Origin of the sequence: Demequina maris (assembly GCF_000971155.1) — a bacterium.
GTDB lineage: Bacteria > Actinomycetota > Actinomycetes > Actinomycetales > Demequinaceae > Demequina > Demequina maris.
Genome location: NZ_BBLX01000006.1, coordinates 111,480 through 168,803, shown reverse-complemented (window position 1 = coordinate 168,803; position 57,324 = coordinate 111,480). Strand labels below are relative to the sequence as shown.

Genomic DNA, 57,324 nt, shown 5'->3' with positions numbered 1-57,324 from the left:
CCGGGTCCGGCACGTCCTCGACACGGATGTCCCGCTCGCCGTGGATGATCGTCGCGCGCATGCTGCCTCCTGGGTGGTCCGTTGCCTGGACCAGACTAGGAGGCTCCGGAGACCCCGAGGTTCACAGGACGGGCCGGTTGAGCACCGACACGGGGTCCTCGGCGTGGGCCTCGTCGTGGGCCGGGGCGCCGGTGCGCACCAGGTCCGGATCGACGATCGCGAGCGTGAAGACGCCGGGGCCCGAGCAGTAGAGGACCACCAGCAGGAACCATCCGCCCTCGACGAGGAGGCGCGACTCGGTGAGGGCCTGCAGGGCGAGCGCGGCGGTGAGCAGCGCCCACCCCAGCGGGATGTACGTGTCGCCGCGGCTCGCGCGCTCGACCAGGCGCCACGCGCTGCCGAACGACAGCACCACCATGACGAGCAGCAGCGTGATGCCGATGAGACCCAGCTGCAGCCACGCGTCGAGGAACGCGTTGTGCGCGTGCGCCGCGACCACGCCCGCCTTGTCGATGATGGTGGCGTAGGGCTCCTCCCAGATGGGCCAGTAGCCCACGTAGCCCCAGCCCTCGGGGCGCTGCCACGCGTAGTGGACCACCTGGTCCCAGATCATGGTGCGGTTGGTCGCGTCGGGGCCGCGGTCGAACATCGCGAAGATCTCGGCGCGGAACTTCAGGGTGAGCACCGCGACGATCGCTGTGCAGGCGAGGACCGCGAACGACAGCCGCCGCTTGAGCGAGGGGCGCACGCGTCGGATCACGAGGGCCGCGACGGTGAGGGCGGTGAGGTAGACCGCCGCGACGGTGACGGTCGCCGAGAGCGTGAGCAGGTGCACCGCCACCGCGGCGGCGAGCGTGATCGCGCCGTCGAGCGGGCGGATGCGGCGCTCCAGGAGCACGATGACGGCGACGATCGCGGTGAAGAGCGCGAGCGCCGCGAACGGGTTGCGGTTGCCCACGAAGCCCTGGATGGGGCCGCCGACGAGGAGGTTGTTGCGCGACCACAGGATCGGCTCTCCCCCGCCGTCGACCTTCGCGATGCTGGACAGGTCGGTCGCGAGCGGCGGCAGGTCGGCACGCACGACGAACGCGACGACCAGCTCGAACGCGATGCCGAGGAACAGGCTCACCTGCAGGCCGCGGTACAGGAAGGCCATGAACTGGCCGCGCGAGGTGCCGCGGGCGATGAGCACGGCGATGAACGTCGTGACCGCGAGCACGCCGGCCGCGAGCGCGGTCACGGCGCGGGTCTGGGACCACAGCACGCTCAGCGCGGCGAGGGCCGTGAACGTCCCCACGAGGGGCGGGACGCGGAGGCTGCCGAGGAATCGGCGGAACGTCACGATCACCGCCGCGACGGTCAGCGCGACGAGGGCCGAGTACAGCGGCACGCCCAGGAGGTAGCGGAAGCCCTGACCCGAGAACAGCAGCACCACGGTCCACACCGTCACCCACGCGCGGGCGCGCTGGGACGTGGTGCGGGCGTACAGGGACGCGGCTGATCTCATGGGCATCCGGTCGGATCCTCCTTACCAGGGACGGTACTCGTCGACGGCCGGCAAGGCGGAGAGGCTGCCGCCCTCGCGTCAGCTCACGTCCGAGTGAGACCGGCGCGCCATCCTAACCCGGTGCCGCGCAGCCGCCGCCGGGTGGCGCGCGTCGTCCGCGAGCGCGGGCCCGGGTGATACTGACCGCATGCAGACCACCGCAAACCCGGTCGAGCGCGTCCGCGCGCGGATGGGCGCCGCGATGTTCGCGCGGATCGGCGGGGCGGACGGGCCGGCGATCCGCGCGCGCGTCCACGAGACCCCGGGGCCGCGATGGTTCCCGCCGGGGGCGGCCATCCGCATCGTGCACGGCGACTCGTCGATGTACGTGGGCGGGGTGCGCGCGCTGCTGCTGCAGTCGCTGCACCCGCTCGCGATGGCCGGCGTCGCGGGGCACTCCGGGTACCGCGGCGACCCGTGGGGGCGGCTCACGCGCACGGCGACGTTCCTGGCCTTCACGACGTTCGGCACCGAGGACGACGCGCAGGAGACCGTCGACCGGATCCGCGCGATCCACGAGCGCGTGCGCGGCAAGGCGCCGGACGGGCGTCCGTACCGCGCCAGCGACCCGCACCTGCTGCGGTGGGTGCACGTGGCGGAGGCGGACTCGTTCCTCGCGGCGCACCAGCGCTACGGCCGGCGGCCGCTGTCACCCGCCCAGTGCGACGAGTACGTCGCGCAGGCGGCGCAGGTGGGGCGGCGGCTCGGGGCGACGGACCTGCCGGAGACGGTGGCGGAGCTGCGCGAGGCGATCGAGGGCTACCGGACCGAGCTCGAGGCGACGGCCGAGGCGCTCGACGCCGCGCACTTCCTGCTGAGCGAGCCGCCGATCTCACGCGCGATGCGGGTGCCGTACGCGATGCTCGCCTCGGGCGCGGTGGCCCTGCTGCCGGGCTGGGCGCGGGCCGCGCTCGGGCGTGACCGGTGGCGGACGCGGACGTTCGGCCCAGTCGCCGCGGGCCTGGTCACGCGGGCCGTCCGCTGGGGCGCCCAGGCGACCCGCCCGACGAGCAACGTCGACTGAGCCGCCTCGGTCCGAGGCCCGCCGGGCGACGCGCTACGAGACGCCGCCGACCTCCGCGCCCGGCTTGAACTTGCCGTTCGCGATCTTCTTCCAGAACTTGTCCTCCTGCTCGGGGTCGAGCAGGACCGTCGAGCCGACGCCGGCGACGCTGTAGCCCATCGACGCGATCGGCGGCGTGCCCGTGACGGCGTCGCCGCCAAGCGCGGAATTGAACGCGAGCGCGACGCGCGCGAGGTCCAGCGGCGAGGCGTCCTCGTCGACCCGGAACGCGTCCAGGCCCGCGGAGACCACCGGCACCAGCTGGAACGGGTTGAGGATCGTCGCGGGGCTCATGATCTCGTCGGCGACGGCGCCCACCACCTGCTGCTGGCGCTGCGTGCGGCCGATATCGCCCAGCGGGTCCGAGTAGCGCATCCGGGAGAACGCGAGCGCCTTGTCGCCGTCCGCGACGTGGCAGCCCTTCTTCCACTTGAGGCGGCTGAGCTTGTCGTTGACGTTCTTGTCGTAGCAGAGCTCGACGCCGCCGAGCGCGTCCACGATCTCACCCACGCCCGTGAAGCCCACCTCGAGGTAGCGGTCGATGGTGAGGTTGGTGACGCCCTCGACGGTCTCGACCAGCAGCTGCGGCCCGCCGAACGCGAACGACGCGTTGATCTTGTTCGGGTTGTAGCCGGGGATCTCGACGTACGAGTCACGCGGGATGGAGATCAGCGCGGTGGGTCCCGATTCGGGCTTGTGGAGCACCATGATCGTGTCGGTGCGCGCACCCTCGGTGCCGTCGTCGCCCCACCCCTCGCGGGAGTCCGAGCCGACGATCAGGACCGTGAGCCCCGGAGTGTCGGCGGCCCCGCTGAGCGCGTCGACGTGGTTGATGCGCGAGTCGACCCAGAAGTAAAAGACCGTGGCCGCGATCGCGAGGATGAGCACCAGCGCGATGAGCGTGTTGCGGATCGGGTGACGCCTGCGCTTGCGTGCCTGGGGAGCCGTGGCGGCGGGGGGCTCCGCGGGCGGCGCCTGCTGGGGTCGTGGCGACGATGCGGGCCGCTGCTGACCCGGCGGCGTCGAGTACGCCTGCGGCTGGGGCTGGCGGGTCGTGGGCCGCTCGGGCGCGGGCTGGGGGCGCACGCTCTCGCGGCGCACGGGCTGGGCGGGGCGCGCGCTACCGGGGCGCTCCTGCCCGCTGCGGGGCTGGATCGAGGGCGGCATGCGGCGCACCGGATCGCCGGAGCCCGAGCTGCCGTCGCGGTCGTCTGTCACGGTGCGAGGGTAACGCGTGGTGGAACCTTCGAGCCGGAGACGGCACCGGAGAGGCCCGCTTCACCCCCGGCGGCGGTGTCCGTCAGCGCGCGGTGTGCTCGCGTTCGATGTCTTGGGCGATGCGCGCGATCTTGGTCGCGAGCCCCTGGACGGCCGCCTCGGATGAGACCTGGCGGATGCGTGCCGCGAGCACGGCGATCTCGTGCGCGCTGTCTGATCGCGCCTGCTCGGTGCGGGTCGTCTGTCGAGCGTCCATGGCTTCCCCCCGGGTCGGCGTCGACTCCAGGTTCCCCGGCCGGGAGCGCGCGTGGTGCCAGCGCCACGTGAACGCTGGGCGAACTCTCGACGACGGGCAGGTGGACGACGGTCACGACAAGGAGCCCCGGGTCTCCCCGGGGCTCCCGTGTCGCGTCATGCGCGTGTGCGGGCCCCTCAGCCGCGCACCCGACGGATCGCGAGCATCGCACCACCGAGGAGGATGGCGCCGAGGCCCGCACCGCCCAGGGCGAGCGTCGAGCCGTCCACACCGGTGTGCGACAGGGTGGTCGCGGGGGCGTCCGCTGCCAGGCGGGCGCCCTCCGCGACCGCCTCGGACTGCGGCGCATCAGCGACCTCGTCCGTGGCGAGGGTGTCGTCGACGTCGGTGTCGACGACGGTGGCACCGGCCGTCGTGGTCGCAGGGATGGGGATCTGCTGGTCCACGACGGACGGCGTCTCGACCGGCAGCGGCGTCGGGACGCCCTGCTCGGCGATCTGGGGGACGAGTGCCTCCTCGGCGACGACGGGGAGCGGCTCGGGCGTGCCCTGCTCGAGACGGGGCGGCACCACGGTCGCGGTTGCAGCGACCGGCAGCGGCTCGGGCACAGAACCGAGAAGCGCGAGACGCTCCGGACGGACCTGACGCTCCACCTCAGCCACGACGACCGGCTCGGGCGTGCCCTGCTCGAGACGGGGCGGCACCACAGTCTCGGTCGTAGCCACCGGCAGCGGCTCGGGCGTGCCCTGCTCAAGGCGCGGCGGCACCGCGGTCTCGGTTGCGGCGACCGGCAACGGCTCGGGCACAGAACCGAGAAGCGCGAGACGCTCCGGACGGACCTGACGCTCCACCTCGGCCGCGACGGCGGGCTGCGGCTCGGGTGTGCCCTGCACGAGCTTCTCCGGCACCACGGTCTCCTCAGCGACGACCGGCTGCGACGAAGGAGCGCCCTGCTCGAGGCGCGGCGGCACGACGACGGCCGGCCTCTCCGACTCGGGAATGAAGTTCAGCAGCTCGGGGCTCAGCTGACGCGGCAGCTCCGGCTCGACGACAACGGCGGTCTCGTCGGGAGCGGGAATCGCGATCTGCGTGGTCACGCCTGCCGAGGGGCCGGGGACGGACGGCCCGTGGCCCTGGCCCTGAGAGGCGGCAGCAGGACGGGTCTGCGAGTCGCCCGACTTGCAGGCGGCGAACGCGGCGTTGGGGACGAGGACGACGCCGGCGGCGAGTCCAAGGGTGACGATCCCGGGGATCACCCGGCGGGCGGTGGGGGCGGACATGGTGTTCATCTCCTCTTTCTTCTTGGTGCCTCCAGCCTCGCGATCCGGGGCCCTCCGCACATCGTCCCGGCGTAGGCACTTCCGCGTACTGCGATCGCAGTAGGCGCCCCACCAGGGACGTCGTGGACCCGTCAGCCGCGCGGGAACCCCGGGCCGTCGGCGCGCGTCAGACTGGGTGGGGCCGGACCGGTCCGGTCGACGACGACAGGGACACGATGACGCAGATCACTCCGTTCGAGACCATGGCGACCCTCGGCCACGCGAGCGCCCCGCCGGTCACCGCGGACCAGGTCAAGGCGTTGCGTCAGGACATCCAGCGCTTCCTGCTGAAGTACGAGTTCGGGCTGCGCGAGATCGAGACCAAGCTGTCGATCCTCCGCGACGAGTTCCTCGAGCTCCACGACTACAACCCGATCGAGCACGTCTCGAGCCGCGTGAAGTCGCCCGAGAGCCTGCTGGAGAAGGTCGCCCGCAAGGGCGTCCCCCGCGACCTCGACTCGATCAGCGCGCACATCACCGACATCGCCGGCGTGCGGGTCACATGCGCCTTCGTCGCGGACGTGCACCGCCTGTTCTCCCTGCTCACCCAGCAGGACGATGTCACCGTGCGCGAGGTGAAGGACTACATCGCGCACCCGAAGCCGAACGGCTACCAGAGCCTGCACGCCGTGATCGAGATCCCGGTCTTCCTGTCGACCGGCCGCACGTCGGTCCCGGTCGAGGTCCAGTTCCGCACCATCGCGATGGACTTCTGGGCGAGCCTCGAGCACAAGATCTACTACAAGTACGACGCGGCGGTCCCCGAGCAGCTCACCACCGAGCTGCGCGAGGCGGCCGCCACCGCCGCGGAGCTCGACGCGCGCATGGCGCGCCTGCACCGCCAGATCCACGGCCCGCAGGGCTGACCGCCGGGCGGGACGATGCGTCGGGCCCGCCGGCGACGATGCGTCGGCGAGCCCGGTGAGGCGGGTGCCGGGCGGTTCGCGACCGCCCGGGCGCACGTCAGGCGTGCGCCGTGGCCGTGAACTCGAGCTTCAGCGAACCCGGTGGTGCCGCCTCGAGCGAGTGCCGTCGCAGCGCGACGACGCTCAGGCCCGCGATGAGCCACGCGATCGCGCCCGCGGCGAGCCCAGGGACGAGGTGGGCGTGGAACCCCTCGCCGCCCAGGTGGCTGATGAGCGAGAAGATCCCGAGTCCTCCGAGCAGCACGCCGCCGACCAGGTTGGTGATGGCGTTGGCGCGCCCCGGGATGAACAGCACGGCCGTCGCCAGCACCAGCGGTGCGAGCGCCATGCCTGCCATCATGAGAGCCATGCCCATGGTGACGGCCTCGCCCTCCATCTCACCGGCGACGCCCTCCGCGAGAACGTCCGGCTCGTAGAAGAAGATCACCGCCGATCCGAGCAGCGCGACGGCGGCCACCAGCCACAGCATCGTGAACCGCATCCTTGCGAGTGTGGAGCCCATGTCGATCACCCTCTCTCCGACTCCACGGAGGGGTGGATGCCCCTCCTTCATTGTCTCGCCGGAGGGGCCCCGCGGCACGGCGACGAGCCCCGTCCGCATCACCCCAGGGGCCACCTGGCGCCTAGCCCGAACGCGACCGCCACCGCCGCCACCGTCACCGCGACGACGGCCACGTCGAGACCGCCGATGCTCAGCCGCGCGATCCGCAGGCCCCTCCCCTGGTTGGCGGTGAAGCCGCGCGTCTCGAGCGACTCCACGGTGGTGCGCACGCTCTTCGCGGTGTTGAGGAAGATCGGATAGAACGCCTGCACGGCGTACGTCCCCCAGCGCCACAGCGCCCGCATCCCGAGGAACCCGCGCGCACCGGGAGCCGAGCGCAGCCGCAGCCCGGTGAACACGATGCCGAACTCCTCGAACAGGATGGGCATCATCCGGTAGCCGTAGCTCACGCCGAAGGCCAGCAGCTCGGGCGCCCCCAGCGCGAGGAGACCGGTGCTGAGCTTCTCGGGGTCGAGGGACACGAAGGCCGCGATGGAGGCCAGCGACACCGTCGCGAGCTTGAGGTTGATCTCGATCAGCGCGATCGCGGTGTTGACGTCGCCGCCGAACATCCACGCGGCGAGGAAGGCGTAGAGGAAGTCGGTGAGGAAGCCGAAGAGGAACAGCCCGAGCACCAGCGGACCGACCCGCGCGAGGGCCGCGCTCACGGCCGTGATCGCGAACAGCGCGAGGATGGTGGTGAAGTTGTGGGTCAGCCACGGCGCGACGGCAAGCATGAGGTACCAGCCGATCACCATGCGGGCGTCCATCTTGGCGAACAGCCCGCCGCGCGTCGCGTAGGCGGTGCGGATGAGCTCGAGCTTGACCCACTCGACGGACAGCACGTCCCTGGTCTTGCGGCTCATGCGAGCGCCTCCGTCCCGGACAGCGCGACCGCGTCGCGCCAGTCGGCCACCGACAGCGGCAGCGGTTCCACGCCCAGCTCCCGCCCGAGGGCGACGATCTGCGGCGGCACCAGCCGCGCCTGGGCGAGCAGCGCGTCGTCCGCGAAGAGCTCGCGGGGCGGCAGGTCGGCGACGATGCGCCCCCGTTCGAGGACGATGACGCGGGTCGCCCACTCAGCGACCAGATGCATGTCATGGGTCGCGACCACGGCCGCGGCGATGGTGCCGGAGAGCTCGTCGAGCATCGCGATGACGCTGTCGCGGCTGGCGACGTCGAGGCTCGCGGTGGGTTCGTCCGCCAGCATCAGCGCGGGGCTCATCGCGAGGCCGATCGCGAGGGTCGCGCGCCGCTGCTGACCGCCCGAGAGGGTACGTCCGTCACGGTCGGCGAGCGGGGTCAGCCGCACGCGGTCGAGGACGTGGTCGACCAGCGCGTCGACGTCCTCGCGACCGCGGCCGGCGGGGTGCAGGCGGACGTCCGCGCGGACGGAGTCCTTGAGGAACATCTGCTCGGGCCGCTGGAACAGATACGCCGCGTGGTCGGCGAGCCGCGAGCTCGAGGCCTTGCGGGTGTCGACCCCGTCGAGCACGATGCTGCCCTCGCGCGGCACCTGGAGGCCGCCGAGCAGGCGCATCAGCGTGGACTTGCCGGCGCCGTTGCCGCCCACAAGCGCGATGCGGTCCCCCGCGCGCACCGTGAGGTCGACGTCGTGCAGCACCGGCATCAGGTCGCCCGCGACCGTCCGGTAGCCGTGCGAGAGCGACGATGCGGTGACCACCGGGCGGGCCTGCTCGGCTGCCTCGCCCTCCCCTGCGTCATCCGTCCCGGCGGACGATGCGCCGGTGGGCCGGACGCCGGCCTCGCGTAGCAGCGTGGCGGCCTCGGCGACGGTGCGCGGCGCGCCCTCGATGCCGGCCGCGGCGCACGCGTCGATGATCTGCGGCGCAGGGATGCCGTGGGCGGCGAGCTCGTCGGCACGGGCGGCGGCCTCGGCGGCGGGCAGGTGCCAGACGGGCGCGCCGTCATCCATGAGGACCACCGACTTGGCGTACTGCGTGATGAACTGCGCGTGGTGCTCGATCACCACGACGGTGATGCCGAGCTCGCGGTTGAGCTGCGTGAGGCGCTCGTACAGGGCGTGAGCGCCGGCGGGGTCGACCTCGGCGACGGGCTCGTCGACCACGATGATCCGCGGGCGCATCGACAGCACCGAGGCGAGCGCGGTGAGGTGGGCCTGGCCACCCGAGAGCTGCCATACGAAGCGGTCGGCGAGGTGGTCGACCCCGAGGGTCCGCATGGCCTCCTCGCCGCGGGCGGCGAAGTCCTCCATGCCGAAGTTCACGGGTCCGAACTCGACCTCGTCGCGCACGCGCGGGCGCACCAGCTGGTTCTGGAAGTCCTGGTAGACGTAGCCGACGAGGCCGGACAGCTCGGCCACGGTCGACTCGTAGGTGTCGACGCCCGCGACGCGGGCCTCCCCCGCGAACTCGCCGGCCCAGTAGTGCGGGACGAGCCCGTTGAAGGTCTTGCACAGCGTCGTCTTGCCGGAGCCGTTGCCGCCGATCACGGCGACGAAGTCGCCCTCCTCGATGGTCAGGGAGACGTTGCGCAGGGTGTCCCGGTCGGCTCCCGGATACCGGAAGCTGAGCCGATCGAGCTCGATGATGGCGGTCATGCGGGGTGCTGCTTTCTCGATGAGGTGGGTCCGGGCCGGGGCGTGCGCCCCTGCCCGGACCGTTGTTCAGTTCTCGTCGTCGGACTTGCCGCGGGCCGCGCGCGCCAGCGCCACGCCCACGAGGAAGGCGATCGCCGCCGCGCCGACGCCGACCCAGATGAAGCCGGGACCGTACGTGTCGAGCCACTCGGGCTCGAACACGCCTAGCTCGATGTCCCAGGCCTCGAGGAAGGCGAAGAAGAAGGACGCGACGCTGAGCGCCACCGCGACGCCGACGAACAGGCCGTTCCGGGGCGCCGAGCCCTGGATGGGCTCGCCCGGCACGCGCGGACGCATGCCCAGCAGCGGCTCGATGCGGCCGTGCAAAGCCGGGATCAGCCAGATCGCGGGGATCACGCCGAACAGCACACCGCTCATGAGGATGTCCACGGCGTAGCCGATGCCCTCGAGGAGCAGGATCGACTCGGGCAGGCCCTCGACGAACTCGGCGTCCTCGACGCCGATCCACACCTTGGACAGGTCGACGATCGCGGACAGCGCCTTGTCGATCACCACGACGGTGACGGCGGCGATGGCGATCTGCATCCGGTTGCGCGGGTTCCGCACGAGCGAGCCCGCGATGTACAGCGCGAGGAACATCTGGATGATGCCCTCGATCTCGGCGAGGCCGGAGAAGTCGCCCATGAGCAGGTCGACGAAGATCACCTCGCCGATCGGGGCGCCGAGCGCGGCCCAGAACGGGTTGAGAAGCGCGACGAGCGCGAGCGGCACGAAGACGAAGTAGCTGACGGAGACGTCGACCGGGCCGATCGTGACGTCGGGGATGATCTCGAGCACGAGGTTCGCGACGCCCGAGAGCGCCATCGAGAGCACGAAGACCATGAGCTTCTGCGAGCCGGTGAGGTCGCGCGGCAGGCCGGCGACGGTGCCGCGCAGCCTGCCGGTGCGCTCGTCGGGGGCGGTGGTCTGGGACATGAGGAGCTCCTCCATCGGAACGGGTGGTGTCAGGAGACTGCAGGGGTCGGGCTGGCCTGTCGCAGGAGCGCGAGCAGGCCGTTCGCGTCGTCCACCACGTCGGTCGCCATGCCGGCGGCCAACGCGGAGTCGAGCACGTCGTCGACGACGGCCCCGCCGCGCACCATGACGCGGCGGCCGATGCCGGCCGCGAGCGCGGCCTCGGCGTCAGCGTGGGGCTTGTCGCCGTAGAACCAGGAGGACGCGGGGTCCGCGTCGGCTATCCGGAGCGCCTCCTGGACGATCCCGGCGTGCGGCTTCCGCATGCCGTGCTCGTCGGAGCAGACGTATGCGCCGATGAGCGTCGCGAGCCCGTGCGCCGCGCACGCGTCGCGCACCGCTCGTCCGGACAGGGTGTTGGAGACGACCACGATCGGCATGCCCATCGCCCGCGCGAGCTGCATCGCCTCGGCGACGCCCGCGCGCAGGGTGCGGCGGCTCTTCGCACGGCCGTAGCGGTGCATGAGGTCGACGGCCTCGGCGGTGAGGATGGCCCGAGCGCGGTCGTCGAGGTCGGCACCGAAGCACTCGACCCAGAACTCGAAGGGCGTCGTCTCCGCGAGCGAGCCGTCCTTGCGCTCCGCCCGGCGCTCGCGCGCGCCCCGGATCATCGCCACGGCCGCGTCCGCCGTGAGGGGCGCCTCCGCGGTCGACAGCAGCCGCGCGACGTGGTCCCCGAGGGACAGCAGCGCGTCGACGTCGGGGTGCGAGGCTGAGATCACACCGCCGTGGTCGATCAGCAGGGCGCCCCTGCGCGGCGCGTCCCCGCGGGACGATGCGGCGGCCGTCGCTCCCGCATCGTCCGCACGTGCGGCGAGGGCGGCCTCGAAGGCGTCGGCCAGCTCGGCGGGAGTGTCGAACACCGCGTCGGGCCGCTGCGCCACCGCGAACGGCGGATGGTCGGTGTGCTTGTCGCGGGTGACGATCGCGGCTCCGATGCCGGCGCGCCGCGCGGCGACCACATCGCGGTCGAGGGTGTCTCCCACGTACCAGCAGTCGGCCGGCGCGACGCCCGTCGCGGCGGCCGCGAGCTCGAGGATGCGGGGGTTGGGCTTCCGCATCCCGACCTCGTCGGAGTACACCTGCACCGCGAAGGAGTCGATCACCCCGAGCTCCGCGAGGATGCGGCGGTGGCTGCGGCCCGAGTGCGCGTTGGAGACGATGCCCACCGGGATCGCGCGGCTGCGCGCGACCTGGAGCAGGCGGCGGATGCCGGGGCGCAGGCGGTGGTCGGTGATGAGCGTCTGGAGTGCGTCGAGCAGCTCCGAGGCCTCCGCGATGAGGAGCGCCCGGGCGCGCTCGGGCAGCTCGGCGGCGAGGAAGTCGCCCACGATCTCACGATGGGTCAGCTCGCGGGGCTCACGGCGGCGGCTCGCGGCGTGCTTCCAGTGCGTGAGGGCGGTGAGGCCCGCGGAGAGGTTGGCGCGCACCTCGTCGACGGGCACCGGGACGAGCCCGCGCTCGAGCATCGCGGCAACGTGCGCGGCGGCGTCGTCGAGGCCGTGCGCGCGCTTCGCGGTGGTGATCACCACCCCGCCGAAGTCGAGCAGCAGGGCGCGGGGCCGGGGCATGCGGGCGGCCGAGGCGACGGTCCTGGGGGCCGGGGTGGAGAGGGTGGATGAGGTCACGTCCTGGACGCTACTGGAGCGTTCCAGGCGGGCACCGATCCGTTCCCGTAAGTTCGCCCGTCGTTCACCTGACGTTCTGCTAGAACTGCAGGGTGACCTCGCCCCCACGACCCGCGCCGACCATCGTCGACGTCGCCCGCGCCGCGGGCGTCTCGAAGTCGCTCGTGTCGCTCGCGATCCGGGGGGACGCAGGCGTGTCCGACGCGACCCGCACGCGCATCCTCGACGTCGCGACCGAGCTCGGCTACCACTCGAACGCCCTGGCACGCGGGCTTGCGCGCGGCCGCACGCAGATGGTGGGCATGCTGGTGAGCGACCTCGCGAACCCCTACTTCGCGGACGTCGCAGCCGGCATCGAGGCGGACGCCGAGGCGACGGGGCTCGGCACGATCATCGGCCACGGCCGTGGCTCGGCGGAGGTGCTCGAGCGCCGCCTCGACGAGATCCTCGACCTCGGCGTCGACGGCGTCGTGGTCGTCTCCGCCATGCTCGACGCCGAGACCCTCGACCGCGCGGCGGCCCGCCGGCCGGTCGTGATGGTCGGACGGCCGTTCGCGCCGCCGCGGCGCGTCAGCGTGGTCCGCAACAACGACGAGCATGGCGCGCAGGCCGCCGTCGCCCACCTGCTCGACATCGGCCACCGGCGGATCACCCACATCGCCTCATCCCGCCGCGCGGCCGCCACGGCGCGCCGCTCCAGCTTCGAGGAGACCATGCGCGACGCCGGCCTCGACCCCGTCGTCATCGACGCGGCCGAGGGCACCGCACGGCTCCTCGATCTCGTAGGCCGCCCCGGGGGCCCGACCGCGTGCTTCGCCGGCAACGACCGGATCGCGACGACGGCCCTCTCCGACGCCCTCGAGCGGGGCTTCGACGTGCCCGGAGACCTGAGCGTGGTGGGCTACGACAACGCGGAGTTCGGCCGGCTGATGCGCCCCGCGCTCACCACCGTCGAGCAGCCGCGCGAGGCGATGGGACGCGAGGCGATGCGGCTGCTCCGCGCACGGATCGACGGCGACCGCGAGGTGGCGGAGGTCACGCTCGAGCCGCGGCTCATCGTGCGCGGCTCGACCGGCCCGGCGGCCTAGCCCGAGACGCTCGACTCCCGCACCACGAGCTCGGGCGCGTAGACCACGTGCCGCGGCGCGTCGCCCTTGGCGCGCGAGGCCTCCTCGAGCAGCAGCTCGACCGCGGTGGCGCCGATCAGCTCGCGAGGCTGCCGGATCGAGGAGATCGGCACGACGGCCGATGCGGCGAACGAGATGTCGTCGTAGCCGACCAGCGCGACCTCGTCGGGGACACGGATCGGGTCCGGGCCGAACAGCAGCGCGCGCTCGACCCCGATCGCGAGCAGGTCGTTGGCCGCGACGATGCCGTCGATGCCTGTGTCCCTGATGAGCGGGCGCAGCGCCTCGCCCACGCGACGCCCCTCGTCGAGCGACATCTCGTCGGTGCCGAAGAGCTGCAGGGTGGCCGATCCGTGCTCCGCGACCGCGGCCGAGGCGCCCGCGAAGCGGTCGGCCACCTGGCCGATGCGCAGGGGGCCGCCCACGAACGCCAGCCGCCTCCTCCCCTGCTCGAGCAGGTGGCGCGCGGCGAGCGCGCCGCCGGCGACGTCATCGACGGATACGGACGCGAACCGGGCCTGGTCGGCGCCCCGGTCGACCAGCACCACGGGGATGCCGTGCTTGCGGATCTCCTCGAGCCGCGTGAAGTCGCCCTCGACCGGGGAGACGAGGATGCCGCTCACACGCTGACGCTCGAAGACGTCGAGGTGGCTGGCCTCGCGCTCCGACGACTCGTCGGAGTTGGCGAGCAGGACGGTGAGGCCCTCCTTCGCCGCGCGCGCCTCGGCGCCTCGCGCGACGTCCGTGAAGAACGGGTTGCCGACATCGAGCACCAGCAGCGCGAGGCTCTGGCTACGGCCGGCGCGCAGCTGGCGCGCGGCGGCGTTCGGCACATATCCGAGCTCCTCGATGGCGGCACGGACACGCTCGACCGTCTCGGCCTTGACCTGGTCGGGCCGATTGAGCACGTTCGACACGGTGCCCACGGACACGCCCGCCCGAGCGGCGACCTCGCGCACGCTCACCGACATTCCGGCCTCCTCGTCGATACGGATGGTCCCGTCAGGATACTGAAACCTTCCAAGCACGACGGGAAGCGCGGCGCGTTGGGTGGGAGTCCGCGCCGGCGCACCAGGGACGGAGGTCACGTTTCGGCACATCGTTACGCGTTCGAGACACGACTTCGTTGACACCTCCCGAACCGGACATTAGGTTCGCACATATATGAATCGTTTCACGCTGGTGTGAGACGAGGATGAGTGGATAGGTCGACGATGACAGCTCCCCCAGCCGCATCCCCGGCGGCACCCACGCTCGTGCTCGACGGCGTGGCCAAGTCCTTCGGCCCCGTGGTCGCCCTCCGTTCCGGCAGCCTCACCCTGAGGCCCGGCTCCGTCCACGCCCTCATCGGCGAGAACGGTGCCGGCAAGTCGACGCTGGTGAAGATCATCGCGGGCCTGTACCAACGAGACGCGGGCACGTTCGAGTACCTCGGCGAGCCCGTCGACTTCACCACGACAGCCGAGTCCAAGGACGCCGGAATCGCGGTGATCTACCAGGAGCCCACGCTCTTCCCGGACCTGAGCGTCACCGAGAACGTGTTCATGGGCCGCCAGCCCACGATGTCGTTCGGGCGCATCGACAAGAAGGCGATGCGCGACGAGGTGGTGTCGCTCTTCGAGCAGCTGGGCGTGCATGTCGACCCCGACCGCCCCACGCGCGGCCTGTCGATCGCCGACCAGCAGCTCGTCGAGATCGCCAAGGCGATGTCGCTCGACGCGAAGGTGCTCGTCATGGACGAGCCGACCGCCGCCCTCTCGGGCGTCGAGGTCGAGCGGCTCTTCAGCGTCGCCCGGGCGCTGCGCGACGAGGGGCGCGCGATCCTCTTCATCTCCCACCGCTTCGACGAGGTCTTCGACCTGTGCGACACCGTCACGGTCATGCGCGACGGCGAGTACATCTCGACCAGCGCCATCGCCGACACCACGGTGGACCAGCTCGTGCGCCAGATGGTCGGCCGCGACGTGACGGACCTGTTCCCCAAGGTGGTCGCGCCCGTGGGCGACGTGCTGCTCAAGGTCGAGGGCCTCACCCGCACGGGCGTGTTCCACGACGTCAGCTTCGAGGTGCGCGCGGGCGAGATCGTCGCGCTTGCGGGACTCGTGGGCGCTGGCCGCTCGGAGATCGCCCGCGCGGCCTTCGGCGTCGACCCGTACGACTCGGGCACCGTGACGGTCGCGGGCAAGCCCCTCCCCGGCGGCGACCCGACCAAGGCCATGAGCCGCGGCCTCGCCCTCATCCCCGAGGACCGCCGGCGCCAGGGCGCCGTGCTCGACTCGGGGATCGCCCGGAACGTCACCCTCACGATCCGCGACCGCCTCACCCGGTTCGGCGTGCTCACCAACGCCGCCGAGAACGCCTCGGCGCGCGAATGGGCGGCGCGCTTCGAGGTGCGAGCACCCTCGCTCGACACGCTCGCCGGCACGCTCTCCGGCGGCAACCAGCAGAAGGTCGTCATCGCGAAGTGGCTCGCCACGGAGCCCAGCGTGCTCATCGTCGACGAGCCGACCCGAGGCATCGACGTCGGCACCAAGTCCGAGGTGCACCGCCTGCTCTCCGATCTCGCCGGCCAGGGCCTCGCCATCCTCATGATCTCCTCCGAGCTGCCCGAGGTGCTCGGCATGGCGGACCGCGTGCTCGTGGTCCACGAGGGGCGGATCACCGCGAACCTCACCCGCGAGGAGGCCACGCCGGAGGCGGTCATGCACGCCGCGACGCACAGCCTGGAGGAGACGCGATGACCCTCACCGACGTCCGCGACAGCGTCGCCCAGCGCGGGCTCGGCTCGCGCGCCCTCGACCTGCTCAAGCAGCGCGAGGTGGGCGTGCTCGCCGCCTTCGTGCTCGTGGTGGTCGCGACCACCATCAAGAACCCGAACTTCCTGTTCTCGAACGACGGCTTCCGGGACCTGCTCCTGACGCCGTCGCTCCTGATGCTCCTCGCCGTCGGCCAGGCGATGGTCATCATCACCCGCAACGTCGACCTCTCGGTCGGATCGGTGATGGGGCTCACCGCGTACCTGGTCGGCACGGTCTTCGTCGAGATGCCGTGGATCCCGTGGCCCGCGGTGTTCCTCATCGGGCTCGTGTTCGGCGGCCTGCTGGGCCTCATCAACGGACTCGTGGTGGCCTACGCGAAGGTGCCGAGCCTCGTGGTCACGCTCGGAACCCTGTACGCGTTCCGCGGCATCAACGTCATGTGGACCGGCTCCGACCGCATCAACGCCTCGGACATGCCCCGCGGCTTCCTCGACCTCGGCACGAGCGCCGTGTGGAGGATCCCGGTCATCACGATCATCGCGCTCGTGGTGCTGGTCGCGGCGGGCTGGTACATGTCCACCCAGCGGGCCGGTCGCGAGTACTACGCGATGGGCTCGGACCCCGACGCCGCGATCCTCTACGGCCTCCAGGTGCGGCGCCGCCTCATCACCGCGTTCATGGTGTCGGGAGCGCTCGCCGGGCTCGCCGGCGTCCTCTACGCCGCGCGCTACGGCACGGTGAACTCCCAGGTGGGATCCGGCTACGAGCTGCAGGCCGTCGGTGCCGCCGTGATCGGCGGTGTCGCCATCTTCGGCGGCAGCGGCACGGTCTTCGGCGCCGCGATCGGCGCGTTCCTGCTCATGACCATCAACCGCGCGCTGCCCGTGCTGGGCGTCCAGGACTTCTGGCAGCAGGCGGTGGTCGGCGCGCTCATCATCGGCGCGATCGTCCTCGACCGGTTCGCCGCCACCCGACAGGAACGCAGGCTCGCGAAGGAGAGGGAGAAGTCCCATGGCTAGCGCAACCCTTGCCCCGCCGAGCGAGCGGACCTACCGCGACTTCCAGCGGCCGCTGTGGAAGCGGGTGCTGCTCACCCGCGAGATGGCCGTGGTCGGCGCCCTCGCCCTCGTGATCGCCTACGCGAGCCTCACGGTGAAGAACTTCGGCGCACCGATCACCTACACGTACCTGTTCCTCGACATCGCCGCGATCCTGCTGATCGCGCTCCCGATGACGCTCATCATCGTCACGGGCGAGATCGACCTGTCGGTGGCGTCGGTGGTGGGCCTGTCGTCGGTGCTCACGGGCACGCTGCACCAGGCGGGCCTGCCGTTCCCCGTCGCGGCGCTCGTCGCGATCGTCGCGGGCGCCGTCGCAGGCTCGATCAACGGCTTCCTCGTGACGGTGGTGGGGCTGCCCTCGCTCGCGGTCACGATCGGCACGCTCGCGCTGTTCCGCGGCCTCGCGGTCGGGCTGCTCGGCACCACCGCGATCACGGACTTCCCGGAGACGTGGCGCGACCTGGCCACCTCGAAGATCCCGGGCACGCCCATCCCGAGCGTCGTCATCCTGATCGTGGTGCTCGCCATCGTATTCGCATGGCTGCTGCACTTCACGCCGTTCGGACGCGGCATCTTCGCGATCGGCCAGTCCAAGGAGGCGGCGCACTTCTCGGGCGTCCGCGTCGAGCGGACCAAGTTCATCCTGTTCGTGCTGAGCGGCGCCGTCGCGGCGCTCGCCGGCATCTACTACACGCTGCGCTACGGAAGCGCGCGCGGCGACAACGCCACCGGCCTCGAGCTGAGCGTCGTCGCTGCCGTGCTGCTGGGCGGCGTGAGCATCTTCGGAGGGCGCGGCGCGCTCCACGGCCCGATCGCCGGCGCGCTGCTCATCGGCGCCATGGCGAGCGCGCTGCGCCTCGCCAGCGTCACCTCCGATGTGATCAACGTGATCACGGGCACCCTGCTGATCCTGTCCGTGGTCATGCCGAGCCTCCTCGCCTGGGCCCAGTCCCGGCGCGCCAGAAGGCGAGGGAAGAGAAAGGGTGAGACGCCCGCATCCGCGGGTGCGACCCCAGGGACAGCGGCCTCGAGCTGACGCTCGAGGCGAGCCACAACAGGGAGGGTAGACAATGAAGTTCCCGATCAACAAGGCCCGCGGCGGCATCGTCGCCGTCGCGGCAGCGCTCGCGCTGACCGTCGCAGGCTGCTCCTCGGACAGCTCGACCGGAGACTCCTCGAGCTCCGCCGGCGGCGGCGACACCGGTGGCGGCGACGCCAACCTCGCCATCACGTTCCTGCCCAAGAACCTGGGCAACGCCTACTTCGACACGTCCGACGCGGGCGGCGAGAAGGCGATCATGGAGTTCGGCGGCACCTACGAGGAGGTCGGCCCCGCGGAGGCGGGCCCGGACGCCCAGGTCAGCTACATCAACACGCTGACCCAGCAGGGCGTGGGCGGCATCGTGGTCTCCGCGAACGACCCGGCGGCGATCTGCGACGCGCTCAACGAGGCACGTGACAACGGCGTCAAGGTCGTCACCTTCGACTCCGACACGAACCCCGAGTGCCGCGACCTGTTCATCAACCAGGCCACGGCGGAGGGCATCGCCCAGGTGCAGGTCGACATGATCGCCGAGCAGATCGGCGACGAGGGCCAGGTGGCGATCCTGTCCGCCTCCGCCAACGCGACCAACCAGAACGCGTGGATCGCGATGATGGAGGAGATCTTCGCGGCCGACCACCCGAACATCGAGCTGGTCGACACCGTCTACGGCGACGACGACGACCAGACGTCGTTCGACAAGACCGCGGCGCTGCTGCAGACGTACCCCGACCTCAAGGGCATCATCTCGCCCACCACGGTCGGCATCTCCGCTGCCGCTCGCTACCTGTCGACCTCCGACTACAAGGGCAAGGTCGCGCTGACCGGTCTGGGCACCCCGAACCAGATGCGCGAGTACGTCGAGGACGGCACGGTGACCGAGTTCGCGCTGTGGAACCCGGCGGACCTCGGCTACCTGGCCGCCTACGCGGCCAAGGCGCTCATCGAGGGCGAGATCACGGGCGCGGAGGGCGACTCCTTCGAGGCCGGCGAGCTCGGCTCGTACGAGGTCGGCGCGGACGCCAGCGTGCTGCTCGGCGACCCGTACCGCTTCAACGCGGACAACATCGGCGACTTCGACTTCTAGGAGCCGTCTCCAGGGGCCCGGTCCGATGCGCGAGACGCACCGGGCCGGGCCCCGCCCTTTCGGGGCGGACTTGACCTCCGCATCGTTCCCCCGCTAGATTTGAATCGTTTCAACAGCCCCCCTCGGGCCGAGCGGTCGACGCCGACCTGCCTCACCCCTGGGCACCATCTCGAAGGAGAGACCCATGGCCTTCAGCAGCCACGTCGCCAGCCGCCTCGAGGAGCAGGCCATCGAGCTCCCCTCGTGGGCCTTCGGCAACTCCGGCACCCGCTTCCGCGTGTTCGGCACCCCCGGCACCCCGCGCGACCCGTTCGAGAAGATCGCGGACGCCGCCCAGGTGCACAAGTACACGGGGCTGTCGCCGTCCGTGGCGCTGCACATCCCGTGGGACAAGGTCGACGACTACGCAGAGCTGCGCCAGCACGCGGAGGACCTCGGCGTCGCGCTCGGCACGATCAACTCGAACACCTTCCAGGACGAGGACTACAAGTTCGGCTCGCTCGCCCACCGCGACGACCGCATCCGCCGCAAGGCGATCGACCACCACCTCGAGTGCATCGACATCATGGACGAGACCGGGTCGCGCGACCTGAAGATCTGGCTCGCGGACGGCACCAACTACGCCGGCCAGGACGACATGCGCGGCCGTCAGGACCGCATGGCGGAGTCGCTGCGGGAGATCTACGCGCGCATCGGCGAGAACCAGCGCCTGGTGCTCGAGTACAAGATCTTCGAGCCGGCGTTCTACCACATGGACGTGCCGGACTGGGGCACCAGCTACGCGCAGGTGGCGGCGCTCGGCGAGCGCGCGACGGTGTGCCTCGACACCGGCCACCACGCCCCCAGCACCAACATCGAGTTCATCGTCATGCAGCTCCTGCGCCTGGGCAAGCTCGGCTCGTTCGACTTCAACTCGCGCAACTACGCGGACGACGACCTCATCGTGGGCGCCGCGGACCCGTTCCAGCTGTTCCGCATCATCGTCGAGGTGATCCGCGGCGGCGGCTACGGCAAGGACGGCGACACCGCCTTCATGCTCGACCAGTGCCACAACGTCGAGGACAAGATCCCCGGCCAGATCCGGTCGGTGCTGAACGTCCAGGAGATGACGGCGCGCGCGCTGCTGCTCGACCGCGAGGCGCTCACCTCGGCACAGGTCGAGGGCGACGTGCTCACCGCGAACGGCATCTTCATGGACGCCTTCTACACCGACGTGCGCGCGGACCTCGCCGCCTGGCGCGAGGAGCGCGGCCTGCCCGCCGACCCGATGGCGGCCTTCGCCGACTCCGGCTACCTCACCTCGATCGCCGATGAGCGCGTCGGCGGCGTGCAGGCGGGCTGGGGCGCCTGAGACCCATGGCCCGCGTGTGCTTCACCCTCCAGGTCGACCCCGGCCGCCTGGAGGAGTACGTCGACGCGCATCGTGCCGTGTGGCCCGAGATGCTCGAGGCCATCCGCGATGCCGGGCGCAGGAACTACTCGCTGTTCCTGCGCCCGGACGGGCTCCTCGTCGGCTACTACGAGACCGACGACGATGCCGCCGCGGCGGCCGCCCTCGCCGCCGACCCGCGCACCGCGCGCTGGGAGGAGACGATGGCGCCGTTCTTCGTCGCGCTCGAGGGCGAGCGTGCCGACCAGGGGGCACCGCAGCTCCCCGAGGTCTTCAACCTCGCCGACCAGCTGACCTCCCAGGGCCTCGAGCCCTGACACCAGACCTGCCGCCGGACCCCGGTCCCGGCACCCGATTCCTGCCCCCGGAAAGGACCTCCCCATGACCCACCCCACCGCCGCAGAGCTCATCGCGCGCTCCAACCGCCTCGGCTCCGACCCCAAGAACACCAACTACGCGGGCGGCAACACGTCCGCCAAGGGCACCGACACCGACCCCGTCACCGGCGCGCCCGTCGAGCTCGTGTGGGTGAAGGGCTCCGGCGGCGACCTCGGCACGCTCGGCACCAACGGCCTCGCCGTGCTCCGCCTCGACCGCCTGCGCGGCCTGGTCGACACGTACCCCGGCCTCGAGCGCGAGGACGAGATGGTCGCCGCGTTCGACTACTGCCTCCACGGCCGCGGCGGCGCCGCGCCGTCGATCGACACCGCGATGCACGGCCTCGTCGATGCCGCCCACGTCGACCACCTCCACCCCGACGCGGGCATCGCGATCGCGACCGCCGTGGACGGCGAGGAGCTCACCGCGAAGATCTTCGGCGACAAGGTCGTGTGGGTGCCGTGGCGCCGCCCCGGCTTCCAGCTGGGTCTCGACATCGCGGAGATCAAGGAGGCCAACCCGCAGGCGATCGGCTGCGTTCTGGGCGGCCACGGCATCACCGCGTGGGGCGACACCTCCGACGAGTGCGAGGCGCGTTCGCTCGAGATCATCGACACCGCCGCCCGCTACATCGCCGAGCACGGCAAGGCCGAGCCCTTCGGGCCCGCGCTCGAGGGCTTCGGCGCGCTCGAGGACGATGCGCGCAAGGCCAAGGCCATCGCGCTGGCTCCCGTGATCCGCGGCATCGCGTCGTACGACAAGCCGATGGTCGGGCACTTCAGCGACGCGGACGTCGTGCTCGACTTCCTCGCGCACGCGGAGCACCCGCGCCTCGCGGCGCTGGGCACCTCCTGCCCCGACCACTTCCTGCGCACCAAGGTGAAGCCGATGGTGCTGGACCTGCCGGCGGACGCCTCGGTCGAGGACTCGATCGCGCGCCTGCACGAGCTCCACGAGGAGTACCGCACGGACTACCAGGCGTACTACGACGCTCACGCGACCGAGGACTCCCCCGCGATCCGCGGCGCGGACCCGGCGATCGTGCTCGTGCCGGGCGTCGGCATGTTCTCGTTCGGCGCGAACAAGCAGACCGCGCGCGTGGCCGGCGAGTTCTACATCAACGCGATCAACGTGATGCGCGGCGCCGAGGCGCTGTCGACGTACACGCCGATCTCGGACGCCGAGAAGTTCAACATCGAGTACTGGGCCCTCGAGGAGGCCAAGCTCCAGCGCATGCCCAAGCCGAAGTCGCACGCGACCCGCGTCGCCTTCGTCACCGGCGCGGCCTCGGGCATCGGCAAGGCGATCGCGACCCGCCTCGCCGCGGAGGGCGCGTGCGTCGTCATCGCGGACCTCGACCTCGAGAAGGCGCAGGCGGCGGCCGCCGAGCTCGGCTCGACCGACGTCGCCGTCGGCGTGGCGGCGAACGTCGCCGACCCCGCCGCCGTCGAGGCGGCCATCGGCGAGGCCGTGCTGGCCTTCGGCGGCGTCGACCTCATCGTCAACAACGCCGGCCTGTCGCTGTCGAAGCCGCTGCTCGAGACCACCGAGAAGGACTGGGACCTCCAGCACGACGTCATGGCGAAGGGCTCGTTCCTGGTGTCCCAGGCGGCGGCCCGCGTGATGATCCCGCAGCAGATGGGCGGCGACATCGTCTACATCGCGTCGAAGAACTCGCTGTTCGCCGGACCCAACAACATCGCGTACTCGGCGACCAAGGCGGATCAGGCGCACCAGGTGCGCCTGCTCGCGGTCGAGCTCGGCGAGCACGGCATCAAGGTGAACGGCATCAACCCCGACGGCGTGGTCCGCGGCTCCGGCATCTTCGCCGGCGGCTGGGGCGCCAACCGCGCCAAGACCTATGGGATCGAGGAGGAGAAGTTGGGCGAGTTCTACGCGCAGCGCACCATCCTGAAGCGTGAGGTGCTCCCCGAGCACGTCGCCAACGCCACGGCCATCCTGACCGGGCCCGACATGACCCACACCACCGGGCTGCACATCCCGGTGGACGCGGGCGTGGCGGCCGCCTTCCTCCGATGACAGCCGCGGTCGCCGCGGTCGACCTGGGCGCGACCTCCGGTCGCGTCATGGTCGGGCAGATCGGCCCCGACACCCTCGAGCTGCGCCAGCTGGCACGCTTCCCCAACGGTCCGGTCCGCACGCCCGACGGCCTGCACTGGAACCTCCAGCAGCTGTACGCGCACGTCCTCGACGGGCTGCGCTCGGCGGCACGCTGGGACGAAGGGATCCGCTCCATCGGCATCGACTCGTGGGCGGTCGACTACGCCCTCCTCCGCGGCGGCCGCGTGCTCGGCGAACCGTTCCACTACCGGGACGAGCGCACCGCGCACGGCGTCGAGCTCGTTCACGCCGACGAGCCGTTCTCCCTGCTCTACGCGCGGAACGGGCTCCAGTTCCTGCCGTTCAACACGCTCTACCAGCTCGCGGTGGAGCGGGAGGCCGGCATGCTGGACGTCGCCGACCGGATGCTCCTGGTGCCGGACCTCATGGCGTACTACCTCACGGGCGCGACGGTGGCGGAGGCGACGAACGCCTCCACCACCGGCCTGCTCGACGTCGCGACCAAGTGCTGGGACGGCGAGCTGATGGACCGGCTGCGCCTCCCGCGCGGCCTGTTCCCCCGCATCGTCCAGCCGGGCGAGGACATCGGCACGGTCCTCCCCCACGTCGCGGAGACGACCGGCCTCGCCACGGACACCCCGGTGATCGCGGTGGGCTCGCACGACACGGCGTCGGCGATCGTCGCGACCCCGATGACCGAGCCCGGCGGCGCGTACATCTCGTGCGGCACGTGGGGCCTGGTCGGCGTCGAGACCGAGGCGCCGGTGCTGACCCGCACCGCGGAGCGCGCCAACTTCACCAACGAGGGCGGCGTCGACGGCCGCACGCGGTTCCTGCACAACGTGATGGGGCTGTGGCTGCTGTCGGAGACCATCCGCACGTGGGAGCGCGACGGCGAGAAGGTCGAGCTCGAGAAGCTGCTCGCGCAGGCCGCGGCGGTCCCGGACGACATGCCCGTGTTCGACGCGAACGACGAGGTCTTCATGGCGCCCGGCGACATGCCCGAACGCATCTCCACGTGGCTGTCCGAGCGCAGCCTCCGCGTCCCCGCCACCCGCGCCGAGATGGCGCGGTGCATCATCGAGAGCCTCGCGCAGGCCTTCGCCGACGCGGTGCACGATGCGGGGGCGCTGTCCGCGCAGGACGTCTCCCGCATCCACATCACCGGCGGCGGCTCCCTCAACGAGCTGCTGTGCCAGCGCACCGCGGACCGCTCCGGGCTGCCCGTGATGGCGGGCCCGGTCGAGGCCACGGCGATCGGCAACGTGCTCATCCAGGGCCGAGCCCTCGGCGCGGTGTCGGGCTCTCTCGAGTCGCTGCGCGACCTGGTGGCGCGTACGTTCAACCCACGAGTGTTCACCCCGAAGGGACAGTAGAGATGAAGATGGAGCGCCGCATCCCCCGGCCGGCGGACCTGGCTCCGCTCATGCGCTTCAAGCCGCTCGAGCTGGACGGCCGCAAGCGCCGCCTGGCCAAGGCCCACACCATCGCGGACCTGCGCGCGATCGCGAAGCGCCGCACTCCCAAGGGCGCGTTCGACTACACCGACGGCGCCGCCGAGGAGGAGCTGTCGCTCGCCCGCGCCCGGCGCGCGTTCCGCGAGATCGAGTTCCACCCGGCGATCCTGCGCGACGTGTCCGACGTCGACACGTCGGTCGAGATCTTCGGCGGTCGGTCGGCGATGCCGTTCGGCATCGCGCCCACGGGCTTCACCCGCATGATGCAGGCCGAGGGCGAGCGGGCCGGCTCGTCCGCGGCGGGCGCCGCGGGCATCCCGTTCTCGCTGTCGACGCTGGGCACCACCTCCCCCGAGGGCGTGCGGGACGCGAACCCCGACGGCCGCAACTGGTTCCAGCTGTACATGCAGAAGGACCGCGACAAGTCGATGCAGCTGATGCAGCGCGCCGCGGACGCGGGCTTCGACACGCTGCTCGTCACGGTCGACGTGCCGGCCGCGGGCGCGCGCCTGCGCGACAGCTACAACGGCTTCACCATCCCGCCGCAGCTCACGCCCAAGACGGTCCTCAACGCGATCCCCCGGCCCGAGTGGTGGTGGAACTTCCTCACCACGGAGCCGCTGACGTTCGCGTCGCTGTCCGAGTGGAACGGCACCATCGGCGAGCTGCTCGACAGCCTCTTCGACCCGACGGTCGACTTCGACGACCTCGAGTGGATCCGCGACCAGTGGCCCGGCAAGGTCGCGGTCAAGGGCATCCAGACGCTCGACGACGCGAAGGCCGTGGTCGACCGCGGGGTCGACGGCATCGTGCTGTCGAACCACGGCGGCCGCCAGCTCGACCGCGCACCCATCCCCTTCCGGCTCCTCCCGTCCGTCGCGGCGGAGCTCAAGGGCAAGACGGAGATCGTGGTCGACACGGGCATCATGGCCGGCGCCGACATCGTCGCGGCGCTCGCGTGCGGCGCGGACTTCACGCTCGTGGGCCGCGCGTACCTGTACGGGCTCATGGCCGGCGGCCGCGAGGGCGTCGACCGTGCGATCGAGATCCTGTCCAAGGAGATCGTCCGCACGATGAAGCTGCTGGGCGTCTCGTCGGTGGCCGAGCTGAACCCCGACCACGTCACCCAGCTCCAGCGGATGGTGCCCGTCGCGGCGCCCGCGAAGCCCGGCACACCGGCGAGGCGTGCCGCAGCACCGAAGCAGGCGGCCAAGCCCCGCGCCGCGACGGCGAAGACGACCAAGCCCTCCGAGGGCCTGGTCGCGAGTCCCCGCCGCCCGAAGAACTGACGCGCCGACGCCTCCCACAAGGCGGGCCCCTCCGCACGGAAGGGGCCCGCCTTCGTCGTCCTCGCAGCACCCGGGGGCCCGCGACGGCGAGGGAGCGAAGGTCAGGCAGGCAGCGCGGCCGGAGCGGCGAGCGCCCGCTCCATCGGCGCCCGGGCTCGCGCGTCCCCGTCGGAGGACCCCCGCGGAGCCGCGGTGCGGCGTCCCGGCCTCAGCGGGCCTCGACGGCCTCCGCCTCGAGCGGGTCCTCGATGGCGTCCACGTCGTCCTCGGCGTCGGCGACGCGCGGGAACCTGTTGATCACGAACACGCCGAGGAGGCCGGCCACCGCGATGCACGCGGCGACGAACAGGAACAGCACGTTCGGGCTCGCGGCGAGAAGGGTCGGGGTCCACAGCGCCACGATCGCGGCGACCACGCGGGTGAATCCGATCATCACGCCCTGGGCGGTCGAACGGTACGTGGTGGGGATGAGCTCCTGGGCCCACACCTTGAACATCGGCTCGCCGGCGACGGCGCCGGCGATGCTGCCGATGAAGCCCATGATGACGAGCGGGAGCACGTTGACGCCGAACGCGACGGGCACGAGGTAGCCGGCCGCGTACAGGACCGCCATGACGGAGAACCACCTCATGCGGTTCGCGCCGTCGACGATGCGCATGAGGAGGTAGGTCGCACCGAACGCGATGAGGAAGGTGACGAGCCCGATGCCCGAGGCGAAGGACACGGTGGCGCCGGCGATCTCCACGTACATGTAGGTCGAGAACTGGCCGCCGGTGTTGGCGCCGACGTTGACGAGCGCGTAGAAGATCGCGACCGAGACCATGGGCCACAGGTAGGGGCCCTTGACGAGGCGCTTGAGGGTGCCGAGGTCCATCTCCTCGGACCGGCCCGCGCCCGCCGCGTCGTGCTGCGCCTGCCACTTGTGCGACTCGGGGAGGCTCGCGCGGAGGATCAGGACCACCGCGGCGACCACGAAGATGTGCAGGTAGAGGATGCGGGCCCCCGTCTCCCCCATGCCGCCGACGATCATGCCGAACAGCTGCGAGGCGAGGATGCCGACCAGCCACAGGATGTGGGAGAACGAGATGAGGCGGCCGCGGTGCTCCGGCGGGGCCTCCTCGGCGATCATCGCGAGGGACGCCGGCAGGTCCGCGCCCACCGCGAAGCCGAGCAGCGCGATGCCGGCGTAGAGGAACGCCGCCGACGGCGCGAACGCGAGCAGCCCCGCGCCCGTGATGAAGACGGCCATCGTCGCGAGGAACACCCGCTTGCGGCCGTAGAGGTCCGCGAGGCGCCCGCCCACGAGCGCGCCGAGCGCCATGAGGAACGTGAGGATCGCGGACAGCTGTCCGATCTGCCCGTCGGAGAGGCCCATCGGGTCCTTGTACAGCACCAGCGCCGTACCGGTGGAGACGATCGCGGCGGCGTCGAGATACGAGGCCATGCCCGCCACGGTGGTGCGGTACCAGATGCGACCGGGGATGCGGGCGCCGGAGTTGAGACTCATCGTTGATTCCTCTTCTCAGGGGTTCGCGCCGTTGCGTGGGCCCGCCGCTCCGAGGTGAAGCGCTTAAGTGGTATCTAGATTGTTGTGGGCCAAACCGACAGATGTCAAATGGCCTGGCAGCAGACCCGCACGCCTTCGGCGCTGGGGAGGATCAGCCCGGATCGACCGTCGAGCGCCTCACCACGAGCTCGGGCTCGAGCGTGACCGACCGGTGCAGGTGAGCGGGGTCCTCGATCTCCTCGAAGGCGAGCTCTGCCCCGGCCGCGCCCATCGAGTCGCCGGGCTGGCGGATGGTCGTGAGCGGCATCGGGCTGTCCCACGCCGCGCGGTTGTCGTCGTATCCGACGATCCCGACGTCGCGCGGGATCTCGATGCTGGGCGACGTCGCGAGCGCCTGCGCGACCCCCGCGGCGACGAGGTCGGCGACCGCGAAGATGCCGTCGATCTCCCCCGCCTCCACCCGTGCGCGCAGCGCGAGCCCCGCCTGGAAGCCGTGCGAGCGGTCGAGGTCCGCGACCTCCTCGTGGAAGTACGCCACGCCCGCGGCCGCGGCCTCGGCCGCGAAGCCCTCCACGCGCTCGGCGACGGGCTGCAGCATCATCGGGCCGCTCACGAGCGCCAGCCTCCGCCGGCCGGTCTCGAGCAGGTGGCGCGCCGCCAGCCGGCCGCCCTGCCGGTTGTCCATGTCGACCGTGCAGTGGCTGACGGCCGGGCCCCGGTAGTTGAGGAAGACGAGCGGCCGGCCGGGACGATGCTGGTCCACCAGCGTCTGGTAGTGGCTCGCGTCGTTGATGGTCACCAGGGTGGCGAGGGTCTGGCTCGCGTCGAATGTCGCGAGGTACTGACGCTCGCGCGCGAGGTCGCTGTCGGTGTTGGCGATGAGCACGAAGGCCTGGCGCTCCCACGCGACGCGCTCGACGCCCCTGCCGATGTCCACGAACAGCGAGTTCGTGAGGTCGGACAGGATGAGCCCGAGCGCGCGGGTGGACCCGGCCGCGAGCGAGCGCGCCGGCCCGTGCGGCACGAAGTCGAGCAGCGCGATGGCCTCCTGGACGCGGGCGAGGGTGTCGCCCGACACGCGGTCGGGATGGTTGAGCACGTTGGACACGGTGCCCTGCGACACCCCCGCCAGGCGCGCCACGTCCGCGATGCTCGTCCGACGCACGGCGCGGCGCCCGGTCCCGGTGCCTGCTCCGCCCTCCGCCATGCCGCTCATCGTAGGTCCAGGTACGTCAGCGCCCGCCGGACACGGGTCCCGTGTCGTCGAGCGTCCACTCGTCGTGCCAGTCGATGAGGACGCGGCCGTCGTCCGCGAAGCGGATCGGGAGCCACACGTACCGCGCGCGCGACGGGTCGGGCACCGTGAGCTCGCGCATGCCGGTGTCGGGCATCCCGGCCTCGATCTGGGCGAAGTACTCGTCGAAGAGGTCGTAGGCCTCCGCGCCGTCCGCCTCGTAGTCGGGCAGCCAGCGGTCGCCCAACGCGATGTAGAGGTCGCGGTCCGGCACCTTGAACACCGAGCTCACCTGCGTCCGGTACGAGGTGCGCGACGCATCGTCCGGATGGGGATCCCCGACGACGGTCCACGGCCCGTGCATCGTCCGGGCCGTGGCGACCTCGGAGGCGTTCGGGTAGTACCCGGTGGTGCCGCTCGTCACGAGGTAGTGCCGGCCGTGGCGGCGGAGGTGCGCGGGGGCCTCGCGCGTGAACGGCGGCCGTCCGTGGTGGAAGTGCGTCGAGTAGTAGCCGGTGACGTCCGTGAAGTCGTCGGTGAGGTCCGCGATGATGAGCTCCGAGTGGACGCGCTCGAAGATGTAGTAGCCCTTGCCGTCCTCGGGGTCGACGACGAGGTCGAAGTCGCCCGCGTACATGCCGAGCGGCCGGAAGTCGACCTTCGCCTTGGCGTACGGGCCCAGGATCGAGTCCGCGACGAGCGTGGTCGACAGCTGCACCGAGCCCGACATCACCTTGATCCAGCACACGTACTTCCCCGTGTGCGGGTTGTGGACGATGTGGGGGCGGTCCATGCCGCGCCCCGGGTGCAGCGGCGAGGTGGGGTCGTCCTCGTCCGGCGGGATGATGACACCCTCGTCGGTCCAGTTGTAGAGGTCCGTCGACGAGTAGCAGCGCACCCCCCAGTGCCAGATGCCGGAGCCGGGGGTGGTGCGCTCCTTGTTCTCGCCGTACCAGTAGTAGGTGCCGTCGACCGCGATGATCGAGCCGCCGTGCGCCTGGATCGGGTTGCCCGCGGTGTCGAGCCACTCCTGGCCGGGCCGGAAGCTGATGTACCGCTCGCCGCTCATCGCAGCGTCTCCTCTCTGGCGGCGCCCGCGGCGCCGCGGAACGTGTGGGATCCCGAGGCGACGGCCTCGGAGGTGCCGTCGGGCAGGATGACCGTGCCGGTGACCCCGGCGGGGAGCTCGACGTCGAGCGAGAGCTCGTCGCCCACGACGCGCCAGGCCACCGCGATCTCGCCGTACGGGCTGAGGTGCCGCGCGCTCGCCCAGGTCAGGCCGCCACCGGGGCTCGGCCGGATCGCGACCTCGCGGTAGCCGGGCGCCGCGGGGGCGAGCCCCGCCACCACCCGGTGCAGGAAGTCGACCACGGCGCCGAGCGCGTAGTGGTTGAAGGACGTCATGTCGCCGGGGTTGATCGAGCCGTCGGGCAGCATCGAGTCCCAGCGCTCCCAGATCGTGGTCGCGCCCATCGTCACCGGGTACAGCCACGACGGGCACTCCGTCTGGGCCAGCAGCGCGTAGGCGTCGTCGAGGTGCCCCGTCGAGGCGAGCGCGTCGCAGATGATCGGCGTGCCGACGAAGCCCGTCTGCACCCGATGCCCGCCCTCGCGGACGGCCGTGGAGAGCAGGTCGCCTGCGCGCTGCCGCTCGGCCTCGTCCCTGGCCAGCTCGAACTCGACCACCAGCGCGAGCCCGGTGGGCGCGTGAGCGAGCCCGTCGAGGTCGTCCAGCCAGCGCCGGCGCATGCCCGCGAGCACGCGGTCCGCGAACGCGTCGTACCGGTCCCGGTCCGCCGGCCGGCCGAGCACCGCGGCGGCGCGGGCGACCAGGCGGGCCGAACGGACCGCGTACGCGGACGCGACGAGGTACCGGTCGGTGCGCGCGGCGCCCGGGTCCTCGGGAGGCGCGGCCGGGTCGAGCCAGTCGCCCAGCTCCATGCTGCCCGCGACCACGTCGTCCGGGCCGATGCGGAGCGCCAGATGGTCGACCCACGCGGTCATGCTCGGCCACTGCCGCTCGAGGATGCCGCGGTTGCCGCGCCGCTCCCACATCGTCCACGGCACCACCACGGCGGCGTCGCCCCACGCGGCGGACGCCCCGGACGGGAAGCCGCACTCGAGCCACGGCACGAAGTTGGGCACCCAGCCGTCCGGGCCCTGCTGGGCGGCGACGTCGCGCAGCCACGAGGCGAGGACGCCGTCGGCGCCGTAGAGGAACTCGGCCGCGGGCGCGAAGACCTGGATGTCGCCGGTCCAGCCGAGCCGCTCGTCGCGCTGGGGGCAGTCCGTGGGCAGGTCGACGAAGTTGTCGCGCATGCTCCACACCACGTTCTCGTGGAGCCGCTCGAGCAGCGGGTCGCTGCAGGCGAACCAGCCGCGTCGCTCCATGTCGGTGTGGATCACGGCGGCGACCACGTCGCCGTCGGCGAGCGCTCCCGGCCAGCCCTCGAGCTCCGCGTAGCGGAAGCCGTGGATGGTGTGACGGGGCTGCCACGTGGCGGGCGTGCCCGCCGAGGTGAAGGAGTCGACCGACACCGCCCGGCGCAGCGGCCGCGTGCCGAGCTGACCGTCCTCGAGCACCTCGGCGTGGTGCAGCGTGACGGTGTGGCCCGCGGGCGCGTCCACGCGGATGCGGAGCACACCGGAGAGGTTCTGGCCGAAGTCGAGGCGGATGCGCCCGCCGGGCTGGACCTCCACCGCCACCGGCGCGAGCGTCTCGATCACGCGCACCGGCTCGTTGATGGCGGGCTCGAGCCGCGCGGCGAGGTCGGCGACCGGCCGCAGCTCGGGCCGGTCCCACGCGGAGTCGTCGAAGCCGGCGACGTCCCAGCCCGCGGGGAGCAGCCGCGCATCGTGCGCCTCGCCCTCGTACAGGCCGGCGGAGGTGGCGGGACCGGGTGCGGCACGCCACGCATCGTCCAGAGGGACGATGCGGGTGACGCCGTCCGGTCCCGTGACCTCGAGCTGGAGCAGGACGCCGACATGCGCGCCGTACACGTCCCAGAGGCCGCCGTCGAAGCCGATGTTGCCCCGGAACCAGCCGTCGGCGAGCTCGACGCCGAGCGCGTTGCCCCCCTCGCGCAGCAGGTCCGTGACGTCGTGCACGCGGTAGCGGACGCGGTGGTCGTAGCTCGTCCAGCCGGGCGCGAGCACCTCGTCGGACACGGCGGCGCCGTTGAGCGAGGCGGTGAAGACGCCCTGCGCGGTGGCGTAGAGCCGCGCCCGCACCGGCGCCTCGGCGAGCGTGAAGGCGGCACGCAGCAGCCAGGACGGCCGCGTGCGGTGGGGCGCCGACGCGGACGCCACCACGAGCGACGCAGTCCAGGCCTCGGCCTCGTAGAGCGCGCCCTCGACGGCGAGCGGCTCGCTCCACGCGGTCCACTCCCCCGCCACCCGCGCCCGCACGGCGAGCACGGTGCGCTCGCGCGAGCGCAGGGGTGCGAAGGGCCAGTCGATGAGGTTCTGTCCGGACCCGTCGAGCGCGACGGTGTCGACCTCGCCCTCGCGCTCGAGGCGCAGCTCGGCCTCCTCCTGCGAGGCGCCGGCGGGGGCGTCGACGATGCGCCACGACACGCGGGGCGCCGCGAGCGGCGCGCCGAGGCAGTCGGAGCGGAGCCCGGCGCGAAGACCGACGACGGCGCTCATCCCTTCACCGCCCCCGAGGTCAGTCCCGCCATCACCTTCTGGTTGAGGAAGATGTAGATCGCGAGCGTGCCGAACACCGTGACGGAGATGCCAGCGAACAAGGGTCCGTAGTCCACGGCGCCGTACTGGCCGGTGAAGTTGAGCAGGCCCACCTGGATGGTGCGCAGGTCCTGCTTGGTGATGAACGTCAGCGCGATGAGCAGGTCGTTCCACAGGAAGAAGAACTGCACCAGCGCGACGGTGAAGATCGCGTTGCGCACGAGCGGCACCGTGACGTTGAGGAAGATGCGCCAGATGCTGGCGCCGTCGAGGGTGGCCGCCTCGAAGACCTCCCGCGGGATGGCCCGCATGAAGGTCGCGAGCATGAACACCGTGAGCGGCATGCCGATCGCGGTGTACGTGATGATCAGCGGCCAGATCGAGTTCGTGAGGTGCAGGTTGAAGTACACCGTGAACAGCGGCAGCAGGATCATCTGCGCGGGCACCATGATGCCCGCGAGGAACAGCACGAGCACGATGCCGCGGCCCTTCCAGACGAGCACCTGCAGCGCGAAGGCCGCCATGGTGCCGAAGACGATGACCATCGCGAGCGCCGGGAAGACCGCGACGATCGAGTTGCGGATGTACGTGCCGAGGCCGCCGTCGACGAAGGCGGAGACGTAGTTGTCGAAGCTCCACTGCTGCGGGAGGGACCAGAACGGCTCGGAGAGGAACTCGGGCTGCGTCTTGAAGGACCCCATCAGGATCCAGAACATCGGGTACACGACGGTGAGGAGCACGAGCCCGAGGCCGATCCATCCCGGGACGCGGCGCAGGCGCACGCGCAGGGGCTTGCGGGAGGCCTTCGCGGGGGCCGCGTCGGTCGCGGCGGGGGTGGCGGTGGTGGTCATGAGGTGGTCACATCCCGTCGCATCGAGCGGAAGACGAAGATCGTCGCGATGAGGCACAGCAGCGTGAGCATGAACGCCACGGTGCTGCCGTAGCCGTACTGGCCGTACGCGAACGACGTCCGGAACATGTAGAGGGTCAACGGTGTCGTCGCGGATCCTGGACCGCCGTTGGTCAGGGCCACGATCGAGTCGAAGACCTTCAAGGTGCCGTTGATCGAGAAGATCAGCGCGGAGAGCAGGACCGGCAGCGACAGCGGGAAGACGATGCGGCGCACCAGCTTCCAGCCGCTCGCGCCGTCGATGCGGGCGGACTCGATCACCTCGTTGGGGATCTCGACGAGGCCCGCGTAGAGCAGCACGGCGTAGAAGCCCATCGATCGCCACACGTCCATGAGGATCACGACCCAGAACGCCTGGCTCGGCGTGCCGAGGAAGTCGGTGAGGTCTCCCCCGAGCCACTGCAGGATCGTGTTGACGGGGCCGACGGTGGGCGCGGCCTCGAACATCCGCGAGAACATCAGCGCGACCGCGACGGTCGGCAGGATCACCGGGAAGAAGATCGTGGTGCGGACCAGCGGCGACTTGTTGCGCAGGAAGAAGATGTAGAGGAGGGCCAGCCCGTAGCCGGTGGCGACCTGGAGGACGGTCATCACGACCGCGTAGCGCAGCGTGAAGAGCAGCGCGTCGATCGCCGTCTCGTCCCCGAAGAACTTGATCCAGTTGTCGAAGCCCACGAACTCGAAGCCCGTGATGGCGTTGCCCGACTGGAAGGTGTAGGTGACCGACCACAGGATCGGCACCAGCATGACGAATGTGTAGACCAGCAGCGCCGGCGTGAGCATCACGACCGCGGCGGTGCGGTTGCGGAAGACGGAGTCCACGGCGATTCCTTGCGTGAGGGGGACGGGTGAGGGGCAGGCTGCCCGTGCCCCGGGCGGGTCGCCCGGGGCACGGGGTGAGGTCAGCCGCCGTTCGCCGCCTGGACGAGCTCCATGAACTCCTGGCCGCTCAGGTTGCCGGAGGCGAGACCGCCGCCGTTGGTCTGCGAGACCGTGGTGCCCTCGGACGTGAAGGCCGCCTCGAACCACAGGACCGAGCCGGTCGCGCTGGCGATGGTGTCCTGCACGAGGGTGGTGAGGTCGGACTGGTCCTCGGGGATCTCGGTGACCTCGAAGCCGGTGACCTGGCCGAACTCGGCGAGCGCCACGTTGCCGTAGTTCTCGGTGATGCACTGCAGCCACTCGCCGATGTCGTCGGTGTAGTTGGCGGTGGTGAACATCACCGGGATGCCGGCGTTCGCCGGGACCTCGTCGATGCTGCCCGCGCCGCCCTCGACCTCGGGGAACGGCAGGTAGCCGATGTTGTCGACACCGATCTGGTTCTGCTCCTCGTCGTTGAAGTTGGCGAGCGCCCAGCTGCCCATGTAGAAGAAGGCGCCGCCGCCGGTGAGGAACTGGTTCATCGCGGTGTTGTAGTCGACCGAGCCCGCGGCCGCGCCGAAGTAGCCGGCCTCGCCCAGCGCCGCCACGGCGTCCGCCGCCTCGACGTACTCCGCGTCGGTGAGGCTCGCCTCGCCGTCGGCGACCTTCTGGAGGGCGTCGGCACCGAGCGAGCGGAAGATGTAGTCGCCCACCAGGCGGGTGACGGGCCAGCCGTCGCCGCCCGCGGCGACGAAGGGCTGCACGCCCGCCGCGTCGAGGGTCTCCGCCGCCGCGACGAGGTCCGTCCAGGTGGCCGGAGGCTCGACGCCGTTGTCCTCGAGCAGCTGCTTGTTGTACCAGAAGCCCTCGATGTTGTACTCGGTGGGCAGCGCGTACAGGTCGTCCGAGTTGTACAGCTGCTTGAGCGTCGCCTCGGCCGCCGGCAGGATCGCGCCCTCGATGCCGAGGTCCGCGAAGGCCTCGGTGAGGTTGAGCACCTTGCCCGACGAGATGAAGTCCTGCATCAGCGACGGCGTACCCGCGGCCATCGACATGTTGGACAGCGCGTCGTTGGCCGCGTAGACCTGCAGCTGCTGGTCCCAGGTGGTGCCGTCGATCGCGTCGGACACGAGCGGGGTACCGTCCGCGGCTGCGGCGCAGGCGCCGGTCTGGAGCGCCTCGAGGGTGCCGACGATGGTCGTGTTCTGGGTCTGGCCCAGGTAGGTGAACTCGTCGCTGGTGGTCCCGGTGGCCCCACCTCCGCCACCGGCGGTCGACGACGTCTCGGAGTCCGACGACCCCGAGCAGGCGGCGAGCGCGAGGGCGCTCGCCCCGATGAATGCGGCAGCCGCGAAAGTCCGGCGACCGCGTCGAAGGGACTGCTTCACGATTCCTCCTTGAATCAGAAACGCGACCTCTTTGAAGCGCTTCAATTCCGGAAACTAGGCCCGCGGTGAGGGCTTGTCAACACCTGCGAACCTCGGCGTTTCGCGCCGCATGGGCCGCTCCAGACAGGCCGGAAGCCTCCCCATCCATGTCCCAGATGACCGGCAAATGGCCGCTTTCCAGGCACTTCACGCGACGGCCCGATGCAGCTGCGCCGGACGCAGGGCGTCGCGGCCCGGTGCGCGCGACGGCGATGTGAACGCCACCATCACGAACGCCGTTATTGAATCGATACAAAGGCGCAACCTGTGAGAGCGCTCCCCCGCGACCGCGCCACCTCCCGGGGCCGCCGACGACGATGCCCGCCTAGAGTGAGGACGTGATCGACCTGCGCCACGCGCCCGCGCTGGGGCTCAGCCTGGGCGGCGGCGGGACCCTCGCCGGCGCGCACGTCGGGGTGCTGCAGGTGATGCACGAGCGCGACATCCGCCCGGCGATGGTGGTCGGCACGTCGGCGGGGGCGCTCGTGGGGGCCGCCTACGTGATGGGGGTCGACCCCTACCGTCTCGAGGAGCTCCTCCTCGACGTGCGCTGGCAGGACGTCGCCACGGTTCCTCGCCGCCCCGGACCCGGACTGCTGGACGCGGACGCGCTGCGCGCCTCGGTGACGGAGATCATCGGCGGCGACGTGCTGATCGAGGACATGCCGATGCGCTTCGCGGCCGTCGCGACCGACGTCACGTCCCGCCGCTCGACGATCATCGAGCGCGGCTCGCTCGTCGACGCGCTCCGCGCCACCATCTCCGTGCCCGGGCTGTTCCGGCCCGTCCGCCTCGACGGGCGCCGGCTCCTCGACGGCGGGCTCAAGGCGAACCTGCCCCTCGAGGAGGCGCTCACGCTGGGCGCGACGCCCGTGATCGCGGTCCGCGTCGCGCCCGACTGGGACGTGCCCGGCTACTCGAGCTCGAGGATCGTCAGGGAGCTCGAGACCAGGCCGGATGTGCTCGTCATCTCCCCCGACCTGCGCGGGCGGACGTGGTGGCAGACGAGGGACCTCGGCACTGTGGTCGCCGCGGGCCGGGCCGCCGCCGAGGCGGCGCTGCCCGCCTGAGCCGCCCCCCGCATCGTCCCCCTGTCGGGACGGTCGCCGGACCCGGGACCTTGGCCGCGCGCGCCGCTGCGCGTCGTGTGGTTGAATCGTTTCATTCCCAAGGGGAGACGGCGCGCCGCAGGGGTCGCGCCACCGATCACAGGAGGACCCTCGTGGCCATCACCGACCAGCCCAAGCCCACGCTCGACGAGATCATCAACCAGATGGGCCACTCGGGCGCGCGCATCTGCGACATCGAGGCGTCCGAGGCCGGCGCCGGCAACATCTCGGTCTACATGGGCTGGGAGGTGGAGGTGCGCCGCCACTTCCCGAACGCCGAGGAGATCGAGCTCCCCGTGCCCGCCCCGGCGCTCGCCGGCGGCACGGTGCTCGCCACCGGCTCGGGCCGCCGCCTGCGCCAGATCGAGGAGGAGCCCCTCGCCGCGATCGGCGCGGTGAAGATCCACGAGGGCGGCCTCACCGGCACGCTGTACACCTCGAACACCCGCAAGTTCGCGCGGCTCACCTCGGAGTTCAACTCGCACCTCGCCGTGCACCAGGACCAGGTCGAGCGCCGCGGCGTCGACTTCCAGGCGGTCGTCCACGCGCAGCCGCCGCACCTCACGTACCTCTCCCACATCCCCGCCTACCGCGACACCGCGCGCATGAACGCCGCGATCCTGCGCTGGGAGCCGGAGAGCATCGTGTCGCTGTCGCAGGGCATCGCGGTGCTGCCGTTCTTCATCCCCGGCTCGGAGGAGATGGGCACCGCGAACGTCGAGGGCCTGCGCGACTTCGAGATCACCTTGTGGTCCAAGCACGGCACCATGTCCCGCTCGGACATCTCGGTCTACCGCGCGGTCGACCGCGTCGAGTACGCCGAGACCGGCGCCAAGTACGAGTACATGGACCTCGTCGCCGGCGGTCGCGCCGAGGGCCTCACCAAGCAGGAGATCCGCGACGTCGCGGAGACCTTCTCGATCGACTCCCCCTGGCTGTCCTAGCCGGACACACCACGAGCCCGTATGTCGGACCGATCCTCGATCGGTCCGACATACGGGCTCTTTCGTACCCGGCGGTCGGATCGAACGTCGATCGATCCGACCACCAGGCTCAGCGAGCGAAGGCGCAGGAGAGGTCGTGGGCCCCGCCGACGAGCCGGTGCTCCGAGCCGTCGGGCAGCACCACCTGGGCCTCGGTGTCCTCCGGCAGGTCGACCGCGAGCGCGAAGCGCCCGTCCTCGATCCGCCACTCGACCTCGAGCGGTCCGCGCCGCGTGAGCTGGCGGCTCCGCGCCCAGGTGAGCGCGGGACCCGGCATCGGGGCGATCGTCACCCGGCGGTAGGCCTCCTCCCCCGGCGCGGGCTCGTCGGGCAGCCGCAGCCCCACCACGTGCGTGTGCAGGAACGCGATGACGGCGCCCTTCGAGTAGTGGTTGAGGGAGCCGCGCGCGGTCCCGTCGGGCGCGACGCCGTCCCACCACTCCCACATCGTGGTCGCGCCGGCCTCGAGCATCCCCAGCCACGACGGCAGCCGCGTCTCGACCAGGAGACGATGCGCGACGTCCGCCTGGCCGTGGTCCGCAAGGGCCGGCAGCAGCTGGCCGGTCGCGAGGAAGCCGGTGCCGAGCAGCCCGTCCGCAGCGTCGATCAGCACGGCGAGCCGGGCCGCGGCGGCCGGACGCAGGTCGGCCGGGATGAGCCCGAATGCGAGCCCACGGACGTAATGCGCCTGCTTCTCCTCCGACAGGACCCCTTCGGGGCGCAGGTACTCGGCGCGCCAGGCGGCCAGCGCCCCGTCCGCGATCGTGCGGCATTCGGCCGCCGCGTCGTCGTCCCCGGCGAGCGCCGCGATGAGCGCCGTCAGGTGGGCCGAGCGGTGGAGGAAGGCGGTCGCGACGATGCCGTGGTCCACGGTCGGGTCCGGGTTCGGCACCTCGCCGGGCTCGAGCCACTCGCCGAAGTGGAAGTCGGTGTCCCACAGGTAGCGCTCGTGCGGCAGCGGCTCCGGGCGGGCGGCGGCGCGATCGGGGTGGCGCCCCGCCGCGGCGCGGCCCGCGGCGTAGCGGATCCACGCGAGCGCGGCTGGCAGCGCCTCGCGCAGCCCGTCCACGGACCCGTACGCCCGCCACAGCTCCCACGGCACGATGGCCGCGGCGTCGCCCCACCCGGCCGAGCCCGCGGACATGTCCTCGAAGGCCACACCCGACGGCCGGTCCCCCGGCGGGTTGGGCACCACCGTGGGGATGCGCCCGTCCACCCACTGATCCGCGGCGAGGTCACGCAGCCAGCGACGGGAGAACTCGTCGACGTCCGCGAGCAGCGCACCGGTCGCGACGAAGATCTGCCAGTCGCCCGTGAAGCCGGAGCGCTCGCGCTGGGGGCAGTCGGTGGGGACCGAGCAGGCGTTGCCGCGCAGGCTCCAGCGCACGGCCTCGTGCAGCCGCTCGAGGCGCGGGTCCGAGCAGGCGAACTCGCCCGTGCGGGCGAGGGCGGTCTCCACCATCACTCCGCGAGCGGCCGTGAGGTCGAGGCCGTCGGGCACGCCGTCGACCTGGACGAAGCGGAAGCCGTGCGTGGTGTGCCGCGGCTCGAAGACGTCGCCCGCGCGGCCCGCCGAGATCACCGCGTCGACCTGTCCCGCGGACAGCATCTGGTGCGTGTCGAAGTTGAAGGCCCGGAGGTGCTCCATGGTCACGAGGCCGTCCGCGTCGAGGATCTCGCCGTGGGTAAGCGTCAGGCGCGTGCCCGCCGGGCCGAGGTCCCTCAACCGCATCCAGCCGTTGATGTCCTGCCCGAGGTCGATCACCGCGGTGCCCGGGCGCGGCATCGTGATCGCGACCGGCGCGAGCTCCTCGACGCGGCGCACGGGCGCGCCCTCGGCGGTCACGAGGCGCGCGCGGTCGGCGAGCAGCGCATCGTCCGGCATGTCGACGGCGTGCCAGGCGTCGCCGCCGCCGGTGAACCAGGCGGGGTCGAGCAGGCGCAGGTCGACGGCCTGGCCGTCCATGAGGTCCGCCCGCGTGATGTGGCTCGGGCGCGACTCCCAGCCGGGCCCGGTCGCGGCGACCGGCGCATCGTCCTCGCCCACGATCGCCGCGAGCGCCGCGGTGCGGTCGCCGAAGCCGTCGGCGCGGCGCTGGAAGCCGTGGCGGCCCCGGAACCAGCCGTCGGAGAGCACGAGCACCAGCGTGTTCTCGCCCTCGCGGACCAGCGGGGTGACGTCGTGCTCCTGCACCTGGAGGCGCTTGCGGTACGCGCTGAAGCCCGGCTCGAGCTCGTCGTCGCCCACGCGCACGCCGTTGAGGAAGGCCTCGTAGATCCCGTGCGCGGTGGCGACGAGCCGGAGCGGCGCGTGGTCCCGCGCGACGGTGAACGATGCGCGGAGCAGGTGGGCGGGGCGCTCGCCGGGCGGCGCGGGGTCGGGCTCGTGCGGCGCGATCCAAACGGCGCCCTCGAGCGCGCTGATGGGGTGGGCCAGTGCCGGCATGGGCGCGGTAGCGGTCATCGCGTGTCCTCCTCGACATGGGCGACACGCCATGCCTACCAGAGAGGTCGCGGTCGCCTCTAGAGCGATCCCGCGCCGCTACGGCACCTCGCGCACGACCTCCCCGCCGAGATCGGCGATCGCGGCGAGCTGGTCCGCGTCGGTGGTCGTGAAGATGAAGTGGTCGCCCGTCGCGATCCCCGTGTCGGACGACGCCGCCTCGACGGTCGCGAGGTCGGAGTCGGCATCGTCCTGCGAGAGGTAGATCGACACCGTCGCCTCCGGGACGCCGTCGCCGTCCTCGTCGCACGTGTACTGCCAGCCGGCGACGACCCCGTCGCCGGCCATCTTGCCGCCCGCCCAGGATCCGCACTCCGAGGCGGTGCGGACGTCGTCGACGATCCCGGACACGTTGACGGCGGCCGCCGAGATCGCGTCGGTGGCGCTGCTCGCGGCGGCGCTCACCTCCGAGTCCGAGCCCGACGTGCAGGCGGTGAGGGCCAGCCCGGCGGCTGCGGCTGTCAGCACCGCCATGGCTCCGTGGTGGATCCGCATGAGCGCTCCTTGCCTCGAGGGGACGGCGGCCACCGCGGAGCGGGCGCGCGCCGGTCCCCTCAGTATGTGCCGATCCCCGGGACGATGCGCGGGACCGGGCGCCCCGCGCATCGTCCCGTGGCCTGGCGACGCCTACGCCGCGGCGAGCGGCTCCGCCGCGTCGACAGGGAGGTCGCGCGCCGTCCGCCGCGACCGCGCGCCCGCGATGATGAGCAGCGCCGCGCCGAGCGCGAGCCAGCACAGCAGCACGAGGATCGGCTTCGCCGTCGCGGCGCCGTCGAAGAACGCGACGTTCCGCAGCAGCGTGCCGGTCGCGCCGGGCGGGAGCAGTTGGCCGATCGCGCCCCACGGCGTCGGCAGCATCTCGGGCGCCGACGTGAGGCCGGACAGAGGGTTGCCGAGGAAGACGATGAGCAGGGCGGCGATGCCGATGCCGGGCCGGCCGAGCAGGCTCTCGACGCCGAGCACGGTGGCGCTGGTGGCCAGGATGCCGAGCATCGCCGCAGCCGAGGTGGCCCAGAAGCTGCCGGTGAACGTGCCGAACCAGAACTGCAGGATCGCGGTCATCGCGAGGCCCGCGATCACGGCGAACGCGCCGACCGCGACGAGCCGCCGGCCGGTGCCGGAGACGAGCAGCGTGGTCGCGACACCGGCGATGAAGCCGCCGAGCGCGATGGGCAGCGCGCCTGCGGACAGGCCGATCGCGCGAGGGTCGTCCGCCGAGGTGGGCACGACGTCGTTCACGGTCGCCTCGGCGCCGGCCTGCGCGGCCACCCCCTCGCCCACCGCCGTGAGGAGCTGGGCGACCGTCGGGCTCGCGGCAGTCGCGATGTCGACGGTGACGCCGTCCGCGGACACCACGAACGCGCCGTAGACGTCGCGGTCGAGGATCATCTCGGTCGCCTCGTCCTGAGACGACGCCACGGTCACGTCGAACGCGCCGGGCTGCGCCTGCTCGAGGGCGCCCGCGATCTGCGTCGCGGCCTCCTCCGGCGCCACGACGGCGATCGGCACGTCGTGCGGGCCCGAGCTGACGGCGGGCAGGCCGAACGCGATGAGCATGGCGCTGAGCAGGAGCGAGAGTCCGACGGCGAGGCCGATCACGGGCCGCCAGCTCTGGCGCTCGGTCGAAGGCTGGGACATCGCTACTCCTCAGGTGGGGAAATGTTAAGTACGAAACGTACCGTATCCTATTTCGGGGAGAGGACGTCAACCGTCCCCCACGACCCGCCCGCGAAGGAGGCACGATGACCGTCCCCCGTGCCAGGCGCCGTCGCGCGGGAGAGCTCCTCGACGCCATCCGCGCCGCGGTCCTCGAGGAGCTGCGCGAGCGCGGCTACCAGGACGTCACCTTCGAGGGCGTCGCGCGCCGGGCCGGCACCAGCAAGACGGTCCTCTACCGACGGTTCGACAACCGCGCGGACATGGTGATCGACGCGCTCGTCACGGCGCGGCTCGGGACGCCGCCGGCGTCCTTCGACGGCCCGCTCCGGGAGGACCTCGTCGCCCTCATGCGTGGCATCATGGAACGGCTCGGGCCCGAGGGCGTGAAGACGTTCCGCGGCGTCATCGGCGAGGTGGACGATGCGACGGTCGCCCGGGTGTCGAGCCTGGTGCTCGCGCAGTTCGAGGCGTGGCTGGCGGGAATCCTCGAGCGGGCGCGCGGCGCGGGCGAGCTGGGCCCGGAGCCCGTGCCGGCCCGCGTGGTCGCGGCGATCGTCGCGCTGCTGCGTCACGAGGTCTTCTTCGTGTACGGCGCTGGCCGCCCGGCCGACATCGAGGGCATCGTCGACGAGGTGGTGCTGCCGCTGCTGCGCGTGTCCACGCACGCGCGCGCCTGAGCATCCGCCCCCGCGCAGACGACGACGGCCCGGATCCGAGGAGGGATCCGGGCCGTCGTGCGCCTGGTGAGGGGGCGGCGCCGCGCTACTCCGCGGGCAGCTCGCGCACGACCTCGACGTCGGTCTCGGTGAGGCTCGCGAGGTGCGACCAGTCGGTGGTGGCGACGAGGTAGCCGGCACCCTTGACGATCGCGGTGTCGGCCGAGGCCGCCTCGATGGTCGCGAGGTCGGTCTCGAGGTCCGCCGCGTCGTTGTAGATGGAGAGCGTGGTCTCGGCGACGCCGTCGCCGTCCACGTCGCACGTGTACTCCCAGCCCGCCACGACGCCCTCGCCGGCGACACGGCCGCCGGCCCAGGCGCCACCGAAGGTCTCGCACGCGGTGACGGTGTTGACGTCGGCGACGATCGTCGCGACGTCGGGCGCGGCGTCCGCGGAGGCGCTCGCGCTCGCGCCGGCGGCGCTGTCGGTGTCGGCCGCGCAGGCGGAGAGGAGGAGGCCGGCGGCGGCGGCGACGAGCGCCGTCTTGGCGCCAGGGGTGATGCGCATGTGCGTTCCTTCGTGTCAGGGGCCCGGTCTGGGCAACCGAGACATCGTAGTCACGTTTTATGTCACCGAATGTCGGCCAAAGGGCCTGGCCCGGCCTGGCCCGACCCGTCCGGGCGGGCGCCTAGAGCGCCGGGCCCTGGATGAGCGTCGCGGTGCCTGTCTGCGTCGCGCCGGTCGCGTCGATCCACGTGAGGGCCACGGTGTCGCCCGGCTCGTAGCCGTCGAGCAGGCTCGCGAGCTCGGAGCCGCTCGCCACCGCGGTGCCGTCGACGGCGGTGATGGTGTCGCCCGCCACCAGGCCCGCCTCGGCGGCCGGGGTGCCGTCGTACACGTACTCGACCTGCGCGCCCTCGGCAGTGGCCACCTGCGACGACCTCCCGCCCGGGAGGAACGCGACCTGCTGGTCGCTCGCGATGGCGACACCGAGCATCGCCGGGTAGCCGAGGGTCACGCCGTCGGACTCGTCGCCCGCCTGGATCTGGGCGACGATCGCGAGCGCGTCCTCGATCGGGATCGCGAAGGCGGTCGTGATCGCGGTTCCGGTCGACGCGGCGGTGGTCATGCCGATCACCTCGCCCTCGTCGTCCAGCAGCGCGCCGCCCGAGTCCCCCGCCACCACGTCGGCCGAGAACTCGATCATGCCGTCGAGCGTCTCGCTCGCTGTCGTGAACTCGGCGGAGGTGGTGACCGAGGAGTCGACCCCCGTGACCGAGCCGTCCGCGGCCATCAGCACGCCGCCACCCTCGGCGTTGCCGACCGCGGTGACGTCGTCGCCCACGGTGACCCCGTCGTCGTCCATCGTGACGGTGGTGAGGCCGGAGGCGCCGTCGAGCTGGAGCAGCGCGACGTCGTCGGCGTCGTCCACGCCGACCACGGTCGCGGAGTACGTCTCCCCGGTGTCGGCCAGGGTCACGATGATCTCGGTCGAGTCCTCGATGACGTGGTTGTTGGTGAGGACGAGGCCGTCGCTCGTGAGGATCATGCCGGTGCCCGCGGCCTCGGCGTCGTCGTAGCCGAGCACGGTGTCGATGAGCACGACGCCGGTGGACTCGTCGTCGCCGGCCGAGGTGGCCGCCTCCTGCGTCGCGGCCGTCGCGTCGGACGATGCGCCGCCGCCCGCGGTGGACCCGTCGCCCGGCCACGTCTCGCCGCGGTACGGGAGGGCGCCGGAGCCGCCGCCGGGCGCGCTCGGAGCCTCCGGCAGTGCGGCGGCGTCGCCGAGGCCCGCGGACGCATCGGCCTCGAGCGCGGCGGACTCCGCCGACGTCGTGGCGACCGCATCGGTGTCACGGGCCGAGACGCCGACGACCACGCCCCCGAGCGCGAGCGCGGAGACCGCTGCGACCACGCCGACGCGGCGCAGACGCGACCGGCGCCGCGGTGCGGCGTCCGCGAACGCCTCGGTCTCGGTCGGCTCGGCGGGCGGCTGCAGGTCCGGGTTCATCGCGTTCTCCTCAGGCGTGTTCACCCCTTCACTCCATCGCTCCAGGCAGGGAGCGACCTCGGAGGATTCCGGGAGTTTGCGAAGAACGGGACCCTGCGGCGCGGCGGCACGCGAAGGGCTCAACGTGGGCGACTCCTCGCCAGGCTGGGGGGCAACTGGCGAGGAGCCGCGTGACCACGTTATGGGCGCCGGAGCACGGTTCCGGGCAGGTTCAGGGCACGTGTCGCCCTGTGTGACCAAATTCGCACGGATCGTGCGCCGGACGGCGCGAAAGGCACCCGAACGATGCGCGATCCCCGCTCAGTCCGCAGGCCGCGGAGACATCACCAGGAGCGCCTCGGGAAGCACCTCCGCCGAGAACGCTCGCGTGGACCCCTCGGTGTCGCCGTCGATCTGGAACGGGACCTCGCGATCGAGCTCCGCCTCGACGCGCCTGCCGGACACCCTCCGCATCGGGGAACCGGGGCTGTCCTGCCCGAGGCTGCCGAGCAGGCGCAGCCACCCGCTCACCCCCCTGGCGCGCGCCACCAGCACGTGGAGGCGGCCGTCCGCGGCCTCGGCGTCCGGCAGCAGGTTCACCCCGCCCTGGAGCTTCCCCACGTTGCCGACGAGCGCCATGATGGCGCTGCCGTCGTGGACCACGCGCCCGTCGACGCGGATCCGCGCCTTGAACGGCTCGGTGCCCACCTGGCGGACGCCGGCGACCACGTACGCGCCGCCCTTGACCACCTTCTTGAGGCGCTCGTCGGTGTCGCGCATGATCTGCGCGTCGAGCCCCACCCCCGCCATCACGGCGAAGGTGGCGTCCGTCCCGTCGGCGGACCACCGGATCATGTCGACGGCCTTCGGCACGCCCGTGAGCGCGGTGTCGAGCGCCTCGTCCTCGTCGAGCGGCACGCCGAGGTTGCGCCCGAGCAGGTTGCCGGTGCCCGCGGGGATGATCCCGACGGGGACGCCGCTGCCCGCCATCTCCTCGCACACCGCGCGCACCGTGCCGTCGCCGCCGGCGACGAGCACCAGGTCGACGTCCTTCGCGAGGGCGTCGCGGGCCATCTGGTGACCGGGGTCGTCCTTCTCGGTCTCGAGCCAGACCGGGGCCTCCCAGCCCGCCTCGATCATGGCGCCGCCGACGCGGCGACGGAACTGGTCGAACTCGAGCACCTTCGTGGGGTTGTAGACGACCGCCGCACGCCTGCCGGAGCGCGCGGCGGCGCGGCGGCTGCGCCACGGCAGGTCGCTGGGCTCGACGCCGCTGATCAGCAGCGCGGCGGAGGCGAGCACCATGCCGAACAGCCAGCCCCCGACCATGTCCGAGAGGCGAACCGTGCCGATCGCCCACTGGTCGGCGCACGTGAAGAGGATGAGGGCGCCGCCGAGCACCCTGACGCGGACGCGCGAGCCGACGGAGAGCCGCTGCGCGTTCGCGACGGTGACGAGCACCCACACCAGGATCGTCACCGCGAGCACGTGGCCGGACGGGTAGGACGAACCCGCGGCGGACAGCGAGTCCGCGAACGGGGTCTCCGGGCGCGGCCGCGCGATCAGGAAGCGCAGGATCTGGGCGAGCGGCATGCCGAGCGCCGCGATCGCGAGCGCGACCGCGAGGTGGCGCTGGCGCCGGCGGTACGAGCGCACGGCGAGCGACGCGGTGACCAGGGTCACGAAGATCGGGCTGGTGGCCAGGGAGAAGGCCTCGAGGACCTGGCCGAGGTAGCTGCGCGGCTCCACGGGCGAGGCCGGGAGCCACGTGTCGACCGTGCGGTCGGCCCATCCGGTCGTCACGGCGATGGTCCAGACCACGAAGGCCGCGAGCGCGAGCCAGAACACGGCCGGCTCGAACGAGCGCCGCCTCGGCACGTGGTCCTGCGGTCCCGCCGAAGTCATCGACTACCTCCTGGTTCGCGCGCCAGGGGGCGCGTCACCACACCCTACGCGGAGGCGGTGCCGATGGGCCACGGATGACCGACCGGCGCGTCAGGCCTCGCCCTCGGCGCGGAGCGCGTCCACGAGGAGCTCGACGAGCGCCTCGAGCTGCACGTCGGCCGACGAGTCCGCATCGTCCACCGCCGCCCCGTCGAGCGCGCGCGCCGCGAGGCCGGACTTGCTGTCGATCAGCTCGGCGATCTTGGCGTCGATGGTCTGCGCCGCGATGATGCGCCACGCGGTGACGGGCTCGGACTGGCCGATGCGGTGGATGCGGTCGATCGCCTGCGTCTGCTCGGCGTCCGTCCACGACAGCTCCGCCAGCACCATGTTCGACGCGACCTGGAGGTTGAGGCCCACGCCTGCCGCCATGAGGGAGCACACGACGATCTGCACGTCGGGGTCCTCGGTGAACGACGAGACGGCCTCCTTGCGGGCCTTGGCCGTCTGGTCGCCGCGGATCGACGTGAAGCGGACGCCGCGCTCGGCGAAGATCCGCTCGGCCTCGTCCATCACGTCGACGTGCTTGGCGAAGAACACCACCTTGCCGACGTTGCGGGCCAGCTGCACCGCGTAGTCGGCGGCCAGGCCCGCCTTCGCCTGGCCGATCCGGCGGACCATCGTGAAGACGTTGTCGCCGGTCTTCTTCGAGCTCGCGTCCTTGAGCTCGGCCGCGGCGATCTGCCGCGCCAGCGCGAGGTCGATGCCCTCGGCATCGGCGGGGCGGGCGGCGGTCGCCCGTCGGTAGCTCGCGACCATGCGCTCGGCGAGCGCGGCCTCCGCGGCCCGGATCGACCGGCCGAGCGGGCCGTCGAGCTCGACCGGGAGGTCGGCGACGCGGCGGGCGGGGATGTCGGCGGCGACGTCCACCTTGCGGCGGCGCACGATGCCCTGGTCCACCACCGCGGCACGCGCGGCGGGGTACCAGCCCCGGTCCGTCGGGATCAGGCCCGTGCTCTCGAGCGCGGCCATGAGCGAGCCGAGCGGCTTCTCGTCGTCGATCCAGCCGAGGTACTGCCACAGGGCGCGGAAGTCCTCGATGTCGTTGATCAGCGGGGTGCCGGTGAGAGCCATCAGCAGCGGGCGGGCGGTGCGGTGGCGGATCCGCTCGGACAGCGCCAGCACATGCTGCGACCGCTGGGAGCGCTGGTTCTTGATGAAGTGCGCCTCGTCGAGCACCATGCCCTTGAAGCCGAGGTCGCCGAACCAGCCGACGTGGCGGTCGAGGATGTCGTAGTTGACGATCACCACGTCCGCGAAGGCGTCCACCTCGTCGCCGTCGCCGTGGACGACGCTCGCCCGTCGCTGCGGGGTCCACATCGCGACCTCGTGCGCCCAGTTGGTCTTGACGACGTTCGGCACGATGACGAGCAGCGGGTACGCGTCGGCGGCCTGCGCCGCGAGCAGCGCCTGAGCGGTCTTGCCCAGGCCCGGCTCGTCGGCGAGCAGGAACGTGCGGTGGCCGCGCGCGGCCGCGGCGACCAGCTGGGCCTGGTGCGGCATGAGCGTACGGCCGGCGGGCAGCCGCATCGTGCCCGCGGACGATGCGCCGGGCTCCGGCAGCTCCATGCACGCGCGGGCGCCGGGCGCGTCCTGCTCGAACGAGCGGAACAGCGGGTCGAGAAGCTCCCACCCGGCGAGGCGACGGGGCTGCGCCGCGGCGCGCTCCTGCGCGGCGGAGAAGTCGGGCGCGAGGAACGGGTTGGCCAGCTGGTACGAGATCGCGGACTGCGGCACGACCCGCTTGTCGGCCTCCGGCGCGGCGGCCGCGGGGACGGGCTCCGGCTCGGGCTCCTCCTCGACCTCGCGGCCGGCGGCCTCGAGCACGGTCCGCTTGTAGGCGCGAGCGGAGTCGGTGACGCGCGCGTCGTCGGCGAGCAGCGCGAGCAGCGAGGTGTCGCGGGCGGCGATCTTGGCGAGCATGGTCGCGACGCCGTCGAGGCGCCGCAGCTCCTCGTCGCGCTTCGCCTGCGAGAGCGAGTCGTCGGCCTTCACGCGGGTGCGCTCCTCGCGGACGATGAGCGCGACGACCTGGAACTTGGTGCGCGCGGCGCCGCGCGTCGGCGGCTGCTTCACCGCGCGGTCGACCTCGCCCGCGAGCGCGGCCAGGAGGGGGATGAGCCCCTTCTCGGCCGGGCGTGCGGAACGCCGGCGCGCGGTGCCGCCGCCGGTGCGTGCGCGGCCGGTCCGTCGCTGCCCTGCTGCTGCCACTTCGTCTCCTTCTCGGTACGTGCCGCAGGCGCGGCACGTGGCGCCGCCCAGGGGGCCCGCGGATGCGCGGGCTCCGTCCCTCGGTGTCCTCGCGCGATCCGCGGGCCCGTCAGATGGGCCGGCGGCGCGTCGGCTGGTGCCGATGCCGAGGTGGGCGGATGCGGATCGCGCTGTGGCGCGATCGCTGGTGCCCCTGCATTGTACGGCGTACGGCCGTGCGAGGCGTAGGACCGTCGCGCGACACGCGGGTACCGCCCGGGCTCGAGGCCCGGCGGAGCGGATGAGCTGGCCGATACGCCGGGTTTTGTCGCTCGCTCGCGTCACCGCTCACGAGGGGCGGCCATCCATCTACGACGCACGTTGCCGTACGCCTCTAGCGACCTACCCGGATGCTCGGGCGGGCAGCCCTCGAACGCATCCTGTCTGGCCTTGCTCCGGGTGGGGTTTACCTTGCCGCTCCTGTCACCAGTCGCGCGGTGAGCTCTTACCTCACCCTTTCACCCTTACCCCTCCTCCGAGGAGGAGAGGCGGTCTTCTCTCTGTGGCACTGTCCCGCGGGTCACCCCGGGTGGCCGTTAGCCATCACCCTGCCCTGCGGAGCCCGGACGTTCCTCGGGACCCCCGAGGGGGCCACGCGGCCGCCTGGCCAGCTCATCCGCCCTGCAAGGATACCGGGCGCGCCCACCCCGTGACACCCCACCGCAACCGGCGCACCGATGCGACCTCGCCCGACGACTGCTCTGGTACTGGAGATCGAGCCGCGATCCATACGCCGGTTGGCGCCACGCATCCGCGAGGATGGAGCCCGGACCCGAGCAGAGGAGCGACCATGCAGGTCTCGCGGCGCGCGCAGGCGATCGAGCCGTTCCATGCGATGGCGTTCGGCGACCTCGCGAGCGAGCTCGAGGCCGCCGGCCACCGCATCGTCCGCCTCAACCTGGGCGAGCCCGACTTCGGCGCCCCGGCCGCGGTCCGCCGCGCGATGGTGGGGACGATGGACGGGCGTCGGCTCGCGTACACGTCATCCCTCGGCACCCCCGAGCTGCGCCAGGCGATCGCCGGCTTCTACCGCGAGCGCCACGGCGTCGAGGTGGACCCCGCGCGGATCGCCGTCACCATGGGCGCGTCGGCGGCGCTGGTGCTCACGATCGCCGCGACCGTCGACGACGGCACCGACGTGCTCATGGCGGACCCGAGCTACCCGTGCAACCGGCAGATCGTCGCGTCGTTCGGCGGCCGCGCGCTCACGGTGCCCACCTCCCCCGCCACGCGCTTCCAGCTCACCCGCGACCTGGTCGAGAGGGCGTGGACGTCCGAGACCGGCGTGGTGATGGCCGCGACGCCGTCCAACCCCACCGGCACGACGATCCCCCAGGGCGAGCTCGCCGCCATCAGCGACCTCGCCCGCGAGCGCGGCGCGTGGCGGCTGGTCGACGAGATCTACCTCGACACGGCCGACCGTGGCCCCGACGGCTCGCCGCAGCGCACGGTGCTCGCCCACGATCCCGACGCGATCGTCCTCAACTCGTTCTCCAAGGCCTTCGGCATGACGGGCTGGCGCCTCGGCTGGTGCGTGCTGCCCGAGGCGCTGGTCGGGCCGGTGGAACGGCTCGCGATGAACTACTTCCTGTCGGCGTCCGCCCCCGTCCAGATCGCGGCGCTCGAGGCCTTCTCCCCGGAGTCGCTCGCCGAGGCCGAGGAGCGCCGCCTCGACCTCCTCGCCCGCCGGCGAACGATGCTCGACGGGCTCGCGCGCATCGGCCTGCCCGTGCCGTCGGAGCCGGACGGGGCGTTCTACGCGTTCGCGGACGTGTCCGGGACCGGGCTCGACGCGTGGGACTTCTGCGGCCGCGCGCTCCGGGAGGCGCACGTCGCGCTGACCCCCGGCCGCGACTTCGGCGCCACGCACGGCGACACCCACGTCCGCCTGTCCTACGCCGCCTCGCATGAGGACATCGTCGAGGGCCTCGCCCGGCTCGAGAGGTGGCTGGGCTCGCTGGGGTAGCCGCCCGGACCACACCCCGCCCGCCGCCAGAGGCGTGACCTCCGGCGGAGGGATCGGGCCCGCGCACCGCCTACCCTTGAGCCCGTGCTGATCCTGCTGCCGCCCTCCGAGGGCAAGACCGCCCCCGCCGCCGGCTCCCCCGTGGACCTCGGCAGCCTCTCGCACCGCGGCCTCGAGGCGCACCGCCGTCGCGTGGGGGACGCGCTCGCCAAGGTCAGCGGCCAGCGCAACGCGATGGAGGCGCTCGGCGTAGGCGCCTCGCTCTCCGCGGAGGTCGAGCGCAACCGCACCGTGTGGGACAACCCCGCCGCCGCATCTTCCACCGTCTACACGGGCGTGCTCTACGACGCGGCCGGCATGGCCGACTGGGACGCCGCCACCCTGGACAAGGCGCGCGAGAGCGTCCGGATCGTCTCCGCTCTGTGGGGCGCCGTCTCCCCTGCGGACCGCATCCCCGCGTACCGCCTGTCGATGGGCACCAGCCTGGGCCGGCTCGGCGGGCTCGCGACCTACTGGAGGAAGCACCTGCCCGCGGAGCTCGACGCGCTCGCCGACGGCGGCCTCGTCATCGACTGCCGCAGCGCCTCGTACGTCGCCGCGTACCGCCCCGCCGACTCCCCCTGGGTCGCCGTCTCCGTCCAGCGCGAGCTGAACGGCAAGCGCGCGGTGGTCAGCCACATGGCCAAGCACACGCGCGGGCTCCTCGCGGCGCACCTGGTGAGGGACGATGCGCGGCCCCAGACCGCGGCCGACCTCGCCGACGCCGCGGCCGGGATGATCGGCGACGCACTCGTGGACGTCGCGCTCACCCCCAAGGCGAAGGGGCCGGACGAGCTCACGCTCGTCATCGCGGGCTGAGCGCCGCTCCGCACGCGCACGCAACCGGCGCATCGTCCCGACCTGGTGCGCAAATACCAGGCTGTTCACCGCCGAGCCGGGATCTGTACGCCGGTTGCGGCGGACGCGCGGCGCGTCGGGAGGGTGGCGGGTCAGGTCAGCGAGTAGCCGCCGTCGACCGCGATGGTCTGGCCGGTGACGAAGCCGCTCGTCATGAGGAATACGTACGCGCGCGCGACCTCGCGGATGTCCGCGGTGCGCCCGAGCGGGATGCGGGCCTCCATCTCGCGCCGCATCGCGACCACCTCCTCGTCCGAGTGGTGCTTCCACAGCGGCGTCTGGGTCCACGTGGGCGCGACGGCGTTGACGCGCAGCCCCGGGGCGAGCATCAGCGCCTTCTCACGCACCAGCTCCTCGATCTCGACGTTCCCGGCGACCATGGCGCGGGCACCCTCGCCGCCGTTCCCGCGGGTGGAGCCGGCCGTCAGCACGAAGGACCCGCCCTCGCGGACGCTGCCCGCGAGCGCGTCGACCAGGTGGCGGTTGTGGTGGACCTTCGTGCGCGCGATCTCGCGGACGACGTCCTCCTCGTCCTCGGGGACGTCGTCCTCGAGCCGCCCACCGAGGGTCGACACCACGTGGTCGACCTCGCCGACCGCCTCGACCAGGGCGCGACGCCCCCGGTCGGAGCTCACGTCGATCGCGAGCGCGCTGGCCTTGCCGCGGGCGAGCGCGCCGGCCTCCTGCGCGGTCGCGTGGGTCTTGGCGGAGTCGCGCCCGACGACGATGACGTCGGCGCCGGCGAGGGCGGAGTCGAGCGCGACCTGCCGCCCGAAGCCCGACGATCCCCCGACGACCAGCACCCGCTTCCCGGCGAGCGAATGGCGGGCGACGATCGGGTCCTCGTAGGCGGACGGCGGCCTCAGCGCTGTGGACATCGGATCTCCTCTCGAGAAGATGCTCCTCTAAGGCAACGTCCGACCACCTGCATTGATTGCCAATGACAAAGGTGAAGGGTGTGACTGCCGGGATCAGGTCGGCATCGCCCCATGCTTCCCTCGCGCCCCACGGTTCACACTCTTCATTGGGAGTCACCTGCGAGGCGCGGCGCTCACGTCGGCGAGCCTTCCCGCGGCCTCGCGCTCGTCGGCCCAGTGCTCGAGCAGCTGCAGCTTGTCGGCGGTGGGCGACCCGGGGGTCACCGCGTACACGAGCAGCGTGAGGTCGGGGTCGGAGGGCAGCTCCATCGCCTCGAATTCGAGGTCGAGCCGCCCGACCGCCGGGTGCCGCAGCTGCTTCGCGCCCGAGCGGTGGAACTTGACGTCGTGCCGCGCCCACAGCCGGCGGAACTCCTCCGACCGCGTCGACAGCTCGCCGATCAGCTGGGTGAGGCCCTTGTCGGTGGGCCGGCGCCCGGCCTCCATGCGCAGCAGCGCGGTGACGTCGGCCGTCGCCTGGTCCCAGTCGACGAAGAACTCGCGCGAGGCATCGTCGAGGAACACGAAGCGCGCGGTGTTCGTGGGCCGCTCGGAGCTGTCGAGCAGCGGCGCGTACAGCGCGCGCGATGCGCGGTTGTGCGCGAGGTGGTCGAGCCGGCCGTTGCGCACCCACGCGGGGGCGGTGATCGAGTCGAGGATCGCCTGGATCGTGGGCCGCACGGCACCTGTCGGGCGGCGGCCCGACGCGCGGGACGATGCGGGGCCCGCCGCCCGCGCGAGATCGAACAGGTGGTCGCGCTCGGCCTCGTCGAGCTGGAGCGCGTTCGCGAGCGCGTCCAGCACGGAGTCGGAGGCGCCGGACAGGTTGCCGCGCTCGAGCCGCACGTAGTAGTCGACGGAGACGCCGGCGAGCATCGCGACCTCCTCGCGGCGCAGTCCGGGAACGCGCCTGTTGCCGCCGTACGCGGGCAGGCCCGACTGCTCGGGGGTGATGCGGGCGCGGCGCGAGCGCAGGAACTCGGTGACCTCGGGGTTCGTGCTCATGCGTCCAACGTACGGCGGGCGTCGGCCGGGAGGGAGGCACGCTCGGTACCCGTCTCGCCTGCCGCCCTGTCGGGACACTCAGTCCTCCGATATGCGAGCGGACGCGCGTCTCGGGACAACCAGTCCTCCGGGGACACGCGCGCGGCGCCCGGGGTGGCGTCCGCGGCGGACGCGACCGCAAGGACTGAGCGTCCCGATCGGGGTCCGGCGTGCCCTGACGCGCGCGGGGTCCCGGCGACCCGGGTAACGACAGTGCCTCCCAGCGCCCGCGGGCCGGACCTAGCGTCGAGGACATGGAGCACATCACCCTCAACAACGGCGTCACGATGCCCGCCCTGGGCTACGGCGTCTTCCAGACCCCTCCCGACGAGACCGCGACGGTCGTGACCGAGGCGCTGCGGGTCGGCTACCGCCACATCGACACCGCCGCCGCCTACTTCAACGAGGCGGGCGTGGGCGCCGCCATCGCCGCGTCCGACATCCCGCGCGACGACCTCTTCATCGAGACGAAGGTGTGGGTCAGCGACTACGGCCACGACCAGACGCTCCACGCGTTCGAGAAGGCGACCGCGAAGCTCGGCGTCGAGCACCTCGACCTGCTGATCCTCCACCAGCCCGCGCCGACCCGCTGGGACAGCACGGTCGCGGCCTATCGCGCGCTCGAGGAGCTTCACGCGGACGGAAAGGTGCGCGCGATCGGCGTGAGCAACTTCATGCCGCACCACCTGGAGCGCCTGCTCGAGACCGCCGACGTGATCCCCGCGGTCAACCAGATCGAGGTCCACCCCTACTTCCAGCAGAAGGACCTGCTCGCCGCGAACGCCGAGCACGGCATCGTCTCCCAGGCCTGGTCCCCGATCGGCGGCATCACCTTCTACCCGGGCTGGGGCGACGGCAAGCGCTCGACCCTCGAGGACCCCACCATCGCCGCGATTGCGGCCGCGCACCGCAAGACCCCGGCGCAGGTGATGCTGCGCTGGCACGTCCAGGAGGGCCGCCATGTGATCCCCAAGTCGGTCACCCCGAGCCGCATCGCTGACAACTTCGACATCTTCGACTTCGCACTCACGGGCGAGCAGCTCGCGGCTATCGACGCGCTCGACACCGGCGTGCGCGGCGGCCCCGACCCCGACACCCCGCGCGACGCGTTCTTCGCCCTCGCGATCCCCGAGGCCTGAGCCTCACCGCGCTATCCAGTCCCCGCATCGTCCCTCGCAAAGGAGCAGAAGATGAAGTACACCCGCCTCGGATCCTCCGGGCTCCGGATCCCGCGCCTCGCGCTCGGCACCATGACCTACGGCAGCCCCACCTCGCAGGTGCCCGCGTGGGGCGCTTTCGCGTGGGAGGAGGCCGCACCCTTCTACCGTCAGGCCGTCGAGCTCGGCATCACGTTCTGGGACACCGCGAACGTCTACAGCGAAGGCGCGAGCGAGGAGCTCACCGGCCGCGCCATGCGGGAGTTCAGCACTCGGGAGGAGATCGTGCTCGCCACCAAACTGCACTTCCGGATGCACGACGGCCCCGGCGGCCAGGGCCTGTCCCGCAAGGCCGTGATGGAGCAGATCGACGCGTCGCTGCGGCGCCTCGGCACGGACTACGTCGACCTCTACCAGATCCACCGCTTCGATCCCGCCACCCCGATCGAGGAGACCATGGAGGCGCTCCACGACGTGGTGAAGGCCGGCAAGGCGCGCTACCTCGGCGCCTCGGCGATGCACGCCTGGCAGTTCGCGACCATGCAGCACGCGGCGGACCTGGGCGGGTGGACGCGGTTCGTGTCGATGCAGGACCAGTACTCGCTCCTGTACCGCGAGGAGGAGAGGGAGATGATGGGCCTGCTCGCCCACCAGGGCGTGGGCGCGATCCCGTACTCGCCGCTCGCGAAGGGCCGCGTCGCGAGGCCGTGGGCCACCGCCACCTCGCGGAGCGGCAACGACCCGGTCGCGGACGCGACGTTCGTCGACGCGGACAAGGGCGTGGTCGACGCGGTCGAGCACGTCGCAGCCGAGCGCGGGGTCCCGATGTCGCAGGTGGCGCTCGCGTGGGTCCTCCGCAACCCGGTGGTCTCCGCGCCGATCGTCGGCGCCACCAAGCCGCGCCACCTGGCGGATGCGTCGGCGGCGGTGGACCTCGAGCTCTCCAGCGACGAGGTCCAGGCGCTTGAGGAACACTACGCGGTGCGCGAGCCCAAGGGGTTCTAGGAGGCACGACAGCTGATCCGGCGCCACGGGACCCTGGTCGCGCGCCGGCGGTCGAGCTCTGTGGGAGCCTGGGGCCATGAGCGATCAAAGCGCGCTGTTCCCGGGCAAGCAGTTCATCTCGACGGTGCTCGACGCGCTCGAGACCAAGACCGCGATGAGCGGCGGCCTGGCCCGCGTCTACCTCATGCGCGCCGCGATGGCCGGCGTGATCATCGGCGTCATGTACCTCACGACCTTCGCCGTGATCTCGGCCTTCGCGAGCATCGGCGAGGGCGACTGGGTCAACGTCGGCAAGCTCGTCGGGTCGATGGTCTTCGGCTTCGCGCTCGTGTTCATCTACTACAGCAAGTCCGAGCTGCTGACGTCGAACATGATGATCGTCTCGATCGGCGCGTACTACCGCCGGACGACCCCGCTGAAGTCCCTGCGGATCCTGCTCATGTGCTACGGCGGCAACTTCATCGGCGGCCTCGCCGTCGCGATCATGGTGGCCGGCTCGAGCATGGCCGACGGCGCGATGGGCGCCCAGCTCGACGCCGCGGTCGAGCACAAGCTCGCGTACTTCGACCACGGCCTCGCCGGCATGTCCGACCTGTTCATGCGCGCCGTGCTGTGCAACTTCATGATCAACCTGGGCATGCTGCTCGTCTACAACGGCGTCATCAAGGAGGACATCACCAAGGTGCTCGCCATGGTGATGAGCGTCTTCGTGTTCGCGTTCGTCGGCTTCGAGCACTCCGTCGCCAACACCGTGGTCTTCACGGTGTCCGCCCTCACCCACGGGCTCGACTACGGACTCGCGCTCGCGCAGCTCGGCATCGTGCTGCTGGGCAACTTCGTCGGTGGCGGCCTGCTCATCGGCTGGTACTACGCGTACGCGAACGACGACCGGAAGTTCCTGCGCAAGCAGCTCGCGCGGCACTCCGGAGACGACGAGTAGCCGGCGTCACCCGCCTGCGGCGCCCCACCCGGGCGCGGTGCATCCGGTCCCGGGACGGGTTCGGTCAGGTTCCCCGCTCGGTCACGAACCGGCGCGCCCTTCGGCGGGCGGGGACGAGGAGATCAACCCCAGTAGGCGCTCTTGCTCGTGACGACGTAGGTGCCGTTCTTCCACTTGAAATCGACCGAGGCGTAGCCGTACGGCGAGGGCGTGGGCCACTCGACGGTGATCGTGCGCTGGTACCGCGACGTGTACTCATACGTGCGGGTACCCGAGGTACCGGCGATCTTGCGCACCTGGGCGATCGTCTTGCCCGTCCAGATCTTCTGGAACTCGCCCTTGGTCATCTTGTCAGCCGTCTGCTTGGCGTCGACGCCCCACGACACAGACTTCGAGTCGAGGACCCACCTGCCGTTCTTCTTCTCGAAGTCGACCATGACCCAGCCGTACGGCGAGGTCGCGGTCTTCCACTCCCGCGTCTGCGACTTGACATACGTGCCGATGTACTCGGAGGTCTTGGCACCCTTCGAGTCGAACTTCGCCTGCACGGTGGCGAGCGGGGTACCGCGCTTGACGGCGGCATACTCGGACCGGTCGACCTTAGGCGTCGAGTCGGCCGAGGCCGGCACGGCGATGCCGACCGCGAGTGCGGCGCCCGCGACGGCGACGACGATGCGCTTGAACATGTCTCTCCATTCCCCCAGGGTCGATCCCTGTAGCGGCGCCCCGCTCGGTCGTGAACCGATGCGCCCGTTGGCGGGCGGGGCCGGCGCGATGCCACTCGCGCGACACGTCACGGAGGTGCGGCGAGCACGCCGGCCCATGGCCGGATTGCGGACGGGAACACGGTCGTGCGCCCGCGGCATCGCCCCTCAGCAGGTGTCAATGAGCGACCCCCGCGTCGACCGCGTCA

Annotated in this window: 48 protein-coding genes and 1 other RNA gene (1 of these 49 cut by a window edge); 20 read left to right on the top strand and 29 right to left on the bottom strand. The window is 72.0% G+C overall.

What is annotated here, in order from left to right:
- Both AOM02_RS09020 and AOM02_RS09015 read right to left on the bottom strand, forming a co-directional pair.
- Positions 1-61 carry the beginning of a zinc-dependent alcohol dehydrogenase family protein gene (locus AOM02_RS09020; protein WP_062298821.1) on the bottom strand. 992 nt of this gene lie to the left of the window's left edge, so 61 of the gene's 1,053 nt are visible here — the first part of the coding sequence; the start codon lies at positions 59-61; its stop codon lies off the left edge, out of view.
- 60 nt (positions 62-121) lie between these two features.
- Entirely contained in the window at positions 122-1,507 is a 1,386-nt protein-coding gene (locus AOM02_RS09015) for an O-antigen ligase family protein (RefSeq protein WP_169746616.1), read from the bottom strand.
- 187 nt (positions 1,508-1,694) lie between these two features.
- Here AOM02_RS09015 and AOM02_RS09010 point away from each other — a divergent pair, with 187 nt between their 5' ends.
- Complete coding sequence (locus AOM02_RS09010; RefSeq protein WP_156156162.1) at positions 1,695-2,570, top strand: oxygenase MpaB family protein; 876 nt, start codon at positions 1,695-1,697, stop codon at positions 2,568-2,570.
- Positions 2,571-2,603: 33 nt separating this feature from the next.
- On the opposite strand, the gene AOM02_RS09005 is transcribed toward AOM02_RS09010, so the two are convergent.
- The 3 genes from AOM02_RS09005 to AOM02_RS09000 form a co-directional block, all read right to left on the bottom strand.
- Positions 2,604-3,827, bottom strand: coding sequence for an LCP family protein (locus AOM02_RS09005; RefSeq protein WP_228373807.1), 1,224 nt, complete (start codon positions 3,825-3,827; stop codon positions 2,604-2,606).
- Positions 3,828-3,909: 82 nt separating this feature from the next.
- Positions 3,910-4,083: a hypothetical protein gene (locus AOM02_RS14325; RefSeq protein WP_156156161.1), complete on the bottom strand. Its 174-nt coding sequence runs from the start codon at positions 4,081-4,083 to the stop codon at positions 3,910-3,912.
- A 176-nt stretch (positions 4,084-4,259) separates the two neighbouring features.
- Complete coding sequence (locus AOM02_RS09000) at positions 4,260-5,372, bottom strand: hypothetical protein (protein ID WP_062298819.1); 1,113 nt, start codon at positions 5,370-5,372, stop codon at positions 4,260-4,262.
- A 206-nt stretch (positions 5,373-5,578) separates the two neighbouring features.
- Here AOM02_RS09000 and AOM02_RS08995 point away from each other — a divergent pair, with 206 nt between their 5' ends.
- Positions 5,579-6,268 carry a GTP pyrophosphokinase gene (locus AOM02_RS08995; protein ID WP_439645396.1) on the top strand — a complete coding sequence of 230 codons (690 nt, stop codon included), beginning with the start codon at positions 5,579-5,581 and terminating at the stop codon, positions 6,266-6,268.
- Between the two features lie 97 nt (positions 6,269-6,365).
- On the opposite strand, the gene AOM02_RS08990 is transcribed toward AOM02_RS08995, so the two are convergent.
- The 5 genes from AOM02_RS08990 to AOM02_RS08970 all read right to left on the bottom strand — a co-directional run bounded on the left by AOM02_RS08990 (position 6,366) and on the right by AOM02_RS08970 (position 12,092).
- On the bottom strand, positions 6,366-6,809 hold the full coding sequence (locus AOM02_RS08990) for a hypothetical protein (protein ID WP_156156160.1): 444 nt from the start codon (positions 6,807-6,809) through the stop codon (positions 6,366-6,368).
- Between the two features lie 119 nt (positions 6,810-6,928).
- Positions 6,929-7,735, bottom strand: coding sequence for an energy-coupling factor transporter transmembrane component T family protein (locus AOM02_RS08985; RefSeq protein WP_062298817.1), 807 nt, complete (start codon positions 7,733-7,735; stop codon positions 6,929-6,931).
- Complete coding sequence (locus AOM02_RS08980; protein WP_062298816.1) at positions 7,732-9,450, bottom strand: ABC transporter ATP-binding protein; 1,719 nt, start codon at positions 9,448-9,450, stop codon at positions 7,732-7,734. The genes AOM02_RS08985 and AOM02_RS08980 overlap by 4 nt, the downstream gene beginning before the upstream one ends.
- A gap of 66 nt (positions 9,451-9,516) precedes the next feature.
- On the bottom strand, positions 9,517-10,425 hold the full coding sequence (locus AOM02_RS08975; RefSeq protein WP_062298815.1) for a DUF8171 family membrane protein: 909 nt from the start codon (positions 10,423-10,425) through the stop codon (positions 9,517-9,519).
- 29 nt (positions 10,426-10,454) lie between these two features.
- Positions 10,455-12,092 (bottom strand): HAD family hydrolase, encoded by a 1,638-nt coding sequence (locus AOM02_RS08970; protein WP_156156159.1) that lies wholly within the window; start codon positions 12,090-12,092, stop codon positions 10,455-10,457.
- Between the two features lie 92 nt (positions 12,093-12,184).
- Between AOM02_RS08970 and AOM02_RS08965 the strand changes: the two genes are divergently transcribed.
- Entirely contained in the window at positions 12,185-13,180 is a 996-nt protein-coding gene (locus AOM02_RS08965) for a LacI family DNA-binding transcriptional regulator (RefSeq protein ID WP_228373806.1), read from the top strand.
- On the opposite strand, the gene AOM02_RS08960 is transcribed toward AOM02_RS08965, so the two are convergent.
- Complete coding sequence (locus tag AOM02_RS08960; protein ID WP_062298813.1) at positions 13,177-14,190, bottom strand: LacI family DNA-binding transcriptional regulator; 1,014 nt, start codon at positions 14,188-14,190, stop codon at positions 13,177-13,179. The two genes, AOM02_RS08965 and AOM02_RS08960, sit on opposite strands and share 4 nt — an antisense overlap.
- 243 nt (positions 14,191-14,433) lie before the next feature.
- On the opposite strand from AOM02_RS08960, the gene AOM02_RS08955 reads away from it, so the two are divergent.
- The 9 genes from AOM02_RS08955 (at position 14,434) to AOM02_RS08915 (ending at position 25,764) form a co-directional block, all read left to right on the top strand.
- Positions 14,434-15,960 carry a sugar ABC transporter ATP-binding protein gene (locus AOM02_RS08955; RefSeq protein ID WP_062298812.1) on the top strand — a complete coding sequence of 509 codons (1,527 nt, stop codon included), beginning with the start codon at positions 14,434-14,436 and terminating at the stop codon, positions 15,958-15,960.
- Complete coding sequence (locus AOM02_RS08950; protein WP_062298811.1) at positions 15,957-16,997, top strand: ABC transporter permease; 1,041 nt, start codon at positions 15,957-15,959, stop codon at positions 16,995-16,997. The genes AOM02_RS08955 and AOM02_RS08950 overlap by 4 nt, the downstream gene beginning before the upstream one ends.
- Entirely contained in the window at positions 16,990-18,075 is a 1,086-nt protein-coding gene (locus AOM02_RS08945; protein ID WP_062298810.1) for an ABC transporter permease, read from the top strand. The genes AOM02_RS08950 and AOM02_RS08945 overlap by 8 nt, the downstream gene beginning before the upstream one ends.
- A 34-nt stretch (positions 18,076-18,109) precedes the next feature.
- Complete coding sequence (gene rhaS / locus AOM02_RS08940) at positions 18,110-19,168, top strand: rhamnose ABC transporter substrate-binding protein (RefSeq protein ID WP_062298809.1); 1,059 nt, start codon at positions 18,110-18,112, stop codon at positions 19,166-19,168.
- 184 nt (positions 19,169-19,352) lie between these two features.
- Positions 19,353-20,519, top strand: coding sequence for an L-rhamnose isomerase (rhaI, locus tag AOM02_RS08935; RefSeq protein WP_062298808.1), 1,167 nt, complete (start codon positions 19,353-19,355; stop codon positions 20,517-20,519).
- Between the two features lie 5 nt (positions 20,520-20,524).
- A complete protein-coding gene (locus AOM02_RS08930) occupies positions 20,525-20,875 on the top strand; it encodes an L-rhamnose mutarotase (protein WP_062298807.1) in 351 nt (116 codons plus the stop codon).
- A gap of 64 nt (positions 20,876-20,939) precedes the next feature.
- On the top strand, positions 20,940-22,976 hold the full coding sequence (locus AOM02_RS08925) for a bifunctional rhamnulose-1-phosphate aldolase/short-chain dehydrogenase (RefSeq protein WP_062298806.1): 2,037 nt from the start codon (positions 20,940-20,942) through the stop codon (positions 22,974-22,976).
- Positions 22,973-24,394: a rhamnulokinase gene (locus tag AOM02_RS08920; RefSeq protein ID WP_062298805.1), complete on the top strand. Its 1,422-nt coding sequence runs from the start codon at positions 22,973-22,975 to the stop codon at positions 24,392-24,394. Before AOM02_RS08925 ends, AOM02_RS08920 begins: the two co-directional genes overlap by 4 nt.
- Before the next feature lie 8 nt (positions 24,395-24,402).
- Entirely contained in the window at positions 24,403-25,764 is a 1,362-nt protein-coding gene (locus AOM02_RS08915) for an alpha-hydroxy acid oxidase (RefSeq protein WP_082105002.1), read from the top strand.
- A gap of 208 nt (positions 25,765-25,972) precedes the next feature.
- Here AOM02_RS08915 and AOM02_RS08910 read toward each other — a convergent pair whose 3' ends face one another.
- From AOM02_RS08910 to AOM02_RS08880, 7 genes are all read right to left on the bottom strand, one after another.
- Positions 25,973-27,271, bottom strand: a complete 1,299-nt coding sequence (locus AOM02_RS08910; RefSeq protein ID WP_062298804.1) for an MFS transporter — start codon at positions 27,269-27,271, stop codon at positions 25,973-25,975.
- 151 nt (positions 27,272-27,422) lie between these two features.
- Entirely contained in the window at positions 27,423-28,478 is a 1,056-nt protein-coding gene (locus AOM02_RS08905; protein WP_062298803.1) for a LacI family DNA-binding transcriptional regulator, read from the bottom strand.
- A 25-nt stretch (positions 28,479-28,503) separates the two neighbouring features.
- Positions 28,504-29,574, bottom strand: coding sequence for a family 43 glycosylhydrolase (locus AOM02_RS08900; RefSeq protein ID WP_062298802.1), 1,071 nt, complete (start codon positions 29,572-29,574; stop codon positions 28,504-28,506).
- Positions 29,571-32,153 (bottom strand): family 78 glycoside hydrolase catalytic domain, encoded by a 2,583-nt coding sequence (locus AOM02_RS08895; protein WP_062298801.1) that lies wholly within the window; start codon positions 32,151-32,153, stop codon positions 29,571-29,573. Before AOM02_RS08895 ends, AOM02_RS08900 begins: the two co-directional genes overlap by 4 nt.
- The gene (locus AOM02_RS08890; protein WP_062298800.1) at positions 32,150-33,043 is read right to left on the bottom strand and encodes a carbohydrate ABC transporter permease; all 894 of its coding nucleotides are present in this window, start codon (positions 33,041-33,043) and stop codon (positions 32,150-32,152) included. Before AOM02_RS08890 ends, AOM02_RS08895 begins: the two co-directional genes overlap by 4 nt.
- On the bottom strand, positions 33,040-33,924 hold the full coding sequence (locus AOM02_RS08885; protein ID WP_062298799.1) for a carbohydrate ABC transporter permease: 885 nt from the start codon (positions 33,922-33,924) through the stop codon (positions 33,040-33,042). The genes AOM02_RS08890 and AOM02_RS08885 overlap by 4 nt, the downstream gene beginning before the upstream one ends.
- An 80-nt stretch (positions 33,925-34,004) precedes the next feature.
- Positions 34,005-35,351 (bottom strand): ABC transporter substrate-binding protein, encoded by a 1,347-nt coding sequence (locus AOM02_RS08880; protein WP_082099363.1) that lies wholly within the window; start codon positions 35,349-35,351, stop codon positions 34,005-34,007.
- 377 nt (positions 35,352-35,728) lie between these two features.
- Here AOM02_RS08880 and AOM02_RS08875 point away from each other — a divergent pair, with 377 nt between their 5' ends.
- Positions 35,729-36,460 carry a patatin-like phospholipase family protein gene (locus tag AOM02_RS08875; RefSeq protein WP_062298798.1) on the top strand — a complete coding sequence of 244 codons (732 nt, stop codon included), beginning with the start codon at positions 35,729-35,731 and terminating at the stop codon, positions 36,458-36,460.
- A 152-nt stretch (positions 36,461-36,612) separates the two neighbouring features.
- Positions 36,613-37,443: a class II aldolase/adducin family protein gene (locus AOM02_RS08870; protein ID WP_228372697.1), complete on the top strand. Its 831-nt coding sequence runs from the start codon at positions 36,613-36,615 to the stop codon at positions 37,441-37,443.
- Positions 37,444-37,552: 109 nt separating this feature from the next.
- Here the strand turns inward: AOM02_RS08870 and AOM02_RS08865 are convergent, their stop codons facing one another.
- The 3 genes from AOM02_RS08865 to AOM02_RS08855 form a co-directional block, all read right to left on the bottom strand.
- On the bottom strand, positions 37,553-39,946 hold the full coding sequence (locus AOM02_RS08865; protein ID WP_062298797.1) for an alpha-L-rhamnosidase: 2,394 nt from the start codon (positions 39,944-39,946) through the stop codon (positions 37,553-37,555).
- A 78-nt stretch (positions 39,947-40,024) separates the two neighbouring features.
- Positions 40,025-40,480: a hypothetical protein gene (locus AOM02_RS08860; RefSeq protein WP_062298796.1), complete on the bottom strand. Its 456-nt coding sequence runs from the start codon at positions 40,478-40,480 to the stop codon at positions 40,025-40,027.
- A gap of 132 nt (positions 40,481-40,612) precedes the next feature.
- Positions 40,613-41,623: an ABC transporter permease gene (locus tag AOM02_RS08855; protein ID WP_062298795.1), complete on the bottom strand. Its 1,011-nt coding sequence runs from the start codon at positions 41,621-41,623 to the stop codon at positions 40,613-40,615.
- A 104-nt stretch (positions 41,624-41,727) separates the two neighbouring features.
- On the opposite strand from AOM02_RS08855, the gene AOM02_RS08850 reads away from it, so the two are divergent.
- Positions 41,728-42,321, top strand: coding sequence for a TetR/AcrR family transcriptional regulator (locus tag AOM02_RS08850; protein WP_062298794.1), 594 nt, complete (start codon positions 41,728-41,730; stop codon positions 42,319-42,321).
- 85 nt (positions 42,322-42,406) lie between these two features.
- On the opposite strand, the gene AOM02_RS08845 is transcribed toward AOM02_RS08850, so the two are convergent.
- The 5 genes from AOM02_RS08845 to rnpB form a co-directional block, all read right to left on the bottom strand.
- A complete protein-coding gene (locus AOM02_RS08845) occupies positions 42,407-42,868 on the bottom strand; it encodes a hypothetical protein (protein WP_062298793.1) in 462 nt (153 codons plus the stop codon).
- 121 nt (positions 42,869-42,989) lie between these two features.
- Positions 42,990-44,336: a S1C family serine protease gene (locus AOM02_RS08840; RefSeq protein WP_062298792.1), complete on the bottom strand. Its 1,347-nt coding sequence runs from the start codon at positions 44,334-44,336 to the stop codon at positions 42,990-42,992.
- A gap of 276 nt (positions 44,337-44,612) precedes the next feature.
- A complete protein-coding gene (locus tag AOM02_RS08835) occupies positions 44,613-46,196 on the bottom strand; it encodes a bifunctional phosphatase PAP2/diacylglycerol kinase family protein (protein WP_062298791.1) in 1,584 nt (527 codons plus the stop codon).
- Positions 46,197-46,286: 90 nt separating this feature from the next.
- The gene (locus AOM02_RS08830; protein ID WP_062298790.1) at positions 46,287-48,446 is read right to left on the bottom strand and encodes a DEAD/DEAH box helicase; all 2,160 of its coding nucleotides are present in this window, start codon (positions 48,444-48,446) and stop codon (positions 46,287-46,289) included.
- Positions 48,447-48,723: 277 nt separating this feature from the next.
- An RNA gene (rnpB, locus tag AOM02_RS08825) (RNase P RNA component class A) lies at positions 48,724-49,100 on the bottom strand.
- Between the two features lie 175 nt (positions 49,101-49,275).
- Between rnpB and AOM02_RS08820 the strand changes: the two genes are divergently transcribed.
- Positions 49,276-50,451 (top strand): aminotransferase class I/II-fold pyridoxal phosphate-dependent enzyme, encoded by a 1,176-nt coding sequence (locus tag AOM02_RS08820; RefSeq protein ID WP_062298789.1) that lies wholly within the window; start codon positions 49,276-49,278, stop codon positions 50,449-50,451.
- Positions 50,452-50,535: 84 nt separating this feature from the next.
- Positions 50,536-51,309 carry a YaaA family protein gene (locus tag AOM02_RS08815; protein ID WP_062298788.1) on the top strand — a complete coding sequence of 258 codons (774 nt, stop codon included), beginning with the start codon at positions 50,536-50,538 and terminating at the stop codon, positions 51,307-51,309.
- A gap of 131 nt (positions 51,310-51,440) precedes the next feature.
- On the opposite strand, the gene AOM02_RS08810 is transcribed toward AOM02_RS08815, so the two are convergent.
- Positions 51,441-52,226 (bottom strand): SDR family NAD(P)-dependent oxidoreductase, encoded by a 786-nt coding sequence (locus AOM02_RS08810; protein ID WP_062298787.1) that lies wholly within the window; start codon positions 52,224-52,226, stop codon positions 51,441-51,443.
- A gap of 153 nt (positions 52,227-52,379) precedes the next feature.
- Positions 52,380-53,270 carry a helix-turn-helix transcriptional regulator gene (locus AOM02_RS08805; protein WP_062298786.1) on the bottom strand — a complete coding sequence of 297 codons (891 nt, stop codon included), beginning with the start codon at positions 53,268-53,270 and terminating at the stop codon, positions 52,380-52,382.
- Between the two features lie 293 nt (positions 53,271-53,563).
- On the opposite strand from AOM02_RS08805, the gene AOM02_RS08800 reads away from it, so the two are divergent.
- From AOM02_RS08800 to AOM02_RS08790, 3 genes are all read left to right on the top strand, one after another.
- Complete coding sequence (locus AOM02_RS08800) at positions 53,564-54,448, top strand: aldo/keto reductase (protein WP_062298785.1); 885 nt, start codon at positions 53,564-53,566, stop codon at positions 54,446-54,448.
- 51 nt (positions 54,449-54,499) lie between these two features.
- Complete coding sequence (locus tag AOM02_RS08795; RefSeq protein WP_062298784.1) at positions 54,500-55,471, top strand: aldo/keto reductase; 972 nt, start codon at positions 54,500-54,502, stop codon at positions 55,469-55,471.
- A 76-nt stretch (positions 55,472-55,547) separates the two neighbouring features.
- On the top strand, positions 55,548-56,411 hold the full coding sequence (locus AOM02_RS08790) for a formate/nitrite transporter family protein (RefSeq protein ID WP_062298783.1): 864 nt from the start codon (positions 55,548-55,550) through the stop codon (positions 56,409-56,411).
- A gap of 122 nt (positions 56,412-56,533) precedes the next feature.
- On the opposite strand, the gene AOM02_RS08785 is transcribed toward AOM02_RS08790, so the two are convergent.
- Positions 56,534-57,097, bottom strand: coding sequence for a hypothetical protein (locus AOM02_RS08785; RefSeq protein ID WP_062298782.1), 564 nt, complete (start codon positions 57,095-57,097; stop codon positions 56,534-56,536).
- Positions 57,098-57,324: the final 227 nt, after the last annotated feature.

Excerpts from the sequence above, each read along its gene's own strand:
- AOM02_RS08845 (WP_062298793.1), bottom strand. The coding sequence starts at position 42,868 with ATGCGCATCACCCCTGGCGCCAAGACGGCGCTCGTCGCCGCCGCCGCC.
- AOM02_RS08900 (WP_062298802.1), bottom strand. The coding sequence starts at position 29,574 with ATGAGCGGCGAGCGGTACATCAGCTTCCGGCCCGGCCAGGAGTGGCTC.
- AOM02_RS08805 (WP_062298786.1), bottom strand. The coding sequence starts at position 53,270 with ATGAGCACGAACCCCGAGGTCACCGAGTTCCTGCGCTCGCGCCGCGCC.
- AOM02_RS08975 (WP_062298815.1), bottom strand. The coding sequence starts at position 10,425 with ATGTCCCAGACCACCGCCCCCGACGAGCGCACCGGCAGGCTGCGCGGC.
- AOM02_RS08930 (WP_062298807.1), top strand. The coding sequence starts at position 20,525 with ATGGCCCGCGTGTGCTTCACCCTCCAGGTCGACCCCGGCCGCCTGGAG.
- AOM02_RS08905 (WP_062298803.1), bottom strand. The coding sequence starts at position 28,478 with ATGGCGGAGGGCGGAGCAGGCACCGGGACCGGGCGCCGCGCCGTGCGT.
- AOM02_RS08860 (WP_062298796.1), bottom strand. The coding sequence starts at position 40,480 with ATGCGGATCCACCACGGAGCCATGGCGGTGCTGACAGCCGCAGCCGCC.
- AOM02_RS08785 (WP_062298782.1), bottom strand. The coding sequence starts at position 57,097 with ATGTTCAAGCGCATCGTCGTCGCCGTCGCGGGCGCCGCACTCGCGGTC.
- AOM02_RS08915 (WP_082105002.1), top strand. The coding sequence starts at position 24,403 with ATGGAGCGCCGCATCCCCCGGCCGGCGGACCTGGCTCCGCTCATGCGC.
- AOM02_RS08855 (WP_062298795.1), bottom strand. The coding sequence starts at position 41,623 with ATGTCCCAGCCTTCGACCGAGCGCCAGAGCTGGCGGCCCGTGATCGGC.
- AOM02_RS09015 (WP_169746616.1), bottom strand. The coding sequence starts at position 1,507 with ATGAGATCAGCCGCGTCCCTGTACGCCCGCACCACGTCCCAGCGCGCC.
- AOM02_RS08800 (WP_062298785.1), top strand. The coding sequence starts at position 53,564 with ATGGAGCACATCACCCTCAACAACGGCGTCACGATGCCCGCCCTGGGC.
- AOM02_RS08925 (WP_062298806.1), top strand. The coding sequence starts at position 20,940 with ATGACCCACCCCACCGCCGCAGAGCTCATCGCGCGCTCCAACCGCCTC.
- rhaI (WP_062298808.1), top strand. The coding sequence starts at position 19,353 with ATGGCCTTCAGCAGCCACGTCGCCAGCCGCCTCGAGGAGCAGGCCATC.
- AOM02_RS08895 (WP_062298801.1), bottom strand. The coding sequence starts at position 32,153 with ATGAGCGCCGTCGTCGGTCTTCGCGCCGGGCTCCGCTCCGACTGCCTC.
- AOM02_RS08910 (WP_062298804.1), bottom strand. The coding sequence starts at position 27,271 with ATGAGTCTCAACTCCGGCGCCCGCATCCCCGGTCGCATCTGGTACCGC.
- AOM02_RS14325 (WP_156156161.1), bottom strand. The coding sequence starts at position 4,083 with ATGGACGCTCGACAGACGACCCGCACCGAGCAGGCGCGATCAGACAGC.
- AOM02_RS08820 (WP_062298789.1), top strand. The coding sequence starts at position 49,276 with ATGCAGGTCTCGCGGCGCGCGCAGGCGATCGAGCCGTTCCATGCGATG.
- AOM02_RS08810 (WP_062298787.1), bottom strand. The coding sequence starts at position 52,226 with ATGTCCACAGCGCTGAGGCCGCCGTCCGCCTACGAGGACCCGATCGTC.
- AOM02_RS08865 (WP_062298797.1), bottom strand. The coding sequence starts at position 39,946 with ATGACCGCTACCGCGCCCATGCCGGCACTGGCCCACCCCATCAGCGCG.
- AOM02_RS08955 (WP_062298812.1), top strand. The coding sequence starts at position 14,434 with ATGACAGCTCCCCCAGCCGCATCCCCGGCGGCACCCACGCTCGTGCTC.
- AOM02_RS08920 (WP_062298805.1), top strand. The coding sequence starts at position 22,973 with ATGACAGCCGCGGTCGCCGCGGTCGACCTGGGCGCGACCTCCGGTCGC.
- AOM02_RS08990 (WP_156156160.1), bottom strand. The coding sequence starts at position 6,809 with ATGCGGTTCACGATGCTGTGGCTGGTGGCCGCCGTCGCGCTGCTCGGA.
- rhaS (WP_062298809.1), top strand. The coding sequence starts at position 18,110 with ATGAAGTTCCCGATCAACAAGGCCCGCGGCGGCATCGTCGCCGTCGCG.
- AOM02_RS08890 (WP_062298800.1), bottom strand. The coding sequence starts at position 33,043 with ATGACCACCACCGCCACCCCCGCCGCGACCGACGCGGCCCCCGCGAAG.
- AOM02_RS08850 (WP_062298794.1), top strand. The coding sequence starts at position 41,728 with ATGACCGTCCCCCGTGCCAGGCGCCGTCGCGCGGGAGAGCTCCTCGAC.
- AOM02_RS08985 (WP_062298817.1), bottom strand. The coding sequence starts at position 7,735 with ATGAGCCGCAAGACCAGGGACGTGCTGTCCGTCGAGTGGGTCAAGCTC.
- AOM02_RS09010 (WP_156156162.1), top strand. The coding sequence starts at position 1,695 with ATGCAGACCACCGCAAACCCGGTCGAGCGCGTCCGCGCGCGGATGGGC.
- AOM02_RS08950 (WP_062298811.1), top strand. The coding sequence starts at position 15,957 with ATGACCCTCACCGACGTCCGCGACAGCGTCGCCCAGCGCGGGCTCGGC.
- AOM02_RS08795 (WP_062298784.1), top strand. The coding sequence starts at position 54,500 with ATGAAGTACACCCGCCTCGGATCCTCCGGGCTCCGGATCCCGCGCCTC.
- AOM02_RS08945 (WP_062298810.1), top strand. The coding sequence starts at position 16,990 with ATGGCTAGCGCAACCCTTGCCCCGCCGAGCGAGCGGACCTACCGCGAC.
- AOM02_RS09000 (WP_062298819.1), bottom strand. The coding sequence starts at position 5,372 with ATGAACACCATGTCCGCCCCCACCGCCCGCCGGGTGATCCCCGGGATC.
- AOM02_RS08995 (WP_439645396.1), top strand. The coding sequence starts at position 5,579 with ATGACGCAGATCACTCCGTTCGAGACCATGGCGACCCTCGGCCACGCG.
- AOM02_RS08980 (WP_062298816.1), bottom strand. The coding sequence starts at position 9,450 with ATGACCGCCATCATCGAGCTCGATCGGCTCAGCTTCCGGTATCCGGGA.
- AOM02_RS08960 (WP_062298813.1), bottom strand. The coding sequence starts at position 14,190 with ATGTCGGTGAGCGTGCGCGAGGTCGCCGCTCGGGCGGGCGTGTCCGTG.
- AOM02_RS08835 (WP_062298791.1), bottom strand. The coding sequence starts at position 46,196 with ATGACTTCGGCGGGACCGCAGGACCACGTGCCGAGGCGGCGCTCGTTC.
- AOM02_RS08790 (WP_062298783.1), top strand. The coding sequence starts at position 55,548 with ATGAGCGATCAAAGCGCGCTGTTCCCGGGCAAGCAGTTCATCTCGACG.